The sequence below is a fragment of the Empedobacter sp. UBA6305 genome (genome assembly GCF_002440405.1).
Lineage (GTDB): Bacteria > Bacteroidota > Bacteroidia > Flavobacteriales > Weeksellaceae > Empedobacter > Empedobacter falsenii_B.
The window spans coordinates 1-57,671 of record NZ_DJTP01000009.1 but is presented as its reverse complement, the minus strand read 5'-3'; the positions used below and the strand labels follow the sequence as shown (position 1 = coordinate 57,671).

Here is a 57,671-nt window from a genome sequence, read left to right as displayed (position 1 = left end):
ATACCTATTAAGTGTAATTGGATTAGGAATTTTTGCTCACGCGCAAGAAACTACTGAAACAATTAACAACGATTACAACAAATGGTCTATCGAGGCCAATGGAGGTGCGGTAAAAGCAAGAAAAGCATTCGCTCCAGGTTATTATTCAGAAACACCAAGTTTTTTCCATGCTGATTTTGGTGTACGTTATATGTTCAATCCAAAATTTGGTTTAAAATTAGATGGTGGATATGATCGTATCAAAGAAGGCGAAGATGTAGCTCGTTTCCGTTCTAATTATTACCGTGTAGATTTACAAGGGGTTGCGAACTTAGGACGAATCATGAATTTTGAAACATGGACAAATAGAATTGGATTATTAGCTCATGGTGGTGCAGGTTACTCTTGGATGAATAATGATGCGACAAAAGGTGCTGATGGTAAAGTTTTCGACGACAATGATAACATGGTAAATGTTATGGTTGGTTTAACACCACAATTAAGATTAACTGATCGTGTTGTTTTAACAGGAGATGTATCTTACGTAAGAAATATTCGTCAAAATGTAACATTTGATGGCACAGCTAACACATCAGGTTCAGGATTTGGAGGTGAAATTTGGAATGCTACTTTAGGTTTAACATTTTACTTAGGTAAAAACGAAAAACATGCTGACTGGGTTTACGAACCAACTCGTTCTGACTTAGAAGATCGTATTTCTAACATCGAACAAATGTTAAAAGATACTGATGGTGATGGTGTTGCTGATTACTTAGATCAAGAACCAGATTCAGCTCCAGGTGCAGTAGTTGACACAAAAGGTGTTACTATCGACCACAACGGAAACGGAATTCCAGATAATATTGAAGAATATATCAAACAAAATGCAGGAGGAAACACAACTGTCATTAACGATGCTGATTTCTTAGAGCAAATGATTAATTCAGGTATTATCAACGTATACTTCGATTACAACTCTGACAAACCATACCAACAATCTGTTGGAGGTATCAAATTTGTATCTGAGTACTTAAAAGCTAAACCAAATGCTCAAATTGACATTTTAGGTTTTGCTGATCCAGTAGGAGGAGATGCTTTCAATAAAGACTTATCTCGTAGAAGAGCAGAAAATGTTAAAGCTATTTTAGTTAGTCAAGGAGCTAATGCTTCTCAATTAACTACTGTTGGTGAAGGGGAAGATAAAGAGTTCAAAAACTCTCAAGTTTCATCTCATCAATTAGCAAGAAGAGTTGTTTTCAGAGTAAAATAATTCTCTCTTAATTTAAGATATTAATCAGGGATAGATTTTTCCATTTTTTGGAGTCTCTATTCCTGATTTTTTTATTATCTTTACCACCACTTAAATTACTAAAATATTGAATCCTTTTAACCAACACTTTAATGCTCCTAGATGGGTAGTATTAGTGCTAGACATACTTATTGTTTTCTTTAGCTATGTAATAACCAATTTTATACTTAATAGTTTTCTAAATTCTTTTAGTTTAGAAAAATTATTATTTAAATTACCATTTGTTGTAGCAGCATATACTCTATGTTTCCTATACTTCAAAACATATAAGGGAATTGTAAAAAAAACGGGGTTAAAAGATGCTGAAAATGTATTTGTATCTAATACTACGGCTTTTCTGATTCTTTTCTTCATCTCTTTTATCTATAGACAATTCATTGAATCTAATCTTTCGGAGAACACTCCTGTTTCATATGTTTTCAGAATGTCTTACTCTGTTATCTTTGTCCATTTATTTATTTCAACAGTAATAATGGTTATTGCCAGATTATATTATAAATGGATTTATAATTATTTTTTCTCAAAAAATAAGGAACAACAAAAAATATTAATTTACGGTGCAGGAGATTCAGGATTAATTACTCGAGATATTTTACAAAATGATACTCAGTTTAATTATAAAGTTGTAGGTTTTATTGATGATAAACCTTCTAAAATTGGAACATTTATAGATGGTGTTAAAATTTATTCTATAAATGATATTGATAATAAATTCATTGAACGAAATGATATTTCAGAAATTATTATTTCTATTCAAAATATTAAAACGAATCAATTATTAAATCTATCCAAATCATTAGAAGATTTGAATGTAAACATAAAAATAATTCCACCTATTTCTAATTGGATTGATGGTACATACAAGCCTGCTCAAATCAAACAATTAAAAATTGAAGATTTATTAGGTCGTGAATCAATTAAGTTGAAAAACCCTATTATTAATGAAAATGTACAAGGTAAGGTAATACTTGTTACTGGTGCTGCAGGTTCTATAGGAAGTGAAATTTCAAGGCAACTTGCTATGATGGATTTTGCTCAACTAATTTTGATTGATCAGGCAGAATCGGCTCTATATGATGTTCAACAGTCTTTAAAAAATGAAATTTCTGAAGAAAAACAAAATAGAATAGATTATATCGTTTCGAGTGTAAGAGATCGAAAACGAATGTTAAGCCTTTTTGATAAATATCATCCGCAAATTATTTTTCATGCAGCTGCATATAAACATGTTCCTTTAATGGAAAGATTTCCATATGAAGCAATTAATACAAATATTTATGGAACAAAAATTATTGCTGATTTAGCGAATGAATTTGGTGCCGAAAAATTTGTTATGGTTTCAACAGATAAAGCGGTTAATCCGACTAACGTGATGGGAGCAACCAAACGTGTGGCAGAAATTTATGTAAATTGTACAAATGAAAAATCTAAAACAAATTATATTGTTACTCGATTTGGCAATGTCTTAGGATCTAATGGTTCTGTAATACCTTTATTCAAACGTCAATTAGAAAACGGAGGTCCTTTGACAGTAACACATCCCGATATTACACGTTTTTTCATGACTATTCCAGAGGCCTGCCAATTAGTATTAGAAGCGGCTATTATGGGAAAAGGTGGTGAGATTTTTGTATTCGACATGGGCGAATCAATGAAAATTATTGATCTTGCTAAAAGGATGATTAGATTAAGTGGCTTTAAATATCCTGAAGAAATTGATATAAAAATTGTAGGTTTGCGTCCAGGTGAAAAAATCTATGAAGAGTTATTGGCTAATGATGAAAATACAGTAAAGACCCATCATGAAAAAATAATGATAGCAAAAGTTAATACAAACAAATGTCAAGACAATAAAAAACTAATTGAAGAACTATGCTTAATGTCTTCAACCATAGAAAAACATGAGCAAGTCATGCATTTAGTGGCTAAAATAAAAGAGATTGTACCAGAATTTAAATCTCAAAACTCAGAATTTGAAAAACTTGATAACTTAATTTATGAAAAATAAAATTTTTAATCTTTTAATTGTAATAGTTATACTCACTATTTCTTCTTGTGCATCAAAAAAAGAATTAGTCTACTTTCAAGGAGATCAACAATCTACTACGAAATACGAAGAATATATTCCTAAAATTCAATCTTCTGATATGCTAGCAATCAGTGTAAGTGCTGCTGATATAAAAGCTACAGAACCTTTTAATCAACAAAGTGTTTATCAAGTAAATTCTGGGGTGCAAAATAATCCTTATGCGAAGGTTTATACTGTTGATGAAAATGGTTATATCAACTATCCGTTAATTGGTAATGTGAAAGTAGGTGGATTAACTAGAACAGAAGCTGAAAATGAATTAAAAGCAAAAATCTCAAAATATATCGTTAATCCTGGGGTAAATATTAATTTTACAAATTTTAGAATTAGCGTTTTAGGAGAAGTTGCTAAACCTGGTAATTTTACAATTCCAAGCGAAAGAGTAAGTATACTTGATGCTTTAGGTATGGCTGGTGATTTAACTATTAATGGTGTTAGAAATAATATTATGGTTATTCGTGAACAAAATGGACAAAAACAAACATATAACGTCGATTTAACATCCAAAGAAATACTAAACTCTCCTGTTTATTATTTAGCCCAAAATGATGTTATTTATGTAGAACCAAATAATGCTAAAATTTCATCATCTAAATTTACACCAAACTATTCATTATGGATATCTGTTGCTGGTGTTATAATATCTGTAATTGCTGTTATTTCTAAATAAAAATGAGTACAAATAAAAATAACCTAGAAGACCAATACTTCGATGAGTCTGAAGAAACGATTAATATCAGACAAATTTTAGAACAATATCTTTATTACTGGAAATGGTTTGTATTTGGAGTTATTATTTCTTTAACCTTAGCCTTTTTATATGTTAAATATACTCAGAAACAATATCAAGTTTCAGCTAAAATATTATTAAATGAGAAAGAATCTGCAACAGGTGAATTAGCTGGTTTAATGGATCAAGCTATGCTTGGAGGGGGATCTTCAACAAATGCTGAAGTTGGTGATCAAATTGATGTTTTAAAATCAAAACGACTAATTACTAAGGTTGTAGAAGAAAATAATTTAAATATTCAATATTTTAGTAAAGGTCGTGTAGCTGAAGTTGAATTAACTCAAGAGAAATCTCCTATTAAAATTATTTTTCTAAACGAAGCTGATAAAACCAATGAAGATTTAGAAGCTAAATTTATTGTTCAAATAAAATCTACAACAAAATTTATTTTAACAAACAAAACAACTTCTACAGAAAAGGAATATTCTTTTGGACAAAAAATAAATGATAAGATTGGAAGTTTTGTTATCAGTCCTAATAAAAACTTAGCTAAATCAATTGATAATGAATATCTGATTGTTTTAAATTCTATTGATAAGACTGTAGATAATTACCAAAAGAAACTTGCTATAGATCCTAACAGTGAAAAAAGTTCTAAAATTATTAACTTCTCATTAGTAGGTCCTGTTCCTGAGATTTCTAAAAAAGTAATTAATGATTTAATTATTAATTACAACAAAGATATTGTAGGCGATAACCATAAATTAACTGAAGCTACATCTAAGTTTATTGATTCAAGGTTAGCTATTGTTAGTGGCGATTTAGATGGTGTTGACAAACAATTAGAACAATATAAACAAAGTAATAATATTACAGATGTTACCTCTGAAGCAAATATTTTTTTAGAGAGTGCTGCTGATAATGAAAAGAAATTATTAGATGCTTCTACACAACTACAATTAGTTGAATATATGAATGGAGCTCTTAATACGTCTCGTACAGATTTACTTCCTTCAAATATTGGTTTAGAAGATAAATCTATTTCATCAGAAATATCTTCATACAACGAACTAGTCCTAGCTAAAGAAGATATGTTAAAATCTGTAACAAATGAACATCCAAATGTTATTAAATTACAAGAGCAAATAAATGATGTAAAAAGAAACCTGAAGAATAGTTTAAAATTATATAGAAATAACACACAAACTATTTTAAATACAATACAAGGAAAGCAAAATCAAATTGCTGGAAAAATTAAAAAAGTACCTAGTCAAGAGCGTGGTTTTAGAGATATATCTCGCCAACAACAAATTGTAGAGGCTTTATATTTATTCTTACTTCAGAAAAGAGAAGAAAATGAAATAAAAGCTGCTGCAACACCAGAAAATATTAAAGTAATTGATTATGCTTATGGTATAAAAGAACCTGTTTCCCCTAAAAAAAGTATTATATTTTTAGGAGCGCTTATTGTAGGTCTTATAATACCTTTTATAATAATTTATATATACAAATTATTAAATAATACAGTTAATTCAAAAGAAGATGTAGAAAATGCCGTAGGAGCACCTATCGCAGGACAAGTACCGAAAAGTAATATTTCTATATTAGAAAATAATGATAACTCAAGTGCTGCTGAAGCTTTCCGAATCTTAAGAACAAATGTAAATTTCTTATTAAAGAACTCAACAGATCCTCAATGTATTTATATTACATCTACAACTAGTGGAGAAGGAAAATCATTTATATCAACTAACTTAACTCAGATTTTAACAATGTCTGGAAAATCAGTATTGTTAATCGGAGCTGATATTCGAAGTCCAAAAGTATTAGATTATTTAGGTATTTCTGATCAATATATACATAAATATGGTGTAACTGAATATTTAATTTCTAATGATGTTAATATTGATGATATTATCATAAAAAAACCTGCACATTATAAATTCGATGTTATTTATTCAGGTCAAATAGCACCTAATCCATCCGAATTATTAATGAATGGACGATTTGATGATATTATTAAATATGGAAAGGAACATTATGATTATGTAATAGTTGATACAGCTCCTGTAAGTTTAGTAACTGATACACTATTAATTTCAGACGATGCAGATATTACAATGTACGTAGTTCGTGCCAACTACTTAGATAAACGTATGCTAGCAATTCCAAGAGATTTATATAGAGAAAATAGACTTAAGAATATGGCTATGGTTATTAATGATGTTGACTTTACAAAAGGTTATGGCTATGGTTATGGTTATGGTTATGGAGAAAACCATAATAAAGGTGGATTTTTTAAAAACCTTTTTAAACGTAAATAAAATAAAAACCTGAAGTTAATCTTCAGGTTTTTTGTTCTATAAAATATATACACTATTGACCTTCCTTCTCCAATCTCTCTAATGCTTTTTCGTGAGCTGATTTTACATCATTTTTGATCTTTTTATCTTGTGTAGATTTTCTAATCTTTTCTGCATGATAAGCCAAATCATCTAATGTCATTTTATAACTCACATAAAATCCGCGATTATATCTTGAATATGAAGCTAATCCCCAACCAGCAATTAATTGATTCTTAATCTTTTTGGTTTGATATTCGTTCAAATAACGTTGAAGTTTTGGAGAAATTTCTTCTTTCGCAATTGATTTTACAGAACCATTCATTCGGCTAAACCAATATTTATTATCCAATTTTATATATGATTTTGCACCTAAAATGCTTTTAAAAGCAAGATCCCCAAGCAGTAAAACCTTTTCAAATTCAGATTTTTCATTGGTCATATAATCCCAATACATTTCAGAAGTCATTCCAACCATCGGACTTTTATCTATTGTTGCTTCATACAAATCTTTACCATTTTGATAAGCTGCTGCAACATTTTTAAATTCGATTCCAAAATCATCACAAGCCTTCTGATAACCTGTAAAAGAACCCGAATATTTCTCGAAATTATCTATAAAAACTCTATAAATACAATAATGTGAAATATCAATCAAAACTTTTTTAGAATCATCTAAAAAACCGTTTATCAACTGTATCGGAAAGTTATAATATTCGTAGGAACTCATAATTGTTTGATTGTCTTAAATGTGGTGTTAATTCATCGACTAAGATAAGATAGTTTTTATTATTCTTAAAATGATAAGTATCAAAAAACTTCAAAATTTAATAGGTTAGATTTTTAAAGGGGTAAAACTTCAATTCCTAATTTCTTCCTAAATCTTCTTTGTCCTTTGTCTCAAAATAATAAACAAATGAAATTTTTCTTAACAATAATTACAAGCACTTTCTTAACAATTACTACGATAGCTCAGACGAAAAATGATTCAATTATCACCATTCAACCTCAACAAAAAACATTAAAACCTAAAGTTGAACATGCAGAACCTCTCTATACAGATTTGATGCGTGATTTGGGCGCACGAAAAGGAGAAGCTGAGATAAATGTAGGATTTGGAGTGACCTCAAAAAAAGGATATAATGAATATAATGGTTTTATTGAGTATGAATGGGCCGTTGCAGATCGTTTGGGATTGGAGGTTGAAGTACCTTTTTCTTTTAATCACAAAAGCGATAATAACGATGGCTCTATTTATGTTCCGAACAATAAAATTGAAGGTTTAAAATTAGCAACTCAATATACTTTTTTAGTAAATGAAAAACAAAAAATGTCTTTGGCTGTAGCTTATGTTCATGAATTTGAGTTTAATAATTTTAAAGAATTAGGACATCAAGGTTCTGTATTTACGGGTATGAAAATGAATCCTGTTTTTATTGGAGCAAAGAATTTTAAAAATTTCAACACGTTAATCTATACAGGTCCTATTTTTGAACATCATTATAAAGAGCAAAAAGTAGATGTTGGAGCAACTATAAATGCAAGTATGATGTATGTTTTACCAAATTCGAAAAACTTTATTGGACTTGAAAATAATATGGATATTGACCGCGATGGATTTCATTATACTTTAAGACCTCAAATTAGATTGGCTATTCAACACAATTTAATGATTGGTTTGGTTACTGGAGTTTCTATCACCAAACATACAGGAACCAACCTTGATGTGATGACACGTATTATTTGGGAACCTTAGTTTTCTTAATAAAAAAACCTCCTTTAAAACTTTTTAAAGGAGATTTGTGGAGCTGGCGGGATTCGGGATATGCATTACATATCAATATCTTAGCTCTAAAAACCTTCTAAAGGGGATGAAATCGGGGATGATTTCCACTAATCATCTTCAACCCTACTCGTATATTTTATTTAAATCAAAGAATTCCTTCGTCTGCAAAACTAAGGTAAGAATTTTTAGCCATAATAATATGGTCTAACAATCGAATATCAAATAACTCGCAACACTCTTTGATTTTAGAAGTTATTCGTTTATCTGATTCACTCGCATTTAGGTTTCCACTTGGATGGTTATGAGTTATTACAAGAGCAGATGCATTAGCTTTTAATGCCATTCCCATAATCAACCTTACATCAATGCTACAAGTATTTATTCCGCCCTTAAACATGCTTTTAATTCCTAAAACTTGATTCCCCTGATTTAGTAATAATATTTTGAACTCTTCTTGAAGTTCAATTGTATCCAAATCCCAATTCGCTTTAAGAACTTGATAAACTTCACTACTTCCCATTACTTTGATTTTCTCATCAACTTCATTCATATATGAGATTTTAATTTCTGATACCTTCATTTTTGGCTATAAGATTTTAGAGTAGAGATAAATTTTGTTGATGATTTAGTATCAAAAACAAGCAAGTTTGTTTACCTCTACGTTTGTTAAACATTAATTTAGAATCACAGGAGGATGAATAAATCCACCAGAAAAAACCATTCTTTTAAAAAGTGGTGAGGGGGATTCCAAATCTTCCAAAAATAGGCGAGGGTTATTCGAGGGTAATTTGCGTGTTCGAAAATTTTATAAAAAAATTTTTGTAGGAATTGTAAGGTTTGTAATAATTGTTGGAGTTCTATTTACATTTCTTCCTACATCAATAACTTTATGTATGATGTATTAATAAAATACTTTCTGCTAATAATCATATTTAGTATATTGCAAATATCTTTTGATCTAACTATATAATGTATACAACTGAACATGGAGATTTTGACGGAAATTCTTGGGAAGCTTTCTGTCAATTATGTTTTAAATTAAAATATGAGAGTGAGGGTTATCAAGAATTACCTGCTTGGAAAGGCGATTTAGGTATAGAAGGATATACAAGAACTGGTATTGTATTTCAATGTTATTGTCCAGATGAAAATTATCCTTCTGATGTACTATATAATAAACAGAGAGATAAAGTTACAAAAGATTTAGGTAAATTGATTATTAACAGTGAAGAATTAAAAAAATATCTGGGTAATCAAAAAATATCGAAATGGATATTTGTAACTCCTAAATATTCAAATAGAGATTTGATAAGGCATTGCGCTCAAAAATCTAATGAATTCAGAAATAATAAATTGGATATACTGAGTGATGATTTTGATGTGCTTGTTCATGATATTGATTTTTTTAGTGAACAAATTCCAATCGTTCTTAATGCAAAATCAAGAACAATAGCGATAAATCATGAGCAACTCTCTAAGGAAAATAAAAATATTTGGGAAAAAAGTAAAATCGATTTAGTTGAAAATGCAAAAAGGAAAAATTCTCAACGAATACCAATAGATGCTAAAAATAGAGAAGCTAAAATTGAAAAACTTACCCAGATAACAATATCAAATTTTTTAAATGGCAATATCACTATATCAAGTATAGAACAAAGATTTCCTGATGATTATGAAAAACTTATGAGAGCTATTACTCAATTTGAGATAAAAGTAGAAGAGCTTTGTTTAACTAATAACGCAAGTAATAGTGAACTTTATTCACAAATTGAAGTCGAGTTAAAATCTAAAATTAAACTTAATTTTCCTTACCTTGACGAAACCACTATAGATCGATTAACAGCACAAGTATTGGCAGACTGGATATTAAGATGCCCTATAAATTTTGAATAATTTGATATGAAACATAATGATATAAATTTTGATAGATTAACATTCAAAAGGAAGCCAATACCAATACCTATAGATTACAGACCTACCTATAAAATAATCATAATCATTCTAGTTTTAAAAATTTGCTGTAATAGTGAAACTTCATCATTATTAAAATTACATTTATTTTCTTGGGCTCTTAAATCTAAAAAAAATATGTCCCAATTAAAAAAATATGTAGAAAGTAATTATGAAAATGAATTTGAAGTTTGGAGTATTGAACCTGCGTTAAATAGAGCTTTACAGTATGCTGTTGCAGATAACTTATGTGAATTAACCTCTACTAGCAAATATAAATTAACTGATAAAGGAAATCGTTTTTATAATACTATTATTGATTCAGATGTTTTTGAAGAGGAGTTGATTTTTTTAAAATTTTTAGGTAAGAGAAAAATAACTGATAAAGTACTTGATGAAATGACTAAACAATGGAAAATTGATTATGAGTAAGTTAAAAATTAATAAGGTAAAAATAGAAATAAATACAACTGATGGGCTTTTTGGTGCAACACATCAATTTTCTACAGGTTTAAATATTGTAAGAGGTAATAATACTACTGGTAAATCCTCCCTTTTTCAATCAATTATTTACGCATTAGGTTTTGAAGAACTCTTGGGTGGAAAATTTGAAAAAACTCTTCAATCAGTTCTTAAAGATAAAGTTGAATACCCAAGAGGAATTAAGGATTATAACATTATTCAGTCATATATTTATTTAGTAATTGAAAATCAAAATAACGAGGTAATAACAATTAAAAGAGGGGTTAAAACGTCTGAAAGAAAATCTCAATTAGTTGATGTCTACTTTGGTGATTATATTTTAAATGTAGAGAAAATAACTGAAGAAAAACAAATGTGGGTTCATGATAAAGGAGGCGCTTCTGATCATAATTTTGGGTTTCACAAATTCTTATGTGAATTTTTAAATATTAACTTGCCAAAAGTTCTAACTTATAATGGTGATTATGTAAATATATATTTACAACAACTAGCCTCAACATTTATAATTGAACAAAAAAAAGGTTGGAGTGATTATTTCATTACTTCACCTATTTATTCTATTAGAGATTTACATCAGCATCTAATAGAGTATTTGTTAGATTTGGATGTTTTTGAAAATAATGAGAAACGAGAAAAATTAAATTTTGAAAAAAATAAAATAACTAAAGCATGGAACAAGGTTTTCAATGATATGAATTATCTTGCAGATAAGTCAAACTCTGAACTCATTGGGATTACTTCAGAACCAGAAATAATCAACGATATAAAATCTATTAAGTTATTATACAAAAAACAAGATTTTAATATAAAGATAGAAGATTATTTAAGTGAGTTAAATAAAGAATTATCAACATATAATGAGGAAATAAATTCTGTTGGTGAAAATTCAGAAAAATTTGAAAAAGAGTTAGAGGATAAACAACATTTGCTAAATAAAATCTCTATTAATTATGATTTAATTCTTCCTGAAATTAGTAAAGAATTTGAAAAACTTAAACAATATAATAATCAATATACAATTATTTATGATGATCTTAGAAAAAATAAAGGCATTCAAAAATTAAATAAACTAGGTTCTGAACAAAATATAAAAACATTTGAAAATATTTGTCCAACTTGTTCACAAGAAATTAAAGATTTATTACCTAGTGATATAAACCATATTCCAATGAGATTAGATGATAACATAAAATATCTGGAATCTCAATTAAAAATGATTGAAGTTTATATTCAAGGACAAAAAGCTTTAATCGAAGAGAAAAGCAAACAATCTAATTATTATAAACAAGAGGCTCAATTACTAAGAACACAAATAAGAAGTTTAAAAACTGAATTGATTGAAGATTCTAGACTACCTTCAACGATTGAGATTGAAAAAAAGTTTAGTTTAAATCAAAAAATATTTTTTTATACAAATACTATAGAAAAGTTTGATAGATTATTAACAGAACTTAAACCAATAATAAAAGATTTTATATTAATCGAATCTAAAATATCTAAGCTTCCAAAATCAAAACTATCTGATTCAGATGAGAATAAAATTAAAAATCTCGAATCCAATTTTCTAGATTATTTAAAAAAATTCGGTTATACAAGTAAATCACCTTACAGTATAAAAATTTCAAGGCATAATTTTTTTCCAATCGTTGATGATCTTTATAATATTAAATTTGATTCATCCGCAAGTGACTTTATTAGAAGTATTTGGGCTTTTACTATATCTTTAATGAAAACTTCAATAAAATATGATGGTAATCATCCACAGCTTTTAATACTAGATGAACCAAAACAACAAGATGCTTCTCTAGAAAGTTTTAAAGCTTTATTATCTGAACTAGCAAATTTTAAAGATCAACAAGTTATCGTATTTGCTTCATTTGAAAATTCAGACGAAACTTTTTTCGAATCAACTAATAATATAGATTTTACATTAAATTTAATCAACGAGACATTGATTAAACCCGTAAATTAAATCTCAAAATATATTTAACATAATTTGGTTATAGTGGGCTCGTCCCCGATAGCCCGTAGGCGACTATAACAACAAGTTATGTTAATATAGATTTTGTCCGCTGTTTATGTTAAAGTTTCAAGATGGCTTTCAAGCTCAGGAGATGTAAAAGAGATATCTGTTGGATTTGCAGTTTTTGTACTTTTTGTAACATTGTAAATCTTGTAAACGTATTATTTTTATATATGTATTTTGATTTTTAGTTAATTATATTTTACAATACCTTTTTTAATCCTCCTGTGCTTACATATAAATAGAAGATATATTGATTAACTATTACATAGATTACAGGGTTACAAAGTGTACAATTTTTACAAATACAAAAAACCTCAGCTAATTTTTAGCTGAGGTTTATATTTATACTATAATACTTTTCTGCTTAGACAAAAACCTAAATTGTGTTATTCACAGTATTTTCATGTAAAACCTCTTATCCAATTCTTGATTCTTTTAAACAATAAAAATGAGGTATTAAAAATGGAATTGTAAAAATTAACAAACTTACTACTATTGCAGAATTTCTACTTTTCAGCCAATATTTATTAAATTCAAAGTCTGAAATTTCATTGTTATTATATCTAATTAAATATTTTTTAAACCTATAAATCGGTCTTATTACAATTCTTGATAAATAAAATAATCCAAAGGTTAATAAAAATGTTATAGCAGGGTTTTTATCGAAAAAATTAGGTGTATATTTTTCTCCTGAAGTTAAAATAGAGAAGAAAAATAATATAGGAATTAAGTATAGTATGACTAAACCTAAAAAACTTGAAACATTTAAAATAAATTTATTTTTCATATTAATTACTATTGTTGATTGAAAATTTATATTTCTTTATAATTTAAGCCACCATAGACAATAAGCCCTCTCTAATCTCTTCATATATTTTTTTTTGGTTTTTATTACTGTCAAATTTCCATTCTTTAGAAATAAATCCATTCTCTAAACTATCTGTATGACAAGTAACAATTAATTTATTATTCTTCTCTTCAAGAATAATTTTCATAAAAGGTTGCCCAAATAATAAAAATCCAATTTCTGTTTTAGAAGGAGCGTCAGAAAATATTTCCATTCGAGGTTCTGATAATAAACTAGAAATTAAATATTCATACTTTTCAAGCATATTAACTTTCGATGAACTTTTATTATAAACAAAAATTGCTGAAATAAAGATTATTATTACGATTAGAGCTAATATGATATTTCCTGTACTAAAGTCAAATATTGATATTTCATCAGACATAAAATAAATAGGAATCACATAAGCAATTAATCCAAAAAGGACTAACATATAATAATATTTAAAAACTCCTTCTAAATTTAATATTTGATTTGGAGGGTATATCAAGAACATAATCGGAGTAAAAATAATTGGTAAAACTATTTGACTTAATACAAAGCTAATAGGTAAAATAAAATACCAATTCCAACCAATAAGACTTATAAGAGGAAAACACATAAGTATTTCACTCAAAAATTTCAAATAAGTTATTAAAGTGTTCTTGTTTAAATCTCCATTTCTATATTCATACTTCAAATGATTATTATAGCTTTTAGATCGATTAAATCTTCGTATTGTATCTGTAATAAAGAATGTAGACAAGTACAAAAAAAATACAGACAAAATAAGTAAAAATGTGCTCATATAAATGTAATATCTAATGAGCCTAAATAGATGATTTTGATTAAAAAAGAAGGCGTAGGCTCGGAACTCTTATTTAATTGTAGGGGCTCTGGTAAGCCTTAAGATATAAATAAGCGAAACCCACGCCCCTATATTATAAGGACGCGAGAATCAACTCATTCTACATCTTAATTTTGAATTTACCAGATTCCTACAGTAGAATATTAGTTAACGCTTCACGTTAGTTTTACGATATATTATTGAGACAAATATAAAACAATATTTACTTTGTTAACCCATGTTGTTGTTTTTTGATTTGTAAAAAATAAGGAGGTAAAAAACCTCCTTATTTTCTAATTAACTATGGAATAAGTTGTACCGATTTTAGTCAATGCCTTTTTATTTAATAACCTTTTTAATGCATTATCTACAGTCTTAACACTAACCGAAAGTTTCTCAACGACAATTTTTACCGCTTCTCCTCTTTTAAAACTTTGAGGTAGCAATTGTAAAATTTCAGACTCAGAAGCCTTCAAATCAATTGATTTATCATATAAACTAGCCGTATCTAAAGAATTTCTTAGTAAGTAAGGCAGAATAACTTTTATAAAATCAATAGCTCTATCAGAGCATTCAAATCTATCCATTACATCAGAAAATTCATCGGTATTCTCCAAAACAGTATAAATCATCAACAAACGATACATCATTATTGCTTGTCGCAACACAATATCTACTAGATTTTCATCAATTTCTTGTACTGCTTTAAAATAACCTTCAAAGAAATTATTAAAATCTGCAAGTTGTTCCTCGTTTAAATAAAATTCACGCTCTAAAGAATTAACAACCTCGTACACCTTGAATAAGTAATCGTTCAGAATATGAATTTCTTGCCTACGATTACCTACGTAAGATCCATCGTTCCATTTTGATCTTTCTGAATAGGTGTAGAACATAATCCTGCTGAACAACCCATTTTCTCTTGATTGTATCAATGGTTTTACTTGTTCTCCAGTTCCTGAAATAGCCACCGTTAACCTTGGGTTATCGCATATAATTTCTGGATAAGATTTACGAGAAATACTAATGCGTTCGTGTTGGAATGCTTTACGTAATATCTCTGAATAGTCACCCCACTCCTTCTTTAATACAAAAGATAAAGTATCAGCTTCGTTATCATGTATATAACTCCCATCCGAGAACGAATTTGACAATTTTTCTTGTAATTTTGCACTACTGCTATTCGCTGGAATAAAGAAGTTAGAATTTTTTGTTAGAATTTCTTCTTTTACTTTTTGAATAATTTTCTCTCCAATCGATAACTTCGATTTACCTGTAGCTGCTTGCCCAATAACAAATAAGTAGAGATTTGGAAAGAACAACTCATCTCTATAATAGCCAAATACTTTTGGGAAAATTGCACTAAGATGTGTTAAACTTGAGAGGAGAACGATATCCTTCTCTCGCCCTGTAAAGGTTTCTAATAAAGGCTTTAACACATCAGGAGCCAAATCAAATACTTCCTGTGGAAATTTTCCATCATCAGGTATTTCAAAAGTAACCTCCTCTGTTGTTATTTCCTCCTTTTCTTGTGAAACTTCTAATTCACTTTTTAAAAGCTCATTTACTTCTTTAACATTAACAGTTTCATCCTTCTCTGTTGAATGTTTTTCTTCTTCTGTAGTTTCTACTACCTCGTCTCGTGAGCTTTCTAACTCAATTTGTGAAATTTCTACTTCTTCTTTTTTAGAAGTTGTTTTCAAATCTACGCTAGAATCTATCTCTAACTTTCTTAAATCTCCAATTAATAATGGATTGTTTTCGAACATTAAGTTCATTGATGACATTTTTGTCATATTATTTTTTTAATTCAGGTTTTGGTTCTCCTGAATTCTTTGACAAATCTAGAGATGATCCAAACAGAACTTTGAAACTAAACCTTTGCTATTTTTTTATTGTTTTAGTTTCTTTTCTCTTAATAGCTGAACGAATTGATTTCTCAACATCACTATCTATATATTCATCAATATCTTTTCCTTCCTCCAACTTTGTAAATGCTACATCTTTTGCAATAACAGGTATTTGAAAAAGATGTGAAAATACACCAATAAATTTGGCTTTTCTCTTTACATCACCTAAGACTTCATTTAACTCATAAAAAAAATCTTCTTTAATTCCTGTAACCGTTTGTACAAAATTATACTCATTTGTAACTTCACCATTAACCAGCTCATTAATTCCATTTTCTAAAATGTTCATCAGTATTTTAGTTACAAAAGGATTCTTAACTATTCTTGAGTCACCGTAACTTGGAGAAAATTTTATCGATTTTATTAAGTCGTACTTGTAATCACCGTTTTCATTAGCTCTATCTTCTTGCAATAAAGTAAAATATTCATTTAAGTATGATAATTCTGGTCCAATTGAACCAAACTCATAATAAAGATCTTTATCTTCTTCTCTTCTTAAAGCTTCAATAGTTTCATAATTAAAATAAACCCCTAAACTTCTGTAAAACTCAATATTCTCAGATAGGTCAAAATCCTCTAAAAGCAATTTTAATAGATTATCAATAACAACAGGAATCTTGTAAGAAGTGTATCCCCATTTAGTAGAGAAAACTGTATCTACTAAATCTTTATTAAAGGTGTATTCTGTAGTATCATCACCAGCATATTCAATATAATTAGCTTCGTTTTCAGATTTACTATGATCGATTATATAAAGATTGTATGTATTCATTATTATGTATTTTTTGTAACTTTTGTATTGTTGTAAAAATAGTAGTTTAAATATTATTATAGAAAGGCTCAAGACTGTTTTACTATATAAAATCTCTTCTTTATCTCCTGAGCCTGTAATCTACCATAGTAGCTTCTTACAAAAATTACAAGTTTACAGCTTTCTTAATATCAATAATTTTTGCTGTTGTAGGACACCTTATGGTTCAAGTTTCGACCTCAACAAATCTGCTTTCTGCTTATCGTTCATCTTTATATATGTTTGTAGGGTTTTAGTTTGTTTGTGTCCTGTACCGAGTTTCAGCGTATCTAAATCAACTCCTTTTCCATAGTTAAGCGTTACAAAGGTTCTTCTTGCTGTATGGCTACTTATCATCTGCCATCTCACTTTTTTATTATCTCCGTTGTATTGCTTATTGAGTGTTTCGCATAGTTTAGCAACTTCTTTGATGTACTCATTGAACTTGACATTAGATATCTTCGGAAGTTTATAACTATACTTTACAAGAATTGTTTTTACCACCTTCAACAATGGAAGAGTTAATTGCTCATTTGTTTTCTGCTGTCGTATTGCTATGTACTCATCATCAATAATGTTTGATTGATTTATTTTGTTGAGGTCTGAAAATCGTTGACCTGTATAACATGCAACTAAAAACAAATCTCTTACTTGTTCCAATCTTTTATTATCAGATAAGTCTAATCTTTCAATTTCATCTATTTCATTTTCACTCAAAGCAATATTATCTACTTCGATATCCTTTGTCAAAAATCTGCTATTATGCAAAAATGGATTAACCTTGATACCCAAATTCTCAATAAAATATAAAACAGTTCTCAAAAATTTCATTTTACGATAAACAGTGGTTGGAGCATATTTCTTAGTCTCGATTAGATACTCTACATATTCATTTCTAAACTTCAAATCAATCATCTCAGTATTATAAATACGCTTCTTATCCTTCTGAAAATCTTTGAAATTTTCTTTGGCTTGTTTATACTTTTGAACTGTTGTATGAGCTGTTGTAGATTTTATAGTCTCAATGTAATCATCAAAATAGTCTAAAATTGTTTTCTTATCGACTTTCTTAAACATTGGATTATTCTGAAAGTATTCCTGTTCAATCAAATTCTTTAACTCTTCCGAGTTTGGTTTTCTCTTGAAGGCATCTGTAAAACTGTTAAACATTTTATAAGCCACTTTTTCAATTTCAACCAATTCTTTGTTTATATGTTGATGATTCTTTTCTGAAATGGTTTCCTTAACTTTCAACCTATCTTTATTCCAAAACTTCGGATTAACCTTCTGTTTAGTTGAAATTTTCATCTGTAGACCATCCCAGCGCATGACTAAATAAATAATCGTTTCTGAGCTACTCTTTGGCTCTTTCAATACAAATGTAGTCTTTATCATATATCATTTTTTTTAAATTCCTTTCTATGAGAGGGATTCAAGCTGATATACGAGGGGATGAATTAGGGGATGAAATAGCGTTTTTTCACCGATTTTTATATAATTCCAAAAAGTATGGACATAAAAAAACCCTCTATTTTAGAGGGTTTAACAACTTTTAGTGTTTCTAAAAGTTGCTTGTGTGGAGCTGGCGGGATTCGAACCCGCGTCCAAACAAGCAACAAATAAGCTTTCTACATGCTTAGTTTATTATTAATTTTCGACGATATCCTGAGAATAAACACTCTGTCAACCGCTTATCATCTAAAATCTCGAAACCTATCCGATGCACTAAGGTTTCTATTCTTACTTTCCCGTGTCCCTGTATCAAACGCCGTAAGTCAAGGCTTTTGAGGGACATTCAGCTTCTATACCTAGTATAGACGTGGCGTATTCTTACTAAAATTCAGAATTATGCAGCTAAAGCGTACTCTTCGTTGCCAGTTAAAAAGTTGAAGTGCCTGATTAAAGTGAGTACACAACCTATCACTGCATGCTTACTTACCCATTGGCCCTGCTGTCAAAACCAGTCAGCCCCATAAAGTAAATTGTCAATAAATAATTGACGGATGCCAAATGTACAAATTTTATACCAAATAGAATTAACTTTTTCTAAACATAATTATTGAACAAATTTGAATAAATTAGAGAAAATTCAATTCACAAAAATTTTAATAAAATGGGAAACTTAGTTAATGTACCTACATTCAAAGATCATTATGACAATTACATCAATGGTCAATTTACGCCACCTACAAACGGAAAATACTTTGATGTTGTAACACCACTTACTGGAAAAGTTTTTACAAAGGCTGCGCATTCTTCGGAAGAAGATTTAGCAAAAGCGGTAGATGCGGCTCACGAAGCTTTCAAAAGTTGGAGTCAAACTTCGCCAACACAACGAAGCATTATTTTGAATAAAATTGCAGATAGAATCGAAGAAAATTTACAAAATGTTGCAGCTGTAGAAACCTACGATAACGGAAAACCTGTTCGTGAAACGTTGAATGCTGATATTCCTTTAGCTATCGATCATTTCAGATATTTTGCTTCGGTAATTCGTGCTGAGGAAGGTTCTATCAACGAATTAGATAAAGATACAGTTTCAATTATTATCCACGAGCCAATTGGTGTTGTGGCACAAATTATTCCTTGGAACTTCCCAATTTTGATGGCGGTTTGGAAATTAGCTCCTGCTTTGGCTGCTGGAAACTGTGTGGTTTTAAAACCTGCTGAATCTACTCCTATCTCGATTTTATATTTATTCGAATTAATTGGAGATTTATTACCTCCGGGAGTTGTTAACATTGTAAATGGTTTTGGTGGAGAATTAGGTCGCGCATTGGTGACAAACCCTAAAGTATCGAAAGCTGCCTTTACGGGATCTACTGCTACAGGTCGTTTTGTGATGCAATATGCAACAGAAAATATTATTCCGGTTACGTTAGAATTAGGTGGAAAATCGCCAAATGTATTCTTCGAATCTGTAATGGATCATGATGATGATTTCTTAGACAAAGCAATTGAAGGTGCAGTATTATTTGCACTTAATCAAGGTGAAATTTGTACGTGTCCGTCACGATTATTGATTCAAGAATCTATTTATGATAAATTTATTGAACGTGTAGTACAACGTGTCAATGCAATTAAAGCAGGAAATCCCCTTGATCCTGAAACAATGATTGGAGCACAAGCTTCTCAAATTCAATATGACAAAATTTTAAGTTATATTAAATTAGGAAAAGAAGAAGGTGCAGAAGTTTTAACTGGTGGAGATGCTAATCATTTACAAGGAGATATCGAAAATGGTTATTACATCAAACCAACATTATTTAAAGGAAATAACAAGATGCGTATTTTCCAAGAAGAGATTTTTGGACCTGTATTAGCTGTAACAACTTTCAAAGATGAGGCAGAAGCGATTGAACTTGCTAATGACACAATTTATGGTTTAGGAGCTGGTGTTTGGACGCGTGATGCACATCAATTGTATCAAGTTCCACGCGCTATTCAGGCTGGTCGTGTTTGGGTCAATCAATATCATAGTTATCCTGCTGGAGCGCCTTTCGGAGGTTATAAACAATCTGGAATCGGACGTGAGAACCACAAAATGATGTTAGACCATTATCGTCAAACTAAAAACATGTTGGTTTCTTACAGTAAAAAGAAATTAGGTTTCTTCTAAATCAATATTAATTAAAATCTTAAAAAATGAAACGTGTTGATGCAACAAAAAAAGCGATTAATTTATTGAACGAATTAAAAGCAAAACATGGCGATTTAATGCTTTATCAAGCGGGAGGTTGCTGTGAAGGAACGCAGCCGCAATGTTTCAGAAAAGGAGAATTTTATCTTCGATACAAAGATGTTTGCATTGGAGAAATTGATGGAGTTGAATTTTGGATTGACAAAGATCTGTTTGAATATTGGAAACATGCACATTTCGAATTAGATGTGATTGATGCAATTGGCGCAGGTGGTTTTTCGTTAGAAGTTCCGCTTGGCAAAACATTTAAAGTCAATTATCGAATATTCTCTCAAGAAGAACTTAATCAATTAAACGAAGTTAAAATCAATTTATAACAGAAAGGCCATTTGCAATGCAAATGGCTTTCTTATTTATGATAGAAATAATTTTATCCTAAAACTTCAATCGCTTTGTTAATACGTGCGATTGTTTCATCTTTTCCTAAAGTTGCCATAATTACAGGAACATCTGGTCCTTGTAATGCACCAACTAAACTAAGACGTAAAGGCATTCCGATTTTTCCAAATCCAATTTCTTGCGTTGTAACAAATTCTGCCATCGCATCGTGTAAAACTTCTGAAGTAAATTCTGATGAATTTAAAACTTCAACAAATTTTCCTAAAATCTCTTTCGAATCATCTTTCCACGCTTTTTTAGCTGCTTTTTCATCGTAAGTAGAAGGAGCTATATAAAAGAATTGACCTTGTTCAAAAATATCTTTTACAAAGTTTGCTCTTTCTTTTAACAATTCAACCACTTTTGCATCTAAAGCTGGATTCGCTTCAATTTCGTTTTCTTTTAAAACTTCTTCGAAAGATGGTAATAATTCTTCAACAGATTTTTGTTGTAAATATTGATGATTAAACCAAGTTGCTTTTTCCGGAGAAAAACGTGCACCCGATTTTGAAACTTTTTCTAATGAAAATAATTGAATCAATTCTTCCATTGTAAAAATCTCTTGATCTGTTCCAGAATTCCATCCTAATAAAGCCAACATATTCAATACTGCATCTGGGAAATAACCGTCTTGTTTATATCCTTTTGCAATTCCTTCTTCTGTTTTCCATTCCATTGGGAAAACTGGAAATCCGTGTTTGTCTCCATCACGTTTACTTAATTTTCCTTTTCCTTCTGGTTTTAAGATTAATGGTAAATGTGCGAAACGAGGTGCTTCCCAACCAAATGCATCATACAATAATTCGTGCAAAGCCATTGATGGTAACCATTCTTCTCCACGAATTACGTGAGAAATTCCCATCAAATGATCGTCCACAATATTGGCTAAGTGATACGTTGGCATTCCATCAGATTTAAACAAAACTTTATCATCTAAAGTTGATGCATCAATCGTTATTTTTCCACGAATCATATCATCCAATAAAACTGTACGAGAATCATCAATTTTGAAACGAATCACATAAGGCGTTCCATTCTCAATTAAAGCTTTTGTTTCAGCTTCTGTCATTGACAATGAGTTTTTCAACTTTCCTCTTGTCGACCAATTATAAATAAATGTTTCTTTATTTTCGTCTGCTTTTGCACGTGCAGCGTCTAATTCTTCTGCCGTATCAAACGCATAATATGCATTTTCAGAAGCTAATAATTCGTCTACATATTGTTTGTAGATTTCTTTACGCTCTGATTGACGGTAAGAACCTAAATCTCCACCAAAACCAACACCTTCATCAGGAGTTAAGCCTAACCATTTCAACGAATCGATAATATATTGTTCAGCACCTTCCACATAACGTGTTTGGTCTGTATCCTCTATTCTTAATAAGAATTTTCCGTTATTATGTTTTGCGAAAAGATAATTGTATAACGCAGTACGGACTCCTCCGATGTGTAACGCACCTGTTGGACTTGGCGCAAATCTTACACGAACTTCTTTTGCCATTGTATCAAAATTTTTGCAAATTTAAGTCGTTCAATTCTATAATAGATATTTATTTTAAATAATATTCTATTTTTTATCTTCGTAAAACGAAAATTCAACAAAATAAAATCACACAAAAATGAAATTATATACAATAGAAACAGGAAATTTTAAATTAGATGGCGGTGCCATGTTCGGAATTGTACCAAAATCGATTTGGAATAAAACAAATCCTGCTGATGATAGAAATTTAATTGATCTTGCGATGAGATGTCTATTAATCGAAGATGGCGAACGATTAATATTGATTGATACTGGAATCGGAACTAAACAAGATGCAAAATTCTTTGGTTTTTATTATTTATGGGGCGATGCAACTTTGGATAATTCTTTAGCCAAACATGGATTTCATCGCGATGATATTACAGATGTTTTCTTGACGCATTTACATTTTGATCATTGTGGAGGAGCAATTCAATACAACAAAGAGAAAGATTATTTAGAAGCTTCATTCAAAAACGCAAAATTTTGGTCGAATGCGAATCATTGGGATTGGGCAGTAAATCCAAATCCTCGCGAAAAAGCATCTTTCCTAAAAGAAAATATTTTACCTCTACAAGAAAGTGGACAACTTAATTTGATTGATTTGCCTCAAAATGGATCAATTTTAGAAAATTCTCCACTTGGTTTTGATATTTTATTTGTGGATGGACATACCGAAAAACAAATGTTGCCAATTATTACATACAAAGGCAAAAAAATAGTTTATATCGCAGATTTAATCCCAACTGTAGGACACATCCCGTTAATTTATGTCATTGGGTTTGATACACGACCTTTAATAACAGTTGAAGAAAAAGGAACGTTTTTACAAAAAGCAGTCGAAAATGAATATATTTTGTTTTTTGAACATGACCATGTCAACGAATTAGCTACGTTAAAATTAACAGAAAAAGGGGTTAGATTAGATCAAACCTATTCATTTTCAGAAGTTTTTGATTCAATTTAAAATCAATTTCATAACCGAAATGATTTCACAAATTCAGAAAAATATTTTCATACCTTTGTGTTGTCATTTAAAAAAATTATAGAAGCATGGGATGTGGATCTTGTGGAACTTCTAATGGCCTTCCGAAAGGATGTAACAATAATGGTGCTTGTGGCACTGATGGTTGTGGAAAATTATCAGTTTTTGATTGGTTATCGAATATGCAACTTCCAAATGGACAAGAAAAGTTCAATTTTGTGGAAGTTCGTTTCAAAAACGATCGAAAGTTTTATTATAAAAACGAAAACAACATATCTCTAAATATTGGCGATGTAATCGCTGTTGAAGGAACACCTGGTCATGATATTGGGGTTGTTACACTTACGGGTGAGCTTGTTAGAATCCAGATGAAAAAAAAGAATCTTTCGTGGACTGCGGAAGATGTCAAGAAGGTTTATCGCAAAGCGAACCAAAAAGATATAGAAACTTGGGTAGAGTTTCGTGATAGAGAAAAACAAACAATGGTTGATTCTCGAATTATGGCGAAAAACCTTAATTTGGAAATGAAAATTTGTGATGTTGAGTACCAAGGAGATGGAGCGAAAGTTACATTTTATTATACAGCAGAAGGACGTGTAGATTTCAGACAACTAATCAAAGAATACGCTGGGAAATTTGGCGTAAGAATTGAAATGAAACAAATCGGATATCGTCAAGAAGCAGCAAAAGTTGGTGGAATTGGATCTTGTGGACGCGAATTATGTTGTTCTACTTGGTTAACAGATTTCCGCTCTGTGAGCACTGCTGCAGCACGTTATCAACAATTGTCAATTAACTCGCAAAAGTTAGCTGGACAATGTGGTAAATTAAAATGTTGTTTAAATTTTGAATTGGATTCATATTTAGATGCATTAAATAGTTTTCCATCAATGGAAAGCCGTTTCGAGACTGAAAAAGGTTGGGCACATTGTGTTAAAATCGACGTTTTCAAGAAAGAAATGTGGTTTGCTTATGACAAAGGCGGAATTGTTTGGTACAAATTTTCGGTAGACGATATTCAAGAGTTTTTAGCAATCACTGCAAAAGGTCAAAAAACTGAACCTTTAGAGGATTTAGCTAAAAATGTAGAAGAATCGAAACCAGATTTTACAGATGTAATTGGTGAAGATTCTTTAGAACGTTTTGAACGTAAAGAAAAACAGAACAAAAAACGTAAAAGAATTAAGAATAATCAAAATTCTGGAAACGAAAAAGTTGCGGCGAATGCTAATAATCTGAAACCTCAGAAGGCAAAACAAAAACAGCCTAACGAGACGAAAGATAAAGCAAATCGTCCTGAAAATAAACAAGGAAAGAATCCAAATCAGTCTAAAAAGAATAATCAAAATAGACCGAACAAAAATTCGAATCCTAATCAGAATCAGCAACAACAAAATCAGCCAAAAGAGAAGCAACAGCCAACTCAAGCGAAAGAGCAACAAGCTCAACCAAATACTGATCAGCAAAAGCCGCAAGGAAATAATCGCAATCGCAATCAACAAAAGCGAAAACCGAATAATCCGAGCAATAATAGCCAACAAAATAATCAAACAAATCAGGCTAATCAGTCAACTCAACAACCAAAAAAACAACCTCAGCAAAATAATCAAAATGCTGAGCAAAAACCGAAAACTAAGGACGAGAATCAAGCAAATAATTCTCAACCGAATCCAAATAAATCGAAGAATCGAAATAAAAAAAGATTTAATCGTGGGCCAAAACCAGATGATACGCAACAGTAGTTTGCTTTTTATTTTAGTCTTTTTATTGTTTAGTTGCGAGGCTAAACATTATTATCAAGACACAAAAGATGTGAAAGACGAATGGAAGAATAATCAACCTCAAACCTTTACGTTTGATGTAAAAGATCCTAAACCTTCGGCTGTTAACATTGGATTTGTGTTAAGAAATAATACGTCGTATGAATATAGTAACTTATATTTGTTCACGAAATTCATCGATCCTAAAGGAAATGAAATGATTGATACTTTACAGTATTATATTGCAAATCCCGATGGAAGCTGGATTGGTAAAGGAATGACAACAAAAGAAATGATGTTGGTTTATCGCGAAAATTTACCAATAAAAGACTCTGGTCGCTATCAACTAAAAGTTTGGCAAGGTATGCGAACAAAAAATTTGAAAGGAATCGAAGACATTAGTTTGATTGTTGATAAAGCTGAATAATACAGAATGGAAAACAATAAAAATTCTAAAACAAGCACAACTTCTAAAGCAAAAAAGAAGTTCAATAGCTTTTCATTAGCCAAAAAAATAATCGTTACCATTTGGGTACTGTTTTTTTGTGCCGTATTAGGAATTTTCGGAATCTTTTGGGCTACATCTAACGGATGGTTAGGTGAAATTCCCAATGTACGCGATTTAGAAAATCCTGATATTTATGTTTCATCAGAAATTATTTCTTCTGATGGTGTTTTGTTAGATCGTTTCGAAGCAGAACGCAGAACACCAGTCGATTACAAAGATTTACCTCCACATTTAGTTGACGCATTGTTAGCAAAAGAGGACGTTCGTTTCTTTGATCACTCAGGTGTAGACATAAAAGCAGCAGCTCGTGCAATTACTTCTGGAGGAGAATCTGGAGGTGGTTCTACAATTACACAGCAGTTAGCAAAACAATTGTACACAAAAGATCCTTCTTCTAATAAAGTAAAACGTGTTTTACAGAAATTAAAAGAATGGGTAACTTCTGTTCAGTTAGAAAAATTGTACACAAAAGAAGAAATTATTGCAATGTATTTCAATAAGTTCGACTTTATTTATAATGCAAAAGGAATTGAATCTGCTTCTAAAGTTTATTTCAACAAAACAACGAAAGAATTAAATTTAGATGAAGCTGCAACATTGGTTTCGATGTTTCAAAATCCTGTTGCGTATAATCCTGTAAAATATCCTGAAGTTTCTAAAAAGCAAAGAAATCTTGTCTTAAAGCAAATGATGAAATACAACAAAATTTCTCAAGCTGAAGGAGAAGCCGCGCAAAATGCGCCTTTGGTTACAGATAAACAAGATATTATGAAACATGATGAATCACATTCAGCATATTTCAAATCTGCTTTGAGAAAGGAAATTCAACAATGGATGGTTGATTATGAGAAAGAAACAGGAAAATCTTATAACCTTGAAAAAGATGGTTTAAAAATCTATGTAACGTTAGACTCAAGAATGCAAAATTTAGCTGAAGAAGCGGTTAAAAAACAATTAAAAGTTTTACAAGATCAATTCTTTGGAGAGCAACGTGGACGTAGTTTAGCACCATTTTATAATATTTCTGCTGCAAAAAGAACACAAATCTTTAAGCAAGCAATGGCTCGTACAGATTTATACAAAAAGATGAAAGCCGAAGGAAAATCTGAAGCTGAAATTGAAACTGTTTTCAATACACCTCGCGACTCTGTTCAGTTCTTTACATGGAACGGAATTCAGTACAAAAAAGGGAAAACATTGATGGATTCAATCGAATATCACAAACATATTTTACAAGCTGGTTTGATGTCAATGGATCCAAAAGATGGAACAATCAAAGCTTGGGTTGGAGGAATCGATTGGAATTATTTCAAATTTGACCACGTAAAACAAGCGCGTCGTCAAGTAGGTTCTACTTTCAAACCGTTTGTTTATGCAACAGCGATTAACCAATTAGGATTAACACCTTGTCATACTGTTTCTAATGAGAGAATTCCAGGAAATTGGTCTCCTCGAAATGCTAACGGTAAATATGGTGGATCTCAAGATTTAAGAACTGCATTAGCTTACTCAACAAATATTGTCGCTGCTCGTTTGATTATGCAAACAGGTACAGAACCTGTAATTCAAATGGCTCGTGACCTTGGTGTTGAATCTCCTATCGTAAAAGATCCTACAATTGCATTAGGTTCTGCCGATTTATCACTGTATGAAATGGTTGGTGCGATGAGTGCTTTTGCAAATGGTGGTATTTACATTAAACCGCAATTAATCTTAAGAATAGAAGATAAGCAAGGAAAAGTTATCAAAGATTATACGCCTCAAACACGAGAAGTTGTTAATGAAAACGTAGCGTATACTATGATTGATTTGATGAAAGGTGTTGTAGAAAGAGGTTCTGGTTCGCGTCTTAGAAATAGATATAACATCACAGCAGAAGTTGCTGGTAAAACAGGTACAACAAACGAAAACTCTGATGGTTGGTTTATGGGATTAACACCAAATTTAGTCACTGGAGTTTGGGTTGGTGCAGAAGACCGATTTGCTCACTTTGCAAGTACAGCCACAGGACAAGGAGCTAATACAGCTTTACCTATTTGGGCTTACTATATGCAAGGAGTTTACAAAGAAGGAGGAAAATTTGGCGTAACAGCTGGAGATAAATTTGATAAACCTAAGGACATTGAAAAACACTGGGATTGTTCGAATACATACGGATTCCATCAATATGATGAAATGTATGATCCAGGTCCAATTATCGAAGGAAGTGGTAGTGAAAGCGTAGGCGAAAACTATGAAGTTCCTGATGAAGAAGGTCAATAATTAAATTGATATAAACAAAATAGCCACTCAAAATTGAGTGGTTATTTTTATGATTTATAATTCTTCTTTTTCCTCTTCGTTATCAAACTGATTGTTGTATGCTTCACGTTCTTGTGCCAATTTCTTTTCACGTTGTTTTTTCTTAAAATCTCGAATCGTCATATACGTTAACAACACTACAAGCGCTGCAACCAAAAAATAATTAGCATACGTAAATAAGTTCGTAATTGTATCCGTTACCACCTCATCTGGTGTTACAACAGCTTTTTCTTCCATAGGAAATATTTATTATTGATAGAATTCTTTCGGATAGTCTACCATTCCATTTATATTTTTCAACGCATCTACAACCAACTCAATTGCCATACAATTTTCTTCAGGAACATCAAAAGGTAATTGAATATCAAATTCAGATGCTTTTCTGTAACCAAATTTAGGATAATAAGTTGGATGACCTAACAAAATAACAGATTCAAAACCTAATTCTTTCGCTTTATTATGAGCAAATGCTATTAAATGACCACCAATTCCATTTCCTTGATAATTAGGTAAAACCGCTACAGGAGCAAGTGCTAAAGAATCGTAAGAAGAATCCGAATGATTAATTTTAATCTTTGTCAATAAAACATAACCAACAATAAGTCCATTCATTTCAAAAACAATAGACAAATCAGGAACAAAACCATCAGAATCTCGTAATCGCTCTACTAAAAATTGTTCACGATGATCACTATATTCTTCATTTTCAAATGCCTTTTCAATCAATTTAAAAACTTGTTCATAATCTCTCTTCTCCTCTTTTCTAATATTCATTCCATCATAAATTAATTAACCTTATAAAATTAGAAAAAGGTTTTAACAAAACAAACAACAAATCGTATCTTTGTCGTTTATAGTTTTTAAGCAAATGAGTCAACCAAAAAGATATACAATTACAGCGGCTTTACCTTATGCTAACGGACCATTGCATATTGGTCACATGGCAGGTGTTTACGTTCCTTCTGATATTTATGCACGTTTTTTACGAAGAAAAGGAAAAGATGTAGCATTTATTGGAGGTTCTGATGAACATGGTATTCCAATTACAATTCGTGCCAAAAAAGAAGGCGTTACACCTCAAGACATTGTTGATCGTTACCACGAAAATATCAAAAATACATTGACAAATTTTGGTGTGACATTCGATATTTATTCTCGTACAACATCAGATAAACACAGAGAAGTTGCACAAGATTTCTTCAAAACGTTATATAACAACAACAAGTTTACAGAAGATGTTACGGAACAATTTTATGACGAAGATGCGCACGAATTTTTAGCAGATCGATACATTCGTGGTGAATGTCCGAAATGTGGAAACACAGATGCTTATGGAGATCAATGTGAAAAATGTGGATCAACATTAAGTCCAGAAGAATTGATTAACCCTCGTTCTGCTTTATCTGGAAATACACCAATCAGAAAAGAAACTAAAAACTGGTATTTGCCATTAGATCAGTACCAAGATTTCTTATCAAAATGGATTTTAGAAGGTCACAAAAATGATTGGAAATCGAGTGTTTATGGTCAAGTAAAATCTTGGTTAGACGATGGTTTGAAACCTCGTGCAATGACACGCGATTTGAACTGGGGAATTCCTGTTCCAGTAGAAGGTGCTGAAGGAAAAGTAATGTATGTTTGGTTCGATGCACCGATTGGTTACATTTCTTTCACGCAAGAATGGGCAGAGAAAAACGGTAAAAATTGGAAAGATTATTGGCAAAATGAAGAAACAAAATTGGTTCATTTCATCGGAAAGGACAATATCGTTTTCCACTGTATCATTTTCCCAACTATGATGAAAGCGCATGGCGATTACATTATGCCAGACAATGTTCCTGCAAACGAATTCTTGAATTTAGAAGATGATAAAATATCAACTTCTCGTAATTGGGCAGTTTGGGCACACGAATATTTAGAAGATTTTCCAAATCAACAAGATACATTACGTTATGTGTTAACGGCGAATATGCCTGAAAATAAAGACAATAACTTTACGTGGAAAGATTTCCAAACTAAAAATAATTCTGAATTAGTTGGAATTTTAGGAAACTTTATCAACCGCGTAATGGTTCTTTCTCACAAATATTACGAAGGAATTGTTCCTGCAAAAACAATTGAATTTGAAGAATTAACTGAAATCAAATATTTTGCAAAACGCATTGGTGATCATTTAGAGAAATATGAATTCCGTGCTGCATTGACAGAATATATGAATTTGGCTCGTCTTGGAAATCAATTTTTACAAGCGCAAGAACCTTGGAAAAAAGGTGATGATCCTGAAGCTGTGAAAGGAATTATGTACACTGCAACGCAAATTGCTGCTGCATTAGGACAATTGGGAGAACCATTTATTCCATTCGCTTCTGAGAAAATTTTGGCTATGATGAATGTAGAAAAAATGAGTTGGGACGATTTAGAATCAACTGACGAATTTGTAAAAGCTGGACATCAATTGGGACAGTCTGAATTAATTTTTGCAAAAATTGAGGACGAAGCAATCGAAGCACAAATCAATAAATTAAACGAAAGTAAAGTCAAAAATAATATGACAAATCCAAATGCAGAACCTCAAAAAGAATTGATTTCTTTTGATGATTTCCAAAAAATGGATATCCGTATCGGAACTATTTTAGAAGCGAAAAAAGTTGAAAAAGCAGACAAATTATTCGAACTAAAAGTTGATACAGGAATGGATGTTCGTACAATTGTTTCTGGTATTGCAGAACATTTTACATTAGAAGAAATCATTGGTAAACAAGCAATGGTTTTAGCAAATTTAGCGCCTCGTAAAATTCGTGGAATCGAATCGAACGGAATGTTATTATTCGCTGATAAAGTAGACGGAAAATTAACATTTGTAAATCCTGAAGAAGAAACGCCAAACGGTGTTCAAGTTGGATAGACTTAGATTTTAGATATAAGTATTAAGATATTAGAAAGCCACTTCGATGAAGTGGCTTTTTATGTTTAATAATATAATTTTATTTCTAAGGATATTCTGGAAAAGTAAACGAATCGCCTTGATTTGGCTTATTTTTTCGTTGAGTTGGATTATCTTCTTTTGTTATTTGATGCTCATTCAGTTCATGTGCTGCGGTAAACGAAGTAACCATTGTATTCAGCATTTCCGAAGCGGCAGTTGGTGAATTTGGCAACAAAACTAATTTACTTCCAGATTTTTCTCCAATCGCTTGCAATGTATCATAATGTTGCGTCACCACAATTAGCGCAGAAGCTTCTTGTGACGTAATTCCTGCTCCATTCAAAACATCTACAGATTCCAATAAACCTTTTGCAATTTCACGACGTTGATCTGCAATACCTTGTCCTTGCAAACGTTTCGATTCTGCCTCTGCTCTTGCTTTTTCTACAATCAAAATACGTGCAGCATCACCTTCATATTGCGCCGCTAATTTTTCACGTTCGGCAGCATTAATACGATTCATCGCATGTTTTACTTGCTCATCTGGATCAATATCGGTTACCAAAGTTTTGACAATTTCGTAACCATATGAATTCATTGCTTCTTGCAATTCACTTTTTACAGCAACCGCAATATCATCTTTCTTCTCAAAAACATCATCTAAACGAAGTTTTGGAACCTCAGCTCGGACAACGTCAAAAACGAAAGAAGTTATTTGCGTATAAGGATTATCTAATTTGTAAAATGCATCATAAACTTGAGTTTTGATGACTTGATATTGAACAGAGACTTTCAATCGAACAAATACATCATCTTTTGTCTTCGTTTCGACAACAACGTCTAATTGTTGAATTTTAAGAGACATTTTTCCAGCAATTCTGTCTACAATCGGAATTTTGAATTGTAATCCTGGATTACGAATACTATTAAATTTCCCGAAACGCTCGATTACAACTGCAGTTTGTTGTTTTACTGTAAAGACGAATAAAAAAAGGAAAATAATTCCAAGAAAAACGATCACGCCTAAATATCCCATAAGTTTTAGTGTTTTGAATTTGTTGGATTAAGATACAAAAAAAATTAGGAATGTTAAGTTATAACATTCCTAATTCGAATTTTGCTTCTTCGCTCATCATATCTCTATCCCAAGGAGGATCGAACGTAATTTCTACGTAACATTTCGTTACATATTCTATCTCTTCAACGCGCTGTTCTACTTCTAGAGGTAAACTTTCAGCCACGGGACAGTTTGGAGATGTAAGGGTCATGGTAACTTTTACTTCACCATCTGCATTCACCTGTGCATCGTAAACCAATCCCAATTCATATATATCAACTGGAATCTCAGGATCGTAAACTGTTTTGAATTTTTCAACCAATTTTTCTCCAATCGAATCTAATTGTTGTTCTGTTAATGCCATTGTTATCAACTGTTATTGTTCTGCAAATGTACAAATAGTTTAGCTTACGTGGAATTTTTCTAAATAACTATTTTTAATGACTTAAAATAAAATAGTTATAATAGAAGAAAATCGCTTCTTTGGAGAACCCAAAAAAGCGATTTACAAACACGAAGAACTTTTTTATAAGAAAAGTTTAATCATTTAAATTATAATTAATACAATTATTAAATTTTACTTTAAATGTTTTTATACAACTACCATTAGTATAAATTAAATTTCCTTCCACGGAAGTCCAATTTGTTCCAAGTAAATTTGAGCTTATACCAAATTTTGCAGACCTAAATCCTTTCTTTACTACTATTTTAGGGTTATCAGTAGACCAAACACCTAAATCGTCATTACCATAATCTCCCATCAATATTGTATTATAAAAACCTATATCTCCAAAAGCATCAAAAGCACACACTTCCTTTGCTGTAACTATTTTAAATTTACATCCTGTATTTGGATATAAATATTTTACAGAAAAAATATCCCAATTTGAGAAACCTTTCCACGAATTTAACGCAGTACCTCCATTCATAACCGAGTTAGAATCTGAAGTTGGTGATCCTGGAATTTGATTAGCTCCCACAGAGCCTGCCCCTTCTCCCGATGAGTACCAATTAGTATGTCTAAATCCTATACAATGTCCTAATTCATGAACTAAATTATATATTTTTTGACTTTCTGAAACTTGATAATTATTGTTAAAATTAGTATTAACTAGAATCTCATTATAAGCTTTTCCAGTATTTGTAGGGAATCCTGCTGCTGCAATTGTTAAATTTGGTAAACTTCCTCCATCTGCTTTCACAATTATATCATAATCACCAAAACCTGTTTGATCACTTACAAAAGTAATACCACTACCAGCAGAATTCCATTTCACTAAAGCTTCGTCAAAAGCAGAGTACCAAGACATTAGCGAATTGTCTAACCTTACTCTAATAACTCTATTATCACCTGAACTTACTAAGTTGTGTGTGTTCGCTTGTTTTGCATTTGTTTTTTTATAATCTTCTATATTTTTGGAAAACAAAATATCATCTTCAACAAGATAATAGTCTTTTAATTCTTTAATATCATCTAAGTTATGACCCTGTTCTATAATTTGATTGACAACATCATTAATCACTAATTTTTCTTGAGAATTATCGTTTATTAGAGAGTCTTCGTCAGAACAACTATTTGTAATAAAAATAGTCATCAAAAAAAGTGTAAATAGTTTTTTCATAAATAGTTTTTTTAAAAGTTGATTATACAAAATGAGATTCTCTAAAATTTAGAGAATCTCATATAGATTTTTATTTTAATCCTGTCCAAGTAGCCCATGCTGGGATAGCTGCTCCTGCTCCTGCTCCTGTTACATTAGTTCCTAATTTGAAACCTGCTAGTAAATTAGATTCTGATGTTACATTAGATATTTTTACATTAGTTAATGGATTAGCTGTAAAATAAGCTTGAGATTCTGCTCCATTAAAGTTAATTCCTAAACCAGATCCGCTAACAGTACCTTTGAAATTCTCTATATATAAATTATCAATTGTTCCTTTTGTACCACGTCTTAACATCACACCTGCTTCACTGGTTACAGTTGCAAGATTACGTCCAATTAAAGTAACATTTTTAAGTGTTGGATTAGATATTGGTTCTAAAGTTGGAGTTGTTGAGTTATTATCTGCCTCAATTCCACGACTATCAGATGAAAAAGCTGTTGCAGTAGATTGATTAGCATATAAATTAGTTACCTTTCCATTCCATCCTTCAGTCCAATCAAATGAATCATCTTGGTTACCAATTGAGATTAAATTTTCAGCATTTACTGATCCTCCAAACCATTCAAATCCATCATCAGACCCTTGGTAAGTTAAGATATTGTTGACAGTAGTACCATTTCCTACTGCATAGAAAGTCATTCCATTATACTCTGCATCTGGATTGATTAATGCTCCAGCATACTCAATTCTTATGTATGAATAAACTCCTGAATTATCTGCAGGATTATCTCCTCCATAAGTTAATCCAGTTACCTCAGCTTGTACATTTTTACCTAGGTTAGTAATTGCATTACCACAAATAACTATTCCTCCCCAATCACCAGCTTGTGGATTTGATTTTCCAGAAGTCATAACAATTGGTTTTGCAGCTGTACCTTGAGCGTTGATTTTACCTCCTTGTTTAACAGCTAAATATGATGCTACTTTAGCATCTGAACCTGCATAACTTATTAATTTCGTTCCTGCTGGAATAGTTAATGTAACTCCCTTGTCTACAATAACTCCTTCTTTAATAGTATATACAGTATTTGCATTTAAAGTTCTATCTGCAGTAATAGTTCCTGAAAGAACTTCTTCTTTATTTGGTTCAATTTCTCCTCCATCATTGTTGTCATCATTATTAGAACAACTTGTTAAATATGTTAACGAAAGAATAGCTGTTAAGCTTAAGATTAATTTTTTCATTGTGTATGTTTTTATGTTTGTAATTCTGTTATTTAAAAATTTTATATTTTACTCCTAGACTAACGTCTAAACCTTTTCTGAAATTTCTAGTATCAATTTCTCCTTGTTGATTATCTTGTATTCTTCTTATTTTAGAATTTAATAGATTATCCACTGACAATTTCATTTCCCAACGATCACCAATTTCTGCTCTGGAAATAAAGTTTAGTGTTACCACTCCTTTTTCTATTATATTTCCTCTTTCAAAAGATCCTAATGAATAAACTCGATCATGGAAATAATTTCCAATTAATGTAAACGATGGTTTAAAGTTGCCTTTCAATACTTTATATGATAAATCTGCATTTAAAAGTAAAGGAGACGCCCCTTGCAGCTTGTCTTCTTTCTCATTGAAGTTTACACTTAAAGTATTCTTTGTGTCTTCTGCAACTTTATCAGAATCCAACTTTTGTTTACTATACATTACTGTTGCATTGAAACCTGCGGAAAGTTCACTATGTCCTACATTTTTAATAAGATTTTTTCTCACTTCTAATTCAGCTCCAAATACGTATGCATTTTCACCTGCATTAACAAATGTATTATCATTTAATGCTGAGTTTAACAATACTTGTGAAATAGGATTTTGAATAAATTTACCAAATGCACCAAAAGATAATATCTCATTAGATGATGGAAATAACTCCCATTTTATATCAAGATTATAGTTATCTGATGAATTAAGGAAAGGATTACCTACAGAGTTTTCTCCAATACCTTCATATCTAAAAGGTGCTTTTTCTTTAAACTGTGGTAAAGTATATGTTTTACTCGCCGAAAGTCGTAGGTTCTGACGAGAATCAAGGCTATATTTTATATTAAGTGCTGGTAAAATGAATGTTTTATCAATATCTGCATCACTAAATTTTACTCCAGACATCGGGTAATTTGTATCCCATTCTATCTCTTGTAAAACCTTATCCACACGTACTCCTAAAGAATATGTAAAATTATCATTTATAGTTTGTTCAAAATTAGCGAAACCAGAATGTACAGTTAAATCTCCATTATAAGTATAAGGAACTAAACTTTCCATACGCTGTGTATTAATAAAGAAGGTACCTGGAATATAAGGTGATGAAGCTTGATTATCTCCATTTAAGAAATCATCTAATTTATTTGGATTAACTTTTACATCACCAGAGATTCTGAAGTTAAATTGGTTAGACTCAAAATCTCTTGATTTCTTTCTTCCATTATAACCAATTGTTAATTTACCATTATAATCATTCTCAGCATTTTTGAACAATTTATAAGATAAAATTGCTTTGCCTGCATATTCTGTTTCATCAATATACTGAAAGTATCTATTATTTGTAGTTGGAGAACCTGTATTAAAAGCATAATTATCTCCATCATTATGGATAAGATTATTCGTAATACGATCTGGCATATCCGAATGAACAAGATTGTAAGAAGCTCCCCAATCAATATCTAATCTATCTGATAATTGGTGTTTTCCTAATAATTGTCCAATTAATAATAAATTTTGTTCTGTTAAAGTTTGACGTGTAAATTCGTATCTATTGTCTTGAGGTAAATATGAATCATACTCATTTACTGAACTTTTTGATCCGTTAACCATTATTCCATTAGCAAAAAGTTGATGTTTAGGATTAATCTTATAATTAACATTCAACATTCCTGTTGTTTTAGTTGAATATTCGTATTTCTTAACCTTGAAATAATCAACTTCGATATTATCATTTGTAGTCCCAACAACTCTTTGAAAACCATCTTCATACGTATAGGAGTTACTAAAACTAGCTGTTCCAAAAACATTTAGTTTTCCTTGAGAACCTACATTAAATGATTTTCCTCCTGTCAAACCATAATCTTGATTAACAGGAAAGGCACTTTTATCTGGGCTCCAACGAGAAACAAATTGATAAGATTTGATAGATGTTGGCAAATTATTTCTGTTAAATCCGTAATATTTCAAATTATTTGCAACTTTGAAAGTTCTATCAACAGCTCGCATACTAACTCCACTTCCAAATTCTATATCTAAGAACCCTTTTCCTTCGTATAATTTTGATGAAATATCGACATTAGCACCTCCTATATCCCCATATAAATCAACATTATATACTTTATTTACCCCTACAGATTGAATAATATCAGAACCAAATAAATCTAATGAAATATTTTTGTTCTCAGGTTCATTAGATGGTAGTGGTAAACCATTTAACATCGTACTATTATATCTATCTCCAAGCCCGCGAACAAAAACACCTCCTTTTCCTTCTGATTTAGAGATTCCTGTTACCTGTTGAATTGCACTTTCCGCATTCGATAAACCTTTTCTTGAAAGTTCTTGCGATCCAACATTTTGTACAATTGTTACAGATTTTTTTTGAACGTTTAACAAACTAGCCTCTGATGACTTTATTTTATTTGCTGTTACTACAGCTGTTTCTAAATCAATTTTTCCATCCTTAAAATCTTCTGGTTTCAAATACATGTTTAATGTATTCGAATCTGATAAATTTTGAGAAACAGATTGATATCCATCTACTTTAATATCCAATTGATAAGTATCATCCGGAATAGAAATTTCGTAGTGACCTTTCTCGTCTGTTTTTGCTTGAATATTTAATCCTTCAACCACAAAAGTTTTTTCAGAAAGTGGTTGGTTTGTTTTTTGATCAAATAAAGTTCCTTCTAACTTAATATTAGTTTGTGCAAAAAGTGCTGCCGAACCTAATAATAAAAGTAAAGTTAAATTGCGTTTCATTGAAATTGTATAATTCGTGTTTGTTTGATGGCAAAGTTGCTGCAATCCAATGAAAAAGATTTTTAGAAATTGTAAAGATTTTGTTAGGTAATTGTTATGAAATTATCGTAACTTTAAATGAATGTTAAGAAATGTTTTTACCTAATTTCTCCTAAAATTTAAGCTTAATTTTACATCGACTAATTTTATTTAGTTATTACAAACAATTATGAAGAACATTAAAATTTTATTAGTTGACGACGAACCAGATATCTTAGAATTTATTGGTTACAACTTAAAAAAAGAAGGTTTTGAAATAGAAACAGCTCAAAACGGAATTGAAGGACTTAAACAAGCTAAAATTTTTCGCCCAGATTTAATTCTATTAGATGTTATGATGCCGCAAATGGATGGAATGGAAATGTGTGCGGAATTAAGAAAGTTAGATTCTTTCAAGGATACTTTAGTTGTTTTTCTTTCTGCTCGAGCTGAAGACTTTTCACAATTAGCAGGATATGAGGCAGGAGCGAATGATTACATTTTGAAACCAATAAAACCAAAAGTTTTGATTAGTAAACTAAATGCTTTATTGAAATTAAAACAACCAAACGAAGCTCCTAAAGATGAATTCATTAAACTAAATAATTTTGAAATTAACCGCGAAACTTATAAAGTAAATTACCAAGGACAAGACTTTTTGTTACCTCGAAAAGAATTTGAATTGATTGCTTTATTAGCTTCAAATCCAGAACGTGTTTTCAAACGTGAAGAAATTTTGGAGAAAGTTTGGGGAAATGAAGTTGTAGTTGGCGGACGTACAATTGACGTACATATGCGCAAATTACGCGAAAAATTTGGGAACGATCGTTTCTCTACAATCAAAGGAATTGGATACAAAATAAATGACTAAAAGCTCGTAATGGCTTCAACTTTCAAAGTTCAAAACATCTTTCTATTTGCCTTTCTCAGTACATTATTCTTGGCTTTAGGATTTGTTTTGTTCTCTTTTTTATGGTTTGGAAATATTGATTTTATTCTCCAAGAAAAACTATTTTTCATTAGTTTAATGCTTCTTTTATTGATTGGATTATCAATATTTTATTGGTTTTCTTTAAAAAATCAACGAAGAAAAGATTTTACTGAAATCTCGAAAAATATTCCACAATTTCAATCCAGCACAATGGATTTTGAAGAACTTTCTCAAAAAATTTCTACAATTACAGAAGATCAATCCAAAGAAATTGATGTTTTGAATGAGAGAGAAAATTACAGAAGAGATTTTCTTGGAAATATTTCACATGAATTAAAAACGCCTCTTTTTTCGGTTCAAGGTTATTTGTTAACGCTCATAGAAGGCGGAGTTGAAGATGAATCTATTCGCGATAAATACTTAAACCGAATCAATAAATCGGTTGATCGATTGATTTATTTGGTCAAAGATTTGGACATGATTGCAGAGCTTGAACGTGGACGAATCAATATCGAATTTTCAGTTTTCAACTTGACGGCGCTTGTACAAGACGTTATTGATTTATTAGAAATTAAAGCTGAAAAAAATAACATCAAAATTTCTCTAAATTATCCTATTCATCAACCAATAAAAGTTGTAGGTGATATTCAGAAAATTCAACAGGTTTTAATCAATTTGATCGTAAACGCCATCAATTATTCTAATCCAAATACAGAAATTGACATCGATTTTGAAGAATATGATGATAAAATTCAAATCTCAATAAAAGATCAAGGCGTTGGGATAAAACAAGAAGACATTGACCGAATTTTCGAACGTTTTTATCGAATTGATAAATCTCGAAATCGTAACAATGGTGGATCTGGATTAGGTTTGGCAATTGTAAAACATATTTTAGAAGCTCATAAACAGAAAATTTATGTGACAAGTAAAATAGGAAAAGGCTCTACTTTTTCGTTCTATTTACAGAAAGCTTAATACTATTCTCGCTTCGTAAACTTCAAGGTAATGTTGTGTTTAAAAACTTTCAACGTGTCGTTTTTTGCCTCTTTCCACAAAAAATAAGGAGGTTTCAAATTCAATACATTTCCTTTTACAGCCAATGAATCCTCAAAAAGTTCAGCATAAAGAACTGTATCTTTTTTTAAGAATGCTTTGTCTTTATAATCAATCAAATAATAATCACTTCTGACATAAATAGGATCTTTGACACGAAGTGTTGAATCCTTTTTATCAAAATTCCATTTGATATTAATAGGATTAAAACCATCTTCGTACCCCACAAAAATACGTGTTGTATTTACAATATGACGAACAGAAAAAATAAGGACAGTAAAAAAAATAAGGATACCGATATAATATAATATCAATTCTTTTTTCATGGATTTGGTTTAGTTGTTGATTGTTAATGTACAAATATCGCCATTCTATCCTAAAAGATACATAAAAAATGTAAATTTGCATAAATTTAATTTTAATATAACTTCCAATAATGCAATATAATCCGAATGAAATCGAACCAAAATGGCAAAAATTTTGGATTGAAGACAAGACGTTCAAAGCTGAAAATCAATCAGAAAAACCTAAATTTTACGTATTAGATATGTTTCCTTATCCTTCTGGAGCAGGATTACACGTAGGTCATCCACTTGGATACATTGCGTCTGATATATATTCTCGATACAAAAAATTAAAGGGTTTCAACGTTTTACACCCAATGGGTTACGATTCTTTTGGTTTGCCTGCGGAACAATATGCTATCCAAACTGGTCAACATCCTGCGATTACAACAACAACGAATATCGAAGGTGGTGTTGATAAACAAGGAAATGTGATTGCTGGTTACGAGAACCAAATGAAAAAAATTGGTTTGGGATACGATTGGGATCGTGAAATCAGAACTTCAGAACCTGAATATTATAAATGGACACAATGGATTTTCAATCAATTATTTGATTCATATTATGATAATTCAACCGATAAAGCTGAATCCATTTCAAAATTAGTTGAAACATTCAAAACTGAAGGTAATGCAAATGTAAATGCTGTGGCAGATGATGATATTGAAATCTTTACGGCAGAGCAATGGAATGCCTATTCTGAAAAAGAACAACAAGCAATTTTATTAAAATATCGTTTAACTTTCTTAGCAGAAGCAGAAGTAAACTGGTGTCCAGATTTAGGAACTGTTTTAGCGAATGACGAAGTAATTAACGGATTATCTGAACGTGGAGGATTCCCTGTTGTGCGCAAAAAAATGACACAATGGATGATGCGTATCACGGCTTACGCTGATCGTTTATTAACTGGTTTAGATAAATTAGATTGGCCAGATCCGATCAAAGAATCTCAAAAAAATTGGATTGGTAAATCGCAAGGTGCATCAATCTTTTTTGATGTTGTAGGAAACGATGACAAAATTGAAGTTTTTACTACTCGTCCTGATACTGTTTTTGGTGTTTCTTATGTAACATTAGCGCCAGAGCATCCTTTAGTTTCTCAAATTACAACAGCAGAAAACAAAGCAAAAGTTGATGCTTATGTCGATTATACTTCAAAACGTTCTGAACGTGATCGTTTAGCGGATGCTAAAAATATTACAGGAGAATTTACCGGGGCTTACGCCATTCATCCATTTACAGGAAAACAAATTCCGATTTGGATTGGTGATTACGTATTGGCTTCTTATGGAACTGGAGCTGTAATGGCTGTTCCTGCTGGTGATGAACGTGATTTTGCTTTTGCAAATCATTTCAATTTACCAATTATTAATATTTTCAAAAATCAAGATATTTCTGAAGCTGCTTTTACAGAAAAAGGTGGATTCGAATTACAAGATTCTGATTTCTTAAACGGATTAGATTATAAACAAGCGGTTGCAAAAGCGATTGAAGCTTTAGAAGAAAAAAGTTTTGGACAAGGAAAAACAAACTTCCGTTTACGCGAAGCTGTTTTCTCTCGTCAAAGATATTGGGGAGAACCGGTTCCTGTTTACTTCAAGGACGGGATGCCTTACACAATTCCTACAGAAGCTTTACCAATTATTTTACCTGAAGTGGACGAATATTTACCAACATCTGAAGGTGAGCCACCATTAGGGCGTGCAACAAAATGGGCTTTTGATACAACAACTAATCAAGTTGTAGACAATAGTTTAATCAACAATGAAACAATTTTCCCTATCGAATTGAACACTATGCCAGGTTGGGCAGGTTCTTCTTGGTATTGGTTACGTTACATGGATGCAAAAAATGACAACGAGTTTGTATCAAAAGAAGCGGTTGATTATTGGCAAAATGTAGATTTGTACATGGGTGGATCTGAGCACGCGACTGGTCACTTGTTGTATTCTCGTTTTTGGCAAAAATTCTTGTTTGATAAAGGATTCGTTCCTACAGATGAATATGCAAAAAAACTGATTAACCAAGGAATGATTTTGGGAATGACCGCTTATGCATATAGAATTAATGGAACAAATACTTTTGTTTCCAAATCTTTGAAAGATCAGCATGAAACAACTCCAATCCGTATTGATGTTAAGTTGTTAAAAGATGGAGGCGACGAATTAGATACAGAAAAATTCAAAACTTGGAGAGAAGATTTTGCTAATGCAGAATTTATCTTAGAGGATGGTAAATACATCACAGGACGCGAGGTTGAAAAGATGTCAAAATCTTATTACAATGTTTTAAATCCTGATGATATTTGTAATCAATATGGAGCAGATTCTTTACGTTTATACGAAATGTTTTTAGGTCCAGTTGAGCAATCTAAACCATGGAATACACAAGGTTTATCTGGCGTTTATTCATTCTTGAAAAAATTCTGGAGATTGTATCATTCAGGAACAGAAGAAACATTTTTTGTTTCGGAAGATGAACCAACAAAAGAAGAAATGAAAGTGTTGCATCAAACCATCAAAAAAGTGGACGAAGATGTAAACAATTTCTCTTTTAATACATCGGTTTCTACTTTTATGATTGCTGCAAACGAATTAGGAAAATTAAAAACAACTAAACGTGCAATTTTAGAGCCTTTGGCTATTATTATTTCTCCTTATGCACCGCATATTGCAGAAGAATTGTGGTCAAAATTAGGACATGAAACGTCAATTGCACATGCAGATTTCCCTGTTTTCGAAGAAAAATGGTTGATTGCAGATGCTAAAGAATATCCAGTTTCATTCAATGGTAAAATGAAATTTTTGTTAGAATTACCTTTGTCGTTATCGAAAGAAGAAATTCAAGAAATTGTAATGAACGACGAACGTACAATCAAACAATTGGGTGATCGTACTCCGAAAAACATTATTATTGTTCCTGGAAAAATCATTAATATCGTTGGATAAAATTCGTCAGTTCGAGTGATTTTTAGAAATGAAATGTATAAAAATTGTATCGAGAACAGAATTTTAAAACCTTATTCTCGATACTAAATTCTTTCAGAATTTCACTCGAATTGACGGTTTCAAAAATAAAAGTAAAAGCCTCGCAATTGCGAGGCTTTTACTTTTATTTTGCGTTAGGGATTGTAGTGAAAATCCTTTGCTGAATAGCAAAGATTGTAACGAAAAGCCCGCCCGTAGGGAACGCCCAAAACATATTAATTAGCCATATTGTCCCTTGTATTTTTTTGCACAGCAATAGCCCCAAAAATTGCCAATAAAAAAGCAAATGCATAGAAACCTTTCTCCGAAGGTAAGATTGTTGCATTCCAAAGACCTATGATTAAAAGCGTGATTGAAGCAATAGTTCCAAACCAACAAATTCCGTAATAAATATCGGTTACAGGGATTTGTTCCAATCGATCTCGAACAGCTTTTTGCAAAGATACTACTGCGAAAAGTCCAAATAAAAGAACGGTAAAGTAATAACCTTTCTCGTTTAATTCCATTTCGGCGCGCGTCAATCCAATAATATATCCAATCATTCCCGAGCCTAAAGCAATCCAAGAAGCTGCTATAAAAGCATTAGATACTTTTTGTTGTTTCATTTTATGTATTTTAGTAATAGATTAGCTGTAAATATAAAAATAATTTAATCTGATTTACAATAAAGATTATTCTTAACTCAATAAATATGAAATATTTACCAACTTTAGAAACGGAGCGTTTAATAATTCGTCCAATTACGATGGATGATTTGCAGGATTTTTATGAGATGGATTCTCAACCAGAAGTGCATACATTTCTGAAAAATCAACCAATTAAAACGATTGATGAAACAAGAGAAATCATCGAAAACTTATTGATTCAATACAACGAACTTGGACATGGACGAGTGGCTGTTATAGAGAAAGAATCGGGAAAAATGATTGGTTGGACTGGTTTTAAATACATGACCGAAAAAGAGGCGATGAATAATCGATTTGATTTCTTAGATTTTGGCTATCGTTACCGTAAAGAAACTTGGGGAAAAGGTTATGCAACAGAAGCTGCGAAAGCTTGCATGGATTTTTATAACGAAAATATGATTGATTTTAAACTAAATGCCATAACACATACAGAAAATGCAGCATCAAGAAATGTTTTAGAAAAAATAGGTTTCGAAGTCACTGAAACTTTTCATCTGGACATGTGGGATTTGGATTGCTTTTGGTATGAATTGAAGAAATAATTAACTTCAAAATAATCTTGGTTCACGCAACCTTTTAAGTAAATGATTCTCTTTCTTTTAAACACTATTTATATGAAAAAGAATTTTTTACTTTTTTTATTCGTCATTGGTTTTGGACAATTGATTTCTGCACAAGAAAAATCAAACGATGAACGCAAAAATGTCATCACTTTTAGCGTTCTTTCAGCAGCTTTATCGCCTCCAAGATGGACTTTTGGATACATCTATAAACTGAACGAGCGTTATTGGATTGGCTCTGAAATTGGCTACGGAAGTTATCATAGCATTCCTGTTAGCCACAAACCAAAATATAAAATCAACGAAGATTATCAACTTTTTGAGATTCGACCAGAATTTTTTATCAATCTAAGCGAAAACAGACGAGTAAAACATCTTATTTCTTCCGAGTTTTTCTATATTCATCACACCGATCATCTTGAAAATGGTGAATATTACCGAAATGATGCTCAAAATTTTTCGTATTTATATTCGTATGACGAAGCCGATTATAAACGAATAAAATATGGATTGAATATCAATTACAATATTTTTATTCCAACTCATAAAGGATTAGTTTTTATTCCAAAAGTTGGTTTGGGTGTAAAAAATAGAAATGTAAAATATTCGAATGTTACAAATTTAGAAAGTGTTGATACTCGAATTTTTGATGATTTTATGGGCGGTTTAGAAAATCATTATAAAAAAGAAGGTTCTTCTACAGATTTCAATTTAAATCTTAACTTTAAGATCGCTTATCAATTTTAAACAAAACATGAAAAAAATAATTTTAACGACAATTTGTTTGGCTGCATCACAAGCTAATTTTGCACAAAAAATTTCGACAAATGATTATGAAGTTAAAACAACTTTAGCTGATTTTAATCTGAAAGGAAAGGTTGAAAAAGTGACTTCAACTGCAACAGATGCAAAAGGAAATACCACAACTTTACCTTTTTTGGATAATGAATTTTACAATCAAATTTCGTTAGAATTTAATCAAAAAGGATTGTTAACAAAGCGAACAAATTATTTGGATTATCAAGGAAAATTAGCTGTTTATAACTATGTTAATTACGACTACAATAACTCAAATTTTATTGATAAACAGACAAATACAGTTATTAACAATGGTGAAGATCCAAAACGAATTGCTTCCGACAAAACCTTTGTTTATGACAATAAAAATCGGTTGATAAACTTGACAGAAAATATTGAAGGGAAATCGTCAAAATCGAGTTATGAAACGATTTTTAATTATTCGAATAAGTTGGATAAAATCACGACAAAAGTGGAAGGTTCTACGATTAGTGAGAATAATTTGACATATAACAAAAATGGTTTATTGGTTTTGGATGAAATGACTTCTTTTGATGGAAAAAAAGGGCGAAAATCGTATTATATTTATGATAAAGAAACACCTATTTTTCAGGAAGAAATTGCTGGAAATTCGAGCAAAATAATGTTTTTTGAGAATGGAAACATTTCAAAATTACAATCATTTGACGCCAATAAAACGTTAGCTTATCAAGCTGATTTTGATTCGAAAAATGAAATTGTAAACTTCAAAAAACAATCCTTCCGAAATGGACAAACTGTTTTAACTTCTTATCAAGTTTCGTATGAATATGATTCGAAAAATAATTGGATAAAAGCTTCTATTTCAATCAATGGAGAATTGAAATATGTTGTAAAACGAACGATAAATTATTATTAAAACACAAAAGGTTGAGCAATGCTCAACCTTTCTTCACAAATAAATAACACAACACTACTTATTAAGTCATTAAAGTAGGATGTTAAGCTTAAATCGCTTTTGGCGTATATATTTTTCTTAATTCTTTTGTCGCCGCAACCATTTCGATTAATGCTTTTTCGGTTTCTTCCCAATGACGCGTTTTTAGTCCGCAATCAGGATTTACCCATAATTGATCTGCTGGAATAACTTTTGCCGCTTTCTCTATCAAATCAACCATTTCCTCTTTCGACGGAACGCGAGGCGAGTGAATATCATAAACTCCAGGTCCAATATCATTTGGATAATTGAAATCTGAAAAAGCATTTAATAATTCCATCTGACTTCTCGAACATTCAATTGTAATGACATCCGCATCTAAATCAGCAATATTTTGAATAATATCGTTGAATTCTGAATAACACATATGCGTATGAATTTGCGTAGAATTATCAACATTACTTGAGGCTAATTTAAACGAATCAACAGCCCATTTCAAATAATTTTGCCATTCATCTTTTCTTAATGGTAAACCTTCTCGAATTGCAGGCTCATCAATCTGAATAATTTTAATTCCAGCTTTTTCTAAATCCGAAACTTCATCTCGAATCGCCAATGCAATTTGTTTACACGTCGTAGATCTTGGTTGATCATCTCGAACAAAAGACCATTGCAAAATCGTAACCGGTCCTGTCAACATTCCTTTTACTTTTTGTTCTGTGATAGATTGTGCATATTTCGACCAATAAACCGTCATTGGAACAGGGCGATAAACATCACCAAAAATAATCGGCGGTTTTACACAACGCGTTCCATAACTCTGAACCCAACCATTTTTAGAGAAGACAAATCCTGCTATTTTTTCACCAAAATATTCCACCATATCATTGCGTTCATATTCACCATGCACCAAAACATCAATGCCAATTTCCTCTTGCCATTCTATTGTACGCTTGGTTTCTTGTTTCAATAAAACATCATATTCTTCGGCAGATAATTCTCCTTTTTTATACTTCGCACGCCAACTTCTCACCTCTTGTGTTTGTGGAAAAGAGCCAATTGTCGTCGTAGGAAAAGGTGGAAGATTCAGCACATTTTGTTGCACAATTTTTCGCTGTCCAAAACTATTTGTACGATTATAATCTTCATCTTTTATAGCATTTACTCGTTCTTTAACTTGAGTTTGATGAATTAATTGAGAATTTTTTCTATTATTGATAGAGAATTGATTCACTTCATATTGTTGAATCAATTTTTCGTCATTCGGGTTTGAAAAATAATTTTTTAAGAAAGCAACTTCTTCCAATTTTTGCTTCGCAAATGCAAACCAATCTTTGATTGTTGTTGGAAGATTTTTTTCATTTGTTTCTAAATCTAAATCACAAGGCGAATGTAATAATGAACAAGAGGTTGAAATAATAACACGTTTTTCTCCAATTTTGTTCACAACTTTTTCTATGGTTGAAAGTGATTTTTGAAAATCATTTTTCCAAATATTTCGACCATCAACTAAACCTAAAGAAAGTTTTAATTGAGAAGGAAATTGATTCAATATTTCATCGATTTGATTTTCGTCACGAACCAAATCAAGATGCAAAATATCAATTGGTAAATTGATTGCTAAAGCTGTATTATCTTTCAATCCATCAAAATAAGTTGCGACCTGAATTGTAAGTTGAGGAAATTCTTTTCTTATTTTTTTGTAAACTTCTTGATAAGCCGTTTTCGAGTTTTCATCTAAATCTAAAGCTAAAAAAGGCTCGTCGAACTGAATTGTATTTGCTCCATGATTGATTAAATCATGAATAATTTCAAAGTAAACTGGCAATAAATTCTGAATTAAATCAATTCGATCAAATCTTTCTTCTTTTTCTTTTCCTAATAATAAATAAGTAATTGGTCCAATTAAAACTGTTTTTGGATTAAAACCTTCTTTTTTTGCAGCGATAAATTCGTTTACGATAGAATTTGAGAAATATTTAAATTCTTGATTTTTTACAAATTCTGGAACGATATAATGGTAATTGGTATCAAACCATTTTGTCATTTCCATCGCTGTAATATCTAAATTATCTTTATGAAAGCCTCTTGCCATCGCAAAATACAAGTCTAATTCGGTGTTCTTTTTATTTAGCGCAACCGTATTGAAACGCGCTGGAATTGCACCAACTGATAACGTAAAATCTAAAACTTGATCATAAAAAGAAAAGTCGTTACACGGAATTAAATCTATACCAGCAGCTTGTTGCAGCGCCCAATTTTGTTTGGTAATTGTACGGCTTGTTTGCAATAAAGCTTGTAGTTCAATTTTACCTGCCCAATAATTTTCGCAGGCTTTTTTTAGTTCACGGTTAGCGCCAATTCTTGGATAACCTAAAATTTGTGTTTGCATTTTGATTGTTTTTTTAATGTTCAAAAAACACAAACGCGAGTTGATAAATAGTAAACCTATTTTGACAGACAGACTTCAAATCGCGAAAGTATCATCTTTTGTTTCTATTGGTAATCTGACTTGTAATTTCCATTACTCACAGTTGCGCGACAGCTCGTGATTCTCAAACGATTTCCCAATAATTTATTGTTTATTTCTTTACAAATGTAACAAGACAAAATAAACGATTGTAAAACTTGAAAAAATAAGATTATACAACCTATTATGATTAATTTTACAAAACAAAACACTTAAACAACAATAAAATATTGTGTTGAAAAGAATATTATTTGGATGGAAACATTAGATCAAACCGATTTAGAATTATTAAGAATTCTACAAAAAGACTCAAAATTGACAGTAAAAGCAATTGCTGCTTTAGTTAATTTATCTCCTTCGCCCGTTTTTGAACGTATAAAAAGGTTGGAACAACAAGGTTATATCAAAAATTATAGAGCGGTTTTAGATGCGGAAAAGCTGAACAAAGGCTTTATGGTTTTTTGCAGCATCAAGCTAAAACAACATGATCGCACGATTGGGAATAAACTTGTGGAAGATATTTTGTTGATTGATGAAGTGGTGGAATGTTATAATATTTCGGGTGAATATGATTTTATCTTAAAAGTACAAGTTTTGGATATGAAGCAATATCAAGATTTTGTTTTCAATAAATTGGGCGCTTTAGAAAGCATCGGAAGTACACACAGTTCTTTTGTGATGGCCGAAATAAAAAATACGTATGGAATAAATATTTAATAAAAACAAAAGGTCGAGCAATGCTCAACCTTTTTTCCACAAATAAATAACACACTACTTTTTGATTACTTTGAAAGTAGAATTGTTAATTTTTATGATGTAAACACCTTTTGGTAAAGAAGAAACATCTAATTGATTTTTCCCTTTTTGAAGTGTTTTCTCTGTCATTTTAGCTCCTGTAATAGCGAAAATTTCAGCTTTTGAAGCTTCATTTGTTTCGATAAACAATACATTGCTAACAGGATTTGGATAAACATTAATTGATGATTTATTTAGATCACTTGTTCCTAAAACAGTTGATGAAATTGTGATGTTTTGTGAAACAACTTTTCCATTCGAATTGAAAGAAATTTTGATTTTAGCTGTTCCATTTTTTAATGGATTAATTACTAATTCTTCCTTATCATTAATCGAAATTTCAGCTACATCATCATTTTCAATGATTTCTAAATCTTTTACAATCGCTGCTGATAAATTATCAACATCCGAAACTTTATCTTTCAAATCAATTGTTGTTGCTGTGTTAATTTGATAAGTTGTTTCTAAATCATTGATAATTGGTGCTGCATTATCTGGAAAAACAGGTAAAGATTGGAACCAATAATAATCAGTCAAAGGAATTGTTTTCGTTAAATTTCCTTTATTATCAAATTTATGAATCCAGTGCTTATTATATTGAGATGTTGTAGTTATGATGATTAACTCATCTGTTCGTGGATCTACACGCAAACCTGCTCCATAAGGCATTTGTTTAGGATTTGTATCTTGACCAGGAATTGTAGCAAAATTCTCATTGAATTCATTTTTATCCACATCATATTTTACAATTGTTGGACTAACAGACCAACCTGCGCCTGGGAAAAAGTAAATTGAATTTTCTTGGGTTGAAGCACTAAAACTTCCAGCATTCCACGCTCCCCAAGTATTCGGAATTGTTTTCGTTGGAATCGATATTTCTGTCGTTTCTAAAGTAACAGGATTTATTTTGACTAATTTATTTGCCAATGCTCCCCAAACATTTCCATCCTTAGATTGTATTACAGAAATAAAACTTCCAGCAATCGTTTGCTTAATTTTGTGAGTGTTTGGATCAATTACTAATATTCCACCCTTTTGAGTTACGGCAAAAACATAAGTAGAAGTTCGAATAATATTTGCTAAAGCACCAAATTTATCAGCACCTTCAATTAAAGATCCTAATTTCAAGTTTTCAATATCAAACAAATAAAGTCCACTTGAAGTTCCTAAATATCCTGTTTTAGCATCAACACCTACAAAACTTCTTCCGTCTCCACCAATTGTTTCGAAGCTGGCTTTTTTCTGTAAAGTTTTCGAATCAGCTACAACTAAACGATTTCCTTGTTTTGAAACAATGAAAAAATTATCACCATAAATTGTTGCAAAAGGAGGCGTTACACCTAACTCTTCATTGGTATTCGCAGTTTTGTAAATATTATAATCAATAGAATAATCTGGATTCATAAAATTAATTGATCCATTTGCATGACCAAACCAATCTTCATTCAGAATAAAAACACCATTTGTGTATTCTTTTGTTTGTGCAAAACTTGTTTGAATTGCTACTATTGTAAAAATCGAAAGTAAAAATTTTTTCATGTATTTTTTTTTTAGAAATCCGAAACCATCATCCAAAAATGACAGCCTCGGATAAAAATATTTAGAAATGAGATTTATTGAATTTTTTCTACTTTTAATTTATCCATTGTAAAGTATAATGCTGTATTTGCTCCCCAATTTCCTACATCGGTTGTTTCTAAGAAAAACATTAAATACTTGACTTCTCCTAAAGACGAAAGATCAACATCTTGCCAAGTTGTTGAAATGTTATTTACTCCATTTCTGAAATCAACAAAGTAATGTGTCACAGGTTTTTCTGTTGTTAATTGCTTATTAGCCGAAACTCCATAAATATGAATAGCGAAATAATCTCCTTTTTCAAATTTTCTTGCATAAGCATCTCCGTTCATAATTCCATAGTAAGACCAAGGACTAATCGCTAATTTTACACTTTTGGCTTTATATTTATTCGCCATATCCAAAATTTCTACTACACTAGAAAATCTGTCAATCTTAACTTCTTCTCCATATTTCAAAACTTTTTCTGATGGTTTATGATCTGCAAAAGAAACCAAAAAAGGTGTTCCTTGTCCATTTGCTCCTCCTTTTGCCATAGTTCCCCATTGATTATCTAACCAACCTCCTTCATTCTTTATTTGATCAGAATTATCATTACTATTAGAAACCGTGAATCCCATCCATGTTAAATATTCGGGCCAAGCAGTATGCTTTAGTTTGAAAATTCCTAAAATTAAATCTGTATCTTCTTTATATGTTCCTTCCCAAATTTTACCTCCAGAAGTTGAAATTCCTTTCGAAAGATCGAACTTAGAAACATCTAATGTTTGGTATTTTTTTAACTCAACTACCTCATTTTTATAATCATCATCATTACATGATGACAAAAATGTGATAGATGACGCGATGATTAATAGATTAAAAAAAAGTTTTTTTGCAAATTGTAAATTTATAGTCTTCATATTGATGAAATAATTGTAAAAAAACCGTCTCATCATCGTAACAACTCGACGGTTTATAAAAAATATTTAGTGTTAATTATAGATGTAAATCGTAAGCTCCTGCAACTTCTGTTGAGATTTCGCCTAACCAACCTGCTTCTTGATTTGTTGCTGTGTAAACTTTGATAAAATCGATTCCCATTAACTTAACTGGATTACCATTTTTATCAACAGCCCAATCGATATCAATGTTTGAATCTTCGCTATTATTTGGTGCATTATCTACATAACCATAAGCATATTGTTTACCAGTCCAAATACCATTTTTCTCTGTATAATTGCTTTCCAAAAGTGTACCTGTAAATTTTAACTGATCCGAACCAAACCACAATGGATAATATGATTGCTTATGATAACTGTTTTTAGTTTTATAACCTGAATTTCCTTGATTATCAGACCATTTTATATACTCAATATCTGTTTGCCATCCAATAGTACCTTTTACAGGCGTTTTATTTTCGTCTGGCTTAGTATACGTTATAGTGTAATTTTTTATTGTATTTGGATTCGTGTACTCACTTCCTGCAATTTCGTACCATTCGTCGTCATCTGGTTTTCCATTTTTATTTTTATCATATGCAACCATCACAATTCCAGGTTCAGAAGATCCAGCAAAACCATTTCCTAAAACTTTAAAATCGCGTTTGTTTGGTTGGTTCATAATCGTATGGTCAAAACCAAATACCACATATCCTCCGTAACCTCCAAGTGTAATCATTGTAGATTTTTCTCCTACTAAAGCCTTAGCAGCTTTGGCTGTCATATCAGCTTGAGTTTCTCCTGTTACATAAGCTGGTAAAGCATTTGTGAATTGTCCAACTGCTGGCAAATAATCAAAGACTTGAGAAATATATTTACTGTAAGTAGATAATTCTTGTGTAACATTAACCTTTGTTTTTATCGTTTTAGAAGTTACTCCTGAAGTAATTTCTAATGTTAAATCATAAGCACCAACTTTATCAGAAACAAAACCTAAAGTTTTCTCATTGCCAATAATTTCATTGCCAAGTTTCCATGTATATGTTGCATTTTCGAAACCAGAAACAGTTGGTTCAATTAAAACAATTTTTAAACGTGTTGCATCATAAGATACTTGTAAAGTAGCATTATCAGGATTAATCTCGATAATGTTTTCATCATCACTACAGCTTTGTATCAAAACAAAACTTAGTGCGGTTAGTAAGATTTTAGAATATTTCATATGTAAATTTTATTTATAGACAAAAGCAAAGTGAGCAGGAATATTTCCAGCGGCAGTTTTCCATTTAAAAGCACCATTTTTATCAAAACAATAGATGTAACCCATCGAAACATAATTTCCGACATCGGTTAGAAAAAGATCTTTGGTTTGAGGATTTACAGCAATTCCGTAAGGCGTTTCGATTTCATTAATAACAGGATCATTGACCAATGTTTTGTTGATAACTTGTTCTGTTTTGGTATCAATTACACCATAAGTTTTTGTGTATTCGAAAGTTGTGTAACTAAATTCGTTTGAATAATAATAGAGTTTGTTATCAACAATTGTAAAGTTAGAAACAGGAATATCAAATTTCTTTTTGATTTGATGCGTTTTACTATCCAACACATATAGATTTGATGGAACGTTGTAATAATCGCCACGAGAAGTCACATATAAATCGCCATCTGCATCTTTTTTTAAACGATGAAGATTTACTTCAACATCAATTTTTTTAGTTTCTTTAAATGTTGATAAATCAATCACAGAAACCGTTTTATCATATTCAGGAACTCGATATCCTCCTGAGTTTGCTACATACAAATTATTCCCAACAACTTCTAATTCTTCTGGCTGATAACCTACGGTCACTTGTCGCGTAACCGATAAATTAATCGTATCTATTTCGACCACTTTTCCCAAAGGAGCTTTCGGATCGATTGTAATAGGACCAGCATACGAAGATGCATAAGCTTTCCCATTTGCAAACGTGATGTAACGACCATTTTCTAAAGGAATTGTTCCCAGATGTTTGGCTGTTCTTACATCCATTACTTCGATAAAATTTGATACGTTGATAACCGCATATAACTTATTTCCATAAATTTTGATATCATTCCCAACATCTCCCAATTCCTTTACCATAGTAGGATTTACGGTTGCATATATGTTTCGATTATAAGTTCCTGTTGTAAAGTCCATATAATCTACCGTAGCCATATTGCTTCCCATATTTCCTTCGTTTAGCAAATAAAAACCAACGACATCTGTTTTTTCGGGATCAGTTACACCTTCTTCTTCTTTCTCAATCAAATAAGTATCTTGTTGACAAGCATAAAAAGTGATTGCTGTAAAAAAACAGACGAATAATTGTTTGAAATTTCTCATAAGTTTGCGCTTAGTATTAGTTTGAATTGTCTTCCTGGCATTGGATAATTTAAAACCACATCATATTGCTGATTCAAAATATTATTTAATTCAAAAGAAACTTTGAACAAATTTTGATTCAACCTAAATTCTTTATGTATTCCTAAATCATTTGTAAACCAAGGATTAAGACGATTTATTTTAATATTATCTTGATGAACATTGTAACGTTCGCCCACATAAATAAAACTGTAATTAAAATTCCACGTTTTATAAGAAGCAGCTAACACAAAAGAGCCACTATGTTTTGGTGTATATGGAATTTGATTTTTGTAGTAACTTTTCTTCGAATTCGAATAATCCAACGCTTGCAAAAAACCATAGTTAAGCATTGGTGAAACTTCTATTTCTCCTAGTTGGAATGTTGATCGAATTTTAACATCCAACCCTTTTATTCTAACTTCATCCAAATTCAACATCGTAAAACGAAACAGGCTTCCCGAAGGCGCAGCAACAATTTTATCAGTTACTTCATTGTAAAAAGCATCGGCTTGAATTGTAATATTTTTGAAAAAATTTGGAGTTGATTTTGAATAGGTAAAACCAACATTATATTGCGTTGAATATTCTGGTCGAAGATTAGAATAACCAATATTTGTATAATACAAATCGTTGAACGTTGGCATTCTAAAAATACGTTTGTAAAATGCTCTGACATTAAAATCATGAGATTTGAATGGTTGATAATTGGCGATAATTGTTGGCGTCCATACATTTTTATCTGGAGCACTTGTGTTCATTTCTACTGATTCTTTTACAAAAGTTCCTAATAAACTTCCTTGTAAACTCAAACGTCCAAGACGATAAGTAGACGCGAACGCAACAAGATTTGTATGACGAGTAGGAAAAGAAAAATTCTTTAAATCAGCTCCCATATTATTAAACTGATAATCTGTTGCAACATTCACATCCCAATTATCTGTAATCGAATAAAGATTTGCCCAAGACACATAAAACTCGCGTTGTGTGTACTTATTTTCTGTTTTTACGGTCGAAACTGTATCTGTATAATGGGTGAAATCGTAAGCAAATTTTGCGTTTATCTTCGATTGAAAATTTCTGAATCGTTTTTCATATTTTCCTTGAACAAAATAATTTCGATCAACCAAAGTTTGTCCGCGTCCATCAAATCGACCACGAACAATTGCGGCAGGAATTCCACGATCAGAATCATATAAATATCCTTTTACATTCCAATTCGATTGATTTCCTTTTCCGATCAATCCTAATTCCAAACGTTTCGCATCAACTTGTCCATCTCTACGTTTCAAAACTGTATCGTATGCAGTTGTTCCATCCAAATTTTTGCGTTGATAACGGAATTTATATACACCATTAGTTTTAACATATTCAGCACTCAAAACAGCTGATAATCTATCCGTAATTTTTTGTTCAATACGAATAGAAGGATTGATTAATTGAATCGAACCTAGCTTATAACGAAGTGTAGCATTTGTTTTTTTATCACCAATAAAAACAGGTTTTTTGGTTTGAAGATAAATAGCTGAAGCAGAAGCATAATCTTTCGCCGATTGAAAAATATTACTTTTTTGACCATTATATAAAGAAATCACTTCCATATCGTCTAAAGAAAATTTCCCTAAATCGACAATTCCATTCTGTGCATTTCCCAATTGAATTCCATCATAAAAAACTGCAACATGTTGAGATCCCATCCCACGAACATCAATAGTTTTTAAACCTCCAACTCCACCGTAATCTTTGATTTGCACACCTGCAAAAAAACGAACAGCATCAGCCACAGAATGGCTATTTAAAGCCTCTAGTTGCTCTCCCTTCAATTCCTGAACAGGAACAACGGCTTTTGCATTATTCTTTAAGATATTAACTTGCTGAAGCTCTAAAATACTATCATGAATAATTTGCGCAGAGGCAATGCGACATGAAAGCAAAATCAAGCTGCAACAAATAATTATAGTTTTTAGATTTCTCATTTAGCAATAATCAATTGTTGCTAACGAGAGTGTATGAAGAAGTATTGAAAGGACGAACCTATCCAAAATTTGAACTTCACGCTTTAGTCCCCGAAAGCATTCAACATTTATCATTTTGGTAGGTCTTCTGACTTACTCCTTTTTTAGAAATCCTTCCCATTTTATGAACAGTGGATCTATGTATCTAAAAAAAATATGGAGCTTACAGCAGCGGGTCTGTTCAGGATTTTCACCTGATTCCCTGTTACCGAACGATTAAGTTCGCACCAAATGTTAATCAAAAGTAAAATTATTATTTTGAATAAACAATTAAATCTTTATCAATAATGTAAAACAAAAAAAGCTAACTCATTCGTTAGCTTACTCTTTTACTTTATTTATTTCAATAACTTCTCCAGTTTCATCAACCTGAACAGCGATCTTTTCATAATTCCATTTATCAAATTCTTTCTCTCCAACAATAATTGCAGTTCCAGAACCTTTTGTCCCTTTTATTGGAACAGAAATATTAGCTTCTCCAGTATTATTCGATACAGAAATATTTCCACTAAATATTCCATTCGTTTTAACATCCGTACCCAATTTTTGCTGAACTTCAGGATTTTGATTGATAATATTGATTGCATGTTTCGTCACATCACTATCAGATGTTAACTTACTAAAACCCCAAAAAGCGCCTCCAATTAACAATCCAAAAAATAAAATGACAAACGATAAACAGCCAACAGGCACTACCCATTTCCAATTGCGTTTAAACCAACTTTCCTTTGGTAACAATTGATTATCAAATTGATTTTCTTCCATAATGTTTAGGTTTTGAGTAAAGATAATAAATTTGGGCGTTCGCTTGTTAAATTTAAATTATAAACAAAAATAATACTGTTACTTGGAACTTAGCGAAATGAAGAATCTTAAGTTATAAGACGCAAGATTTAAGGCTTACAAAATAAAATTCTAAACAATATCCCCTTGAGGGGATTATAAGCATGTTTTAGAGTTATGAGTAGTAAGTTCTGAGTTAGTTGTAAAAAGGAAGCTTCTTGTTTTATAAAACATAGTTTGGAGATGCGTTGAAGTAAGAATTACATTATACTTAATACATTTTACTTTGTACATTGTACTTTTTACAAAAAAGTATAACCACAAAAAAAGCCTCAAGATTATTTCTTGAGGCTTTTAATAAAAACTGGCGACGACCTACTCTCCCGTAAGTAACAGTACCATCGGCGCAGGCAGGCTTAACTTCTCTGTTCGGAATGGGAAGAGGTGAGCCCTGCAGCTATAGTCACCCTAATATTTTTAAATAGGTTTTAGTTCCTACTATATCTTGACATTATTGAGTTCGAAATTCGTTTTTCGTGTTTCGAATTTCGTTTATACAATCTTTTGGTATTACTTCATTAATCCAAATAAGATTAAC

46 protein-coding genes, 1 rRNA gene, 1 other RNA gene and 1 riboswitch (1 of these 49 running past the window's edge) are annotated in these 57,671 nt (G+C 31.1%); of the genes, 22 read left to right on the top strand and 26 right to left on the bottom strand.

All coding sequences use genetic code 11. The annotated features are described in order from the left end of the window. The 4 genes from B3M86_RS02780 to B3M86_RS02765 form a co-directional block, all read left to right on the top strand. On the top strand, nt 1–1,249 hold the 3' portion of the coding sequence (locus B3M86_RS02780; protein ID WP_286494989.1) for an OmpA family protein. It extends 14 nt beyond the left edge of the window; 1,249 of the gene's 1,263 nt are visible here — the last part of the coding sequence; the start codon falls outside the window, past its left edge; the stop codon is at nt 1,247–1,249. Between the two features lie 106 nt (nt 1,250–1,355). Beyond that, nucleotides 1,356–3,296: a polysaccharide biosynthesis protein gene (locus B3M86_RS02775; protein WP_286494991.1), complete on the top strand. Its 1,941-nt coding sequence runs from the start codon at nt 1,356–1,358 to the stop codon at nt 3,294–3,296. After that, a complete protein-coding gene (locus tag B3M86_RS02770) occupies nt 3,286–4,047 on the top strand; it encodes a polysaccharide biosynthesis/export family protein (protein WP_125348880.1) in 762 nt (253 codons plus the stop codon). Before B3M86_RS02775 ends, B3M86_RS02770 begins: the two co-directional genes overlap by 11 nt. Before the next feature lie 2 nt (nt 4,048–4,049). After that, nucleotides 4,050–6,431: a GumC family protein gene (locus B3M86_RS02765; protein ID WP_286494994.1), complete on the top strand. Its 2,382-nt coding sequence runs from the start codon at nt 4,050–4,052 to the stop codon at nt 6,429–6,431. 52 nt (nt 6,432–6,483) lie between these two features. Here B3M86_RS02765 and B3M86_RS02760 read toward each other — a convergent pair whose 3' ends face one another. Next, a complete protein-coding gene (locus B3M86_RS02760) occupies nt 6,484–7,179 on the bottom strand; it encodes a hypothetical protein (RefSeq protein ID WP_219034502.1) in 696 nt (231 codons plus the stop codon). Nucleotides 7,180–7,365: 186 nt separating this feature from the next. Here B3M86_RS02760 and B3M86_RS02755 point away from each other — a divergent pair, with 186 nt between their 5' ends. After that, nucleotides 7,366–8,205 (top strand): HAEPLYID family protein, encoded by an 840-nt coding sequence (locus tag B3M86_RS02755; RefSeq protein WP_038336266.1) that lies wholly within the window; start codon nt 7,366–7,368, stop codon nt 8,203–8,205. A gap of 175 nt (nt 8,206–8,380) precedes the next feature. Here the strand turns inward: B3M86_RS02755 and B3M86_RS02750 are convergent, their stop codons facing one another. Continuing rightward, nucleotides 8,381–8,785: a JAB domain-containing protein gene (locus tag B3M86_RS02750; protein ID WP_244957982.1), complete on the bottom strand. Its 405-nt coding sequence runs from the start codon at nt 8,783–8,785 to the stop codon at nt 8,381–8,383. Between the two features lie 419 nt (nt 8,786–9,204). Here B3M86_RS02750 and B3M86_RS02745 point away from each other — a divergent pair, with 419 nt between their 5' ends. From B3M86_RS02745 to B3M86_RS02735, 3 genes are read left to right on the top strand one after another with little or no spacing between them, the layout of a single operon-like run. Further along, nucleotides 9,205–10,128 carry a hypothetical protein gene (locus B3M86_RS02745; protein ID WP_291075591.1) on the top strand — a complete coding sequence of 308 codons (924 nt, stop codon included), beginning with the start codon at nt 9,205–9,207 and terminating at the stop codon, nt 10,126–10,128. A 6-nt stretch (nt 10,129–10,134) separates the two neighbouring features. Further along, nucleotides 10,135–10,617 (top strand): hypothetical protein, encoded by a 483-nt coding sequence (locus B3M86_RS02740; protein WP_291075593.1) that lies wholly within the window; start codon nt 10,135–10,137, stop codon nt 10,615–10,617. After that, a complete protein-coding gene (locus B3M86_RS02735) occupies nt 10,610–12,640 on the top strand; it encodes a hypothetical protein (RefSeq protein WP_291075595.1) in 2,031 nt (676 codons plus the stop codon). The genes B3M86_RS02740 and B3M86_RS02735 overlap by 8 nt, the downstream gene beginning before the upstream one ends. 469 nt (nt 12,641–13,109) lie before the next feature. Here the strand turns inward: B3M86_RS02735 and B3M86_RS02730 are convergent, their stop codons facing one another. The 6 genes from B3M86_RS02730 to ssrA all read right to left on the bottom strand — a co-directional run bounded on the left by B3M86_RS02730 (nt 13,110) and on the right by ssrA (nt 19,039). Further along, nucleotides 13,110–13,481 carry a hypothetical protein gene (locus B3M86_RS02730; RefSeq protein ID WP_291075597.1) on the bottom strand — a complete coding sequence of 124 codons (372 nt, stop codon included), beginning with the start codon at nt 13,479–13,481 and terminating at the stop codon, nt 13,110–13,112. Nucleotides 13,482–13,524: 43 nt separating this feature from the next. Then, complete coding sequence (locus tag B3M86_RS02725) at nt 13,525–14,328, bottom strand: hypothetical protein (protein ID WP_291078958.1); 804 nt, start codon at nt 14,326–14,328, stop codon at nt 13,525–13,527. Between the two features lie 332 nt (nt 14,329–14,660). Next, nucleotides 14,661–16,163 carry a DUF3987 domain-containing protein gene (locus B3M86_RS02720; RefSeq protein ID WP_291075602.1) on the bottom strand — a complete coding sequence of 501 codons (1,503 nt, stop codon included), beginning with the start codon at nt 16,161–16,163 and terminating at the stop codon, nt 14,661–14,663. An 88-nt stretch (nt 16,164–16,251) separates the two neighbouring features. Then, complete coding sequence (locus B3M86_RS02715; RefSeq protein ID WP_291075604.1) at nt 16,252–17,049, bottom strand: hypothetical protein; 798 nt, start codon at nt 17,047–17,049, stop codon at nt 16,252–16,254. A 198-nt stretch (nt 17,050–17,247) separates the two neighbouring features. Further along, nucleotides 17,248–18,462 (bottom strand): site-specific integrase, encoded by a 1,215-nt coding sequence (locus tag B3M86_RS02710; protein ID WP_291075606.1) that lies wholly within the window; start codon nt 18,460–18,462, stop codon nt 17,248–17,250. Nucleotides 18,463–18,641: 179 nt separating this feature from the next. Beyond that, nucleotides 18,642–19,039: a transfer-messenger RNA gene (ssrA, locus tag B3M86_RS02705) on the bottom strand. 141 nt (nt 19,040–19,180) lie between these two features. Here ssrA and B3M86_RS02700 point away from each other — a divergent pair. Both B3M86_RS02700 and B3M86_RS02695 read left to right on the top strand, forming a co-directional pair. Further along, complete coding sequence (locus tag B3M86_RS02700; RefSeq protein ID WP_286501594.1) at nt 19,181–20,686, top strand: aldehyde dehydrogenase family protein; 1,506 nt, start codon at nt 19,181–19,183, stop codon at nt 20,684–20,686. A gap of 26 nt (nt 20,687–20,712) precedes the next feature. Continuing rightward, entirely contained in the window at nt 20,713–21,084 is a 372-nt protein-coding gene (locus tag B3M86_RS02695) for a DUF779 domain-containing protein (protein ID WP_115002240.1), read from the top strand. 53 nt (nt 21,085–21,137) lie between these two features. Here B3M86_RS02695 and gltX read toward each other — a convergent pair whose 3' ends face one another. After that, entirely contained in the window at nt 21,138–22,646 is a 1,509-nt protein-coding gene (gltX, locus tag B3M86_RS02690; protein WP_291075607.1) for a glutamate--tRNA ligase, read from the bottom strand. A 118-nt stretch (nt 22,647–22,764) separates the two neighbouring features. Here gltX and B3M86_RS02685 point away from each other — a divergent pair, with 118 nt between their 5' ends. The 4 genes from B3M86_RS02685 to B3M86_RS02670 all read left to right on the top strand — a co-directional run bounded on the left by B3M86_RS02685 (nt 22,765) and on the right by B3M86_RS02670 (nt 28,182). Beyond that, nucleotides 22,765–23,634, top strand: coding sequence for an MBL fold metallo-hydrolase (locus B3M86_RS02685; protein ID WP_286501598.1), 870 nt, complete (start codon nt 22,765–22,767; stop codon nt 23,632–23,634). A gap of 86 nt (nt 23,635–23,720) precedes the next feature. Next, entirely contained in the window at nt 23,721–25,394 is a 1,674-nt protein-coding gene (locus B3M86_RS02680; RefSeq protein WP_221854738.1) for a PSP1 domain-containing protein, read from the top strand. After that, complete coding sequence (locus tag B3M86_RS02675) at nt 25,378–25,839, top strand: gliding motility lipoprotein GldH (RefSeq protein ID WP_221854739.1); 462 nt, start codon at nt 25,378–25,380, stop codon at nt 25,837–25,839. Before B3M86_RS02680 ends, B3M86_RS02675 begins: the two co-directional genes overlap by 17 nt. Before the next feature lie 6 nt (nt 25,840–25,845). Next, the gene (locus tag B3M86_RS02670) at nt 25,846–28,182 is read left to right on the top strand and encodes a penicillin-binding protein 1A (RefSeq protein WP_221854740.1); all 2,337 of its coding nucleotides are present in this window, start codon (nt 25,846–25,848) and stop codon (nt 28,180–28,182) included. Nucleotides 28,183–28,236: 54 nt separating this feature from the next. On the opposite strand, the gene B3M86_RS02665 is transcribed toward B3M86_RS02670, so the two are convergent. Together B3M86_RS02665 and B3M86_RS02660 are read right to left on the bottom strand one after the other, a co-directional pair. Beyond that, on the bottom strand, nt 28,237–28,458 hold the full coding sequence (locus tag B3M86_RS02665) for a hypothetical protein (RefSeq protein WP_038336800.1): 222 nt from the start codon (nt 28,456–28,458) through the stop codon (nt 28,237–28,239). 12 nt (nt 28,459–28,470) lie between these two features. After that, nucleotides 28,471–28,995, bottom strand: a complete 525-nt coding sequence (locus B3M86_RS02660) for a GNAT family N-acetyltransferase (RefSeq protein ID WP_291075611.1) — start codon at nt 28,993–28,995, stop codon at nt 28,471–28,473. 94 nt (nt 28,996–29,089) lie between these two features. Here B3M86_RS02660 and metG point away from each other — a divergent pair, with 94 nt between their 5' ends. Beyond that, the gene (metG, locus tag B3M86_RS02655) at nt 29,090–31,126 is read left to right on the top strand and encodes a methionine--tRNA ligase (RefSeq protein ID WP_286495032.1); all 2,037 of its coding nucleotides are present in this window, start codon (nt 29,090–29,092) and stop codon (nt 31,124–31,126) included. Between the two features lie 85 nt (nt 31,127–31,211). Here the strand turns inward: metG and B3M86_RS02650 are convergent, their stop codons facing one another. From B3M86_RS02650 to B3M86_RS02630, 5 genes are all read right to left on the bottom strand, one after another. Beyond that, on the bottom strand, nt 31,212–32,183 hold the full coding sequence (locus B3M86_RS02650) for an SPFH domain-containing protein (RefSeq protein WP_038336808.1): 972 nt from the start codon (nt 32,181–32,183) through the stop codon (nt 31,212–31,214). A gap of 58 nt (nt 32,184–32,241) precedes the next feature. Further along, complete coding sequence (locus B3M86_RS02645) at nt 32,242–32,568, bottom strand: iron-sulfur cluster assembly protein (protein ID WP_038336809.1); 327 nt, start codon at nt 32,566–32,568, stop codon at nt 32,242–32,244. 175 nt (nt 32,569–32,743) lie between these two features. Then, on the bottom strand, nt 32,744–33,826 hold the full coding sequence (locus B3M86_RS02640) for a M57 family metalloprotease (protein WP_052217974.1): 1,083 nt from the start codon (nt 33,824–33,826) through the stop codon (nt 32,744–32,746). Between the two features lie 70 nt (nt 33,827–33,896). After that, complete coding sequence (locus B3M86_RS02635) at nt 33,897–35,054, bottom strand: hypothetical protein (protein WP_038336811.1); 1,158 nt, start codon at nt 35,052–35,054, stop codon at nt 33,897–33,899. Nucleotides 35,055–35,082: 28 nt separating this feature from the next. Next, nucleotides 35,083–37,830 carry a TonB-dependent receptor gene (locus B3M86_RS02630; protein ID WP_038336814.1) on the bottom strand — a complete coding sequence of 916 codons (2,748 nt, stop codon included), beginning with the start codon at nt 37,828–37,830 and terminating at the stop codon, nt 35,083–35,085. Nucleotides 37,831–38,038: 208 nt separating this feature from the next. Here B3M86_RS02630 and B3M86_RS02625 point away from each other — a divergent pair, with 208 nt between their 5' ends. Next, complete coding sequence (locus tag B3M86_RS02625) at nt 38,039–38,719, top strand: response regulator transcription factor (protein ID WP_038336816.1); 681 nt, start codon at nt 38,039–38,041, stop codon at nt 38,717–38,719. Nucleotides 38,720–38,728: 9 nt separating this feature from the next. Continuing rightward, the gene (locus tag B3M86_RS02620) at nt 38,729–39,757 is read left to right on the top strand and encodes a sensor histidine kinase (RefSeq protein WP_038336818.1); all 1,029 of its coding nucleotides are present in this window, start codon (nt 38,729–38,731) and stop codon (nt 39,755–39,757) included. 2 nt (nt 39,758–39,759) lie between these two features. Here the strand turns inward: B3M86_RS02620 and B3M86_RS02615 are convergent, their stop codons facing one another. Continuing rightward, nucleotides 39,760–40,161 carry a hypothetical protein gene (locus B3M86_RS02615; protein WP_038336819.1) on the bottom strand — a complete coding sequence of 134 codons (402 nt, stop codon included), beginning with the start codon at nt 40,159–40,161 and terminating at the stop codon, nt 39,760–39,762. 110 nt (nt 40,162–40,271) lie between these two features. Between B3M86_RS02615 and leuS the strand changes: the two genes are divergently transcribed. Then, nucleotides 40,272–43,127, top strand: a complete 2,856-nt coding sequence (gene leuS, locus B3M86_RS02610; RefSeq protein WP_291075616.1) for a leucine--tRNA ligase — start codon at nt 40,272–40,274, stop codon at nt 43,125–43,127. Nucleotides 43,128–43,381: 254 nt separating this feature from the next. On the opposite strand, the gene yiaA is transcribed toward leuS, so the two are convergent. After that, the gene (yiaA, locus tag B3M86_RS02605; protein ID WP_038336823.1) at nt 43,382–43,771 is read right to left on the bottom strand and encodes an inner membrane protein YiaA; all 390 of its coding nucleotides are present in this window, start codon (nt 43,769–43,771) and stop codon (nt 43,382–43,384) included. Between the two features lie 86 nt (nt 43,772–43,857). On the opposite strand from yiaA, the gene B3M86_RS02600 reads away from it, so the two are divergent. From B3M86_RS02600 to B3M86_RS02590, 3 genes are all read left to right on the top strand, one after another. Further along, a complete protein-coding gene (locus tag B3M86_RS02600; RefSeq protein ID WP_038336824.1) occupies nt 43,858–44,394 on the top strand; it encodes a GNAT family N-acetyltransferase in 537 nt (178 codons plus the stop codon). A 72-nt stretch (nt 44,395–44,466) separates the two neighbouring features. After that, entirely contained in the window at nt 44,467–45,159 is a 693-nt protein-coding gene (locus B3M86_RS02595) for a hypothetical protein (RefSeq protein ID WP_115002229.1), read from the top strand. A 7-nt stretch (nt 45,160–45,166) separates the two neighbouring features. Next, complete coding sequence (locus B3M86_RS02590) at nt 45,167–46,108, top strand: hypothetical protein (protein ID WP_291075618.1); 942 nt, start codon at nt 45,167–45,169, stop codon at nt 46,106–46,108. Nucleotides 46,109–46,196: 88 nt separating this feature from the next. On the opposite strand, the gene metE is transcribed toward B3M86_RS02590, so the two are convergent. Beyond that, nucleotides 46,197–48,518, bottom strand: coding sequence for a 5-methyltetrahydropteroyltriglutamate--homocysteine S-methyltransferase (gene metE, locus B3M86_RS02585; RefSeq protein ID WP_291075620.1), 2,322 nt, complete (start codon nt 48,516–48,518; stop codon nt 46,197–46,199). A gap of 333 nt (nt 48,519–48,851) precedes the next feature. On the opposite strand from metE, the gene B3M86_RS02580 reads away from it, so the two are divergent. Then, on the top strand, nt 48,852–49,313 hold the full coding sequence (locus tag B3M86_RS02580) for an Lrp/AsnC family transcriptional regulator (RefSeq protein ID WP_038336827.1): 462 nt from the start codon (nt 48,852–48,854) through the stop codon (nt 49,311–49,313). Nucleotides 49,314–49,367: 54 nt separating this feature from the next. On the opposite strand, the gene B3M86_RS02575 is transcribed toward B3M86_RS02580, so the two are convergent. The 7 genes from B3M86_RS02575 to rrf form a co-directional block, all read right to left on the bottom strand. Next, nucleotides 49,368–50,930, bottom strand: a complete 1,563-nt coding sequence (locus tag B3M86_RS02575) for a DUF5074 domain-containing protein (RefSeq protein WP_291075622.1) — start codon at nt 50,928–50,930, stop codon at nt 49,368–49,370. Nucleotides 50,931–51,004: 74 nt separating this feature from the next. Continuing rightward, the gene (locus B3M86_RS02570; RefSeq protein WP_260392520.1) at nt 51,005–51,871 is read right to left on the bottom strand and encodes a DUF4465 domain-containing protein; all 867 of its coding nucleotides are present in this window, start codon (nt 51,869–51,871) and stop codon (nt 51,005–51,007) included. Between the two features lie 76 nt (nt 51,872–51,947). Further along, the gene (locus B3M86_RS02565; RefSeq protein ID WP_115002220.1) at nt 51,948–53,111 is read right to left on the bottom strand and encodes a PKD-like domain-containing protein; all 1,164 of its coding nucleotides are present in this window, start codon (nt 53,109–53,111) and stop codon (nt 51,948–51,950) included. 9 nt (nt 53,112–53,120) lie between these two features. Further along, nucleotides 53,121–54,257, bottom strand: coding sequence for a YncE family protein (locus tag B3M86_RS02560; RefSeq protein WP_115002218.1), 1,137 nt, complete (start codon nt 54,255–54,257; stop codon nt 53,121–53,123). Then, the gene (locus B3M86_RS02555) at nt 54,254–56,251 is read right to left on the bottom strand and encodes a TonB-dependent receptor (RefSeq protein WP_291075626.1); all 1,998 of its coding nucleotides are present in this window, start codon (nt 56,249–56,251) and stop codon (nt 54,254–54,256) included. Before B3M86_RS02555 ends, B3M86_RS02560 begins: the two co-directional genes overlap by 4 nt. A 99-nt stretch (nt 56,252–56,350) precedes the next feature. Next, nucleotides 56,351–56,537: riboswitch (cobalamin riboswitch) on the bottom strand. A 74-nt stretch (nt 56,538–56,611) separates the two neighbouring features. After that, nucleotides 56,612–57,055 (bottom strand): cytochrome c oxidase assembly factor Coa1 family protein, encoded by a 444-nt coding sequence (locus B3M86_RS02550; RefSeq protein ID WP_286474506.1) that lies wholly within the window; start codon nt 57,053–57,055, stop codon nt 56,612–56,614. Nucleotides 57,056–57,435: 380 nt separating this feature from the next. Further along, nucleotides 57,436–57,544: ribosomal RNA gene (gene rrf, locus B3M86_RS02545) — 5S ribosomal RNA — on the bottom strand. Nucleotides 57,545–57,671: the final 127 nt, after the last annotated feature.

Coding starts and splice junctions, on each gene's coding strand:
- B3M86_RS02770 (WP_125348880.1), top strand. CDS start 3,286: ATGAAAAATAAAATTTTTAATCTTTTAATTGTAATAGTTATACTCACT.
- B3M86_RS02765 (WP_286494994.1), top strand. CDS start 4,050: ATGAGTACAAATAAAAATAACCTAGAAGACCAATACTTCGATGAGTCT.
- B3M86_RS02760 (WP_219034502.1), bottom strand. CDS start 7,179: ATGAGTTCCTACGAATATTATAACTTTCCGATACAGTTGATAAACGGT.
- B3M86_RS02755 (WP_038336266.1), top strand. CDS start 7,366: ATGAAATTTTTCTTAACAATAATTACAAGCACTTTCTTAACAATTACT.
- B3M86_RS02750 (WP_244957982.1), bottom strand. CDS start 8,785: ATGAATGAAGTTGATGAGAAAATCAAAGTAATGGGAAGTAGTGAAGTT.
- B3M86_RS02745 (WP_291075591.1), top strand. CDS start 9,205: ATGTATACAACTGAACATGGAGATTTTGACGGAAATTCTTGGGAAGCT.
- B3M86_RS02740 (WP_291075593.1), top strand. CDS start 10,135: ATGAAACATAATGATATAAATTTTGATAGATTAACATTCAAAAGGAAG.
- B3M86_RS02735 (WP_291075595.1), top strand. CDS start 10,610: ATGAGTAAGTTAAAAATTAATAAGGTAAAAATAGAAATAAATACAACT.
- B3M86_RS02730 (WP_291075597.1), bottom strand. CDS start 13,481: ATGAAAAATAAATTTATTTTAAATGTTTCAAGTTTTTTAGGTTTAGTC.
- B3M86_RS02725 (WP_291078958.1), bottom strand. CDS start 14,328: ATGAGCACATTTTTACTTATTTTGTCTGTATTTTTTTTGTACTTGTCT.
- B3M86_RS02720 (WP_291075602.1), bottom strand. CDS start 16,163: ATGACAAAAATGTCATCAATGAACTTAATGTTCGAAAACAATCCATTA.
- B3M86_RS02715 (WP_291075604.1), bottom strand. CDS start 17,049: ATGAATACATACAATCTTTATATAATCGATCATAGTAAATCTGAAAAC.
- B3M86_RS02710 (WP_291075606.1), bottom strand. CDS start 18,462: ATGATAAAGACTACATTTGTATTGAAAGAGCCAAAGAGTAGCTCAGAA.
- B3M86_RS02700 (WP_286501594.1), top strand. CDS start 19,181: ATGGGAAACTTAGTTAATGTACCTACATTCAAAGATCATTATGACAAT.
- B3M86_RS02695 (WP_115002240.1), top strand. CDS start 20,713: ATGAAACGTGTTGATGCAACAAAAAAAGCGATTAATTTATTGAACGAA.
- gltX (WP_291075607.1), bottom strand. CDS start 22,646: ATGGCAAAAGAAGTTCGTGTAAGATTTGCGCCAAGTCCAACAGGTGCG.
- B3M86_RS02685 (WP_286501598.1), top strand. CDS start 22,765: ATGAAATTATATACAATAGAAACAGGAAATTTTAAATTAGATGGCGGT.
- B3M86_RS02680 (WP_221854738.1), top strand. CDS start 23,721: ATGGGATGTGGATCTTGTGGAACTTCTAATGGCCTTCCGAAAGGATGT.
- B3M86_RS02675 (WP_221854739.1), top strand. CDS start 25,378: ATGATACGCAACAGTAGTTTGCTTTTTATTTTAGTCTTTTTATTGTTT.
- B3M86_RS02670 (WP_221854740.1), top strand. CDS start 25,846: ATGGAAAACAATAAAAATTCTAAAACAAGCACAACTTCTAAAGCAAAA.
- B3M86_RS02665 (WP_038336800.1), bottom strand. CDS start 28,458: ATGGAAGAAAAAGCTGTTGTAACACCAGATGAGGTGGTAACGGATACA.
- B3M86_RS02660 (WP_291075611.1), bottom strand. CDS start 28,995: ATGAATATTAGAAAAGAGGAGAAGAGAGATTATGAACAAGTTTTTAAA.
- metG (WP_286495032.1), top strand. CDS start 29,090: ATGAGTCAACCAAAAAGATATACAATTACAGCGGCTTTACCTTATGCT.
- B3M86_RS02650 (WP_038336808.1), bottom strand. CDS start 32,183: ATGGGATATTTAGGCGTGATCGTTTTTCTTGGAATTATTTTCCTTTTT.
- B3M86_RS02645 (WP_038336809.1), bottom strand. CDS start 32,568: ATGGCATTAACAGAACAACAATTAGATTCGATTGGAGAAAAATTGGTT.
- B3M86_RS02640 (WP_052217974.1), bottom strand. CDS start 33,826: ATGAAAAAACTATTTACACTTTTTTTGATGACTATTTTTATTACAAAT.
- B3M86_RS02635 (WP_038336811.1), bottom strand. CDS start 35,054: ATGAAAAAATTAATCTTAAGCTTAACAGCTATTCTTTCGTTAACATAT.
- B3M86_RS02630 (WP_038336814.1), bottom strand. CDS start 37,830: ATGAAACGCAATTTAACTTTACTTTTATTATTAGGTTCGGCAGCACTT.
- B3M86_RS02625 (WP_038336816.1), top strand. CDS start 38,039: ATGAAGAACATTAAAATTTTATTAGTTGACGACGAACCAGATATCTTA.
- B3M86_RS02620 (WP_038336818.1), top strand. CDS start 38,729: ATGGCTTCAACTTTCAAAGTTCAAAACATCTTTCTATTTGCCTTTCTC.
- B3M86_RS02615 (WP_038336819.1), bottom strand. CDS start 40,161: ATGAAAAAAGAATTGATATTATATTATATCGGTATCCTTATTTTTTTT.
- leuS (WP_291075616.1), top strand. CDS start 40,272: ATGCAATATAATCCGAATGAAATCGAACCAAAATGGCAAAAATTTTGG.
- yiaA (WP_038336823.1), bottom strand. CDS start 43,771: ATGAAACAACAAAAAGTATCTAATGCTTTTATAGCAGCTTCTTGGATT.
- B3M86_RS02600 (WP_038336824.1), top strand. CDS start 43,858: ATGAAATATTTACCAACTTTAGAAACGGAGCGTTTAATAATTCGTCCA.
- B3M86_RS02595 (WP_115002229.1), top strand. CDS start 44,467: ATGAAAAAGAATTTTTTACTTTTTTTATTCGTCATTGGTTTTGGACAA.
- B3M86_RS02590 (WP_291075618.1), top strand. CDS start 45,167: ATGAAAAAAATAATTTTAACGACAATTTGTTTGGCTGCATCACAAGCT.
- metE (WP_291075620.1), bottom strand. CDS start 48,518: ATGCAAACACAAATTTTAGGTTATCCAAGAATTGGCGCTAACCGTGAA.
- B3M86_RS02580 (WP_038336827.1), top strand. CDS start 48,852: ATGGAAACATTAGATCAAACCGATTTAGAATTATTAAGAATTCTACAA.
- B3M86_RS02575 (WP_291075622.1), bottom strand. CDS start 50,930: ATGAAAAAATTTTTACTTTCGATTTTTACAATAGTAGCAATTCAAACA.
- B3M86_RS02570 (WP_260392520.1), bottom strand. CDS start 51,871: ATGAAGACTATAAATTTACAATTTGCAAAAAAACTTTTTTTTAATCTA.
- B3M86_RS02565 (WP_115002220.1), bottom strand. CDS start 53,111: ATGAAATATTCTAAAATCTTACTAACCGCACTAAGTTTTGTTTTGATA.
- B3M86_RS02560 (WP_115002218.1), bottom strand. CDS start 54,257: ATGAGAAATTTCAAACAATTATTCGTCTGTTTTTTTACAGCAATCACT.
- B3M86_RS02555 (WP_291075626.1), bottom strand. CDS start 56,251: ATGAGAAATCTAAAAACTATAATTATTTGTTGCAGCTTGATTTTGCTT.
- B3M86_RS02550 (WP_286474506.1), bottom strand. CDS start 57,055: ATGGAAGAAAATCAATTTGATAATCAATTGTTACCAAAGGAAAGTTGG.